Annotated in this window: 21 protein-coding genes, 3 tRNA genes and 1 pseudogene; 23 read left to right on the top strand and 2 right to left on the bottom strand. The window is 46.3% G+C overall.

Features of this window, described 5'->3' with window-relative positions; translation table 11 throughout:
• The first annotated feature begins 41 nt into the window (after positions 1-41).
• The 20 genes from AC6EJC_RS24790 (at position 42) to AC6EJC_RS24695 (ending at position 28,231) form a co-directional block, all read left to right on the top strand.
• Positions 42-118: transfer RNA gene (locus AC6EJC_RS24790), tRNA-Arg, on the top strand.
• A gap of 20 nt (positions 119-138) precedes the next feature.
• Positions 139-212: transfer RNA gene (locus AC6EJC_RS24785), tRNA-Pro, on the top strand.
• A 9-nt stretch (positions 213-221) separates the two neighbouring features.
• Positions 222-292: transfer RNA gene (locus AC6EJC_RS24780), tRNA-Gly, on the top strand.
• A 735-nt stretch (positions 293-1,027) separates the two neighbouring features.
• A complete protein-coding gene (ppc, locus tag AC6EJC_RS24775; RefSeq protein ID WP_444956217.1) occupies positions 1,028-3,820 on the top strand; it encodes a phosphoenolpyruvate carboxylase in 2,793 nt (930 codons plus the stop codon).
• Positions 3,821-4,011: 191 nt separating this feature from the next.
• On the top strand, positions 4,012-4,578 hold the full coding sequence (sigW, locus tag AC6EJC_RS24770) for an RNA polymerase sigma factor SigW (protein ID WP_016818747.1): 567 nt from the start codon (positions 4,012-4,014) through the stop codon (positions 4,576-4,578).
• Positions 4,579-4,728: 150 nt separating this feature from the next.
• Positions 4,729-5,352, top strand: a complete 624-nt coding sequence (locus tag AC6EJC_RS24765) for an anti-sigma factor (RefSeq protein WP_444956216.1) — start codon at positions 4,729-4,731, stop codon at positions 5,350-5,352.
• Positions 5,353-5,573: 221 nt separating this feature from the next.
• Entirely contained in the window at positions 5,574-6,407 is an 834-nt protein-coding gene (gene cdaA / locus AC6EJC_RS24760) for a diadenylate cyclase CdaA (RefSeq protein ID WP_013312127.1), read from the top strand.
• Positions 6,404-7,873 (top strand): CdaR family protein, encoded by a 1,470-nt coding sequence (locus AC6EJC_RS24755; protein ID WP_444956215.1) that lies wholly within the window; start codon positions 6,404-6,406, stop codon positions 7,871-7,873. The genes cdaA and AC6EJC_RS24755 overlap by 4 nt, the downstream gene beginning before the upstream one ends.
• Before the next feature lie 60 nt (positions 7,874-7,933).
• Positions 7,934-9,274 (top strand): phosphoglucosamine mutase, encoded by a 1,341-nt coding sequence (gene glmM, locus AC6EJC_RS24750; protein WP_013312125.1) that lies wholly within the window; start codon positions 7,934-7,936, stop codon positions 9,272-9,274.
• A gap of 632 nt (positions 9,275-9,906) precedes the next feature.
• Positions 9,907-11,739 carry a glutamine--fructose-6-phosphate transaminase (isomerizing) gene (glmS, locus tag AC6EJC_RS24745; protein WP_444956214.1) on the top strand — a complete coding sequence of 611 codons (1,833 nt, stop codon included), beginning with the start codon at positions 9,907-9,909 and terminating at the stop codon, positions 11,737-11,739.
• A 264-nt stretch (positions 11,740-12,003) separates the two neighbouring features.
• Positions 12,004-12,828 (top strand): TnsA endonuclease N-terminal domain-containing protein, encoded by an 825-nt coding sequence (locus AC6EJC_RS24740; protein WP_444956213.1) that lies wholly within the window; start codon positions 12,004-12,006, stop codon positions 12,826-12,828.
• 3 nt (positions 12,829-12,831) lie between these two features.
• Positions 12,832-15,033 (top strand): TnsB C-terminal domain-containing protein, encoded by a 2,202-nt coding sequence (locus AC6EJC_RS24735; protein WP_444956212.1) that lies wholly within the window; start codon positions 12,832-12,834, stop codon positions 15,031-15,033.
• Positions 15,030-16,700, top strand: a complete 1,671-nt coding sequence (locus AC6EJC_RS24730) for an ATP-binding protein (protein WP_444956211.1) — start codon at positions 15,030-15,032, stop codon at positions 16,698-16,700. Before AC6EJC_RS24735 ends, AC6EJC_RS24730 begins: the two co-directional genes overlap by 4 nt.
• A gap of 15 nt (positions 16,701-16,715) precedes the next feature.
• Complete coding sequence (locus tag AC6EJC_RS24725; protein WP_444956210.1) at positions 16,716-18,491, top strand: TnsD family Tn7-like transposition protein; 1,776 nt, start codon at positions 16,716-16,718, stop codon at positions 18,489-18,491.
• Complete coding sequence (locus AC6EJC_RS24720) at positions 18,479-19,948, top strand: hypothetical protein (RefSeq protein ID WP_444956209.1); 1,470 nt, start codon at positions 18,479-18,481, stop codon at positions 19,946-19,948. Before AC6EJC_RS24725 ends, AC6EJC_RS24720 begins: the two co-directional genes overlap by 13 nt.
• A 256-nt stretch (positions 19,949-20,204) precedes the next feature.
• Positions 20,205-22,718, top strand: a complete 2,514-nt coding sequence (locus tag AC6EJC_RS24715) for an ATP-binding protein (RefSeq protein WP_187360563.1) — start codon at positions 20,205-20,207, stop codon at positions 22,716-22,718.
• Between the two features lie 11 nt (positions 22,719-22,729).
• Positions 22,730-24,574 (top strand): hypothetical protein, encoded by a 1,845-nt coding sequence (locus AC6EJC_RS24710; RefSeq protein ID WP_149034411.1) that lies wholly within the window; start codon positions 22,730-22,732, stop codon positions 24,572-24,574.
• A 122-nt stretch (positions 24,575-24,696) separates the two neighbouring features.
• On the top strand, positions 24,697-26,373 hold the full coding sequence (locus AC6EJC_RS24705) for a DNA adenine methylase (RefSeq protein WP_187360562.1): 1,677 nt from the start codon (positions 24,697-24,699) through the stop codon (positions 26,371-26,373).
• 352 nt (positions 26,374-26,725) lie between these two features.
• Entirely contained in the window at positions 26,726-27,457 is a 732-nt protein-coding gene (locus AC6EJC_RS24700) for a restriction endonuclease (protein WP_444956208.1), read from the top strand.
• A 435-nt stretch (positions 27,458-27,892) separates the two neighbouring features.
• On the top strand, positions 27,893-28,231 hold the full coding sequence (locus tag AC6EJC_RS24695; protein ID WP_025683559.1) for a helix-turn-helix domain-containing protein: 339 nt from the start codon (positions 27,893-27,895) through the stop codon (positions 28,229-28,231).
• Positions 28,232-28,805: 574 nt separating this feature from the next.
• Here AC6EJC_RS24695 and AC6EJC_RS24690 read toward each other — a convergent pair.
• On the bottom strand, positions 28,806-29,114 hold the full coding sequence (locus AC6EJC_RS24690; RefSeq protein ID WP_444956207.1) for a helix-turn-helix domain-containing protein: 309 nt from the start codon (positions 29,112-29,114) through the stop codon (positions 28,806-28,808).
• Positions 29,115-29,805: 691 nt separating this feature from the next.
• Between AC6EJC_RS24690 and AC6EJC_RS24685 the strand changes: the two genes are divergently transcribed.
• The gene (locus AC6EJC_RS24685; RefSeq protein ID WP_238354151.1) at positions 29,806-30,336 is read left to right on the top strand and encodes a group II intron maturase-specific domain-containing protein; all 531 of its coding nucleotides are present in this window, start codon (positions 29,806-29,808) and stop codon (positions 30,334-30,336) included.
• Positions 30,337-30,416: 80 nt separating this feature from the next.
• Here the strand turns inward: AC6EJC_RS24685 and AC6EJC_RS24680 are convergent, their stop codons facing one another.
• Positions 30,417-30,587 (bottom strand): hypothetical protein, encoded by a 171-nt coding sequence (locus AC6EJC_RS24680; RefSeq protein WP_444956206.1) that lies wholly within the window; start codon positions 30,585-30,587, stop codon positions 30,417-30,419.
• Between the two features lie 466 nt (positions 30,588-31,053).
• Here AC6EJC_RS24680 and AC6EJC_RS24675 point away from each other — a divergent pair.
• Both AC6EJC_RS24675 and AC6EJC_RS24670 read left to right on the top strand, forming a co-directional pair.
• A pseudogene (locus AC6EJC_RS24675) lies at positions 31,054-32,020 on the top strand (aminotransferase class III-fold pyridoxal phosphate-dependent enzyme).
• A gap of 686 nt (positions 32,021-32,706) precedes the next feature.
• A partial coding sequence (locus tag AC6EJC_RS24670; RefSeq protein WP_444956205.1) for a non-ribosomal peptide synthetase occupies positions 32,707-45,680 on the top strand: 12,974 nt, incomplete at its 3' end.

Below are 45,680 nucleotides of genomic sequence, written 5' to 3'. Positions count from 1 at the left end.
CGAGGGTCGCGGGTTCGATTCCCGTCGTCCGCTCCATATTTGCGCCCTTAGCTCAGCTGGATAGAGCGTTTGACTACGAATCAAAAGGCCGGGAGTTCGAATCTCTCAGGGCGCGCCATCTTTAAAAAATTATACTATCGGGATGTAGCTCAGCTTGGTAGAGCACCTGGTTTGGGACCAGGGGGTCGCATGTTCAAATCGTGTCATCCCGATATTAATTTGCGGGTGTAGTTCAATGGTAGAACTTCAGCCTTCCAAGCTGATAGCGTGGGTTCGATTCCCATCACCCGCTTACTGATTACCTAGAAGCCGAAAGGCTTCTTTTTATTTTGTCCACATTACATTTACTTCTATGTATATAGGCCATTGCAATTATGTCTTCTGTATGCACAGTTGGGGATGACTTGTGCATATTGTACATAGGCGCTTGTTACTTTTAACACCTAGATCCCGGATTTCCTCTCTAACGTACCCCTTTCTCCTGCAGTAAGGCTAATTTCGTGATCAAATCCTTTGAATATAGGAATCCTATAATTATTATGGTACGAATTCATGGCGATAACTATAAGTTGCTCCTTTGGTTGTACACATTCCCCTTTATTTATGTGGGTAAAACGGGAGTATTAATGAGAAAACACCTCTGAAACACTGAGATTATGGCTAATTTGTGCATATCTTTGTGGATAGAAGGTAATAGAGTTCACATTGTCAACAAATAATAAACATATACACATCAAGATGCATGAATTTGTGCCTTCGAAAACACACTGTTTATAAGAACTGTGCATAAAATTTCACGCATCTCTAGTTTATGCATTCAATTTCATTTATTAAATTTCATTTTTATGCATAAAAAACCAATATATTCTCAAAAAAAGTATTTCAAAAGCATGATTTTTTACTGTAAATTTTGCAGCTTTTCATGCGTTTTTATTGTATGATGTTAAGAAAGTGTCAAATTTCGTGTGTATACGTACCTTTGCTACAACTGTATATGGTGTGGAACAGATCAGATGGGGGGAAAAGCATGACTGAGCTTACGTTAACCGCTAACAAAAACCAATCCAACAATCTGCTGCGGCGGGACGTTCGTTTTCTAGGGAATATTCTTGGTGAGGTTTTGGTTCATCAGGGTGGTAACGAACTTTTGGATATCGTGGAGAAAATACGTGAGACAAGTAAATCGTTACGTGCCGGGTATCAGCCGGAGTTGTATGAGGATTTCAAACAAATGGTCAGCGGACTGGATACGGATATTCGTCACCAGGTTATTCGCGCGTTTGCGATTTATTTTCAGTTGGTAAATATCGCTGAACAAAACCATCGTATTCGTCGTAAGCGGGATTATGAGCATTCCGCTGGTGAAGATGTTCAACGCGGTTCCATTGAAAGTTCTGTTCAGGAGCTTAAACAAGGGGGGTTCTCTGCAGAGGACGTTAGCAACATGCTGGAGGAGCTCTCTCTGGAACTGGTAATGACTGCACATCCTACAGAAGCAACACGACGAGTAATTCTGGATATCCACAAACGTATTTCCGAGGACGTCATGCTGCTGGACAATCCGATGCTTACCTTGCGTGAACGGGAACAGGTAAGGGAGAATCTGCTAAATGAAGTAATTACGCTGTGGCAGACAGATGAGCTGCGTGATCGCAAGCCAACTGTATTAGATGAAGTAAGAAATGGAATGTATTATTTTCACGAGACCTTGTTTCATGTATTGCCGGATGTATACCAAGAATTGGAACGATGTTTGAGCAAATATTATCCCGAACAAAAATGGCACATTCCAACTTATTTGAGATTTGGTTCCTGGATCGGCGGAGACCGTGACGGCAATCCGTCTGTGACAGCTCATGTGACTTGGGAAACGTTACGTATGCAGCGCAAACTGGCTTTGAGAGAATATCAGCACACGCTGAAGGAACTCATGGGTTACTTGAGCTTCAGTACCAGCATTGTGCGAGTTTCTGATGATCTGCTGGCTTCTATTGAAGAAGACCGTAACCACATCACGCTTAAAAAGATGGAAGTATGGCATAACGAAAAAGAGCCTTATCGCATTAAACTGGCATATATGATTGCTAAGGTGAATAACATCCTGGATGAAAGCAAACAGGGTACCAAGGAGCGTTATAGTTCCGCGGAAGAGCTCATTGCAGACCTGAATGTTATTGACAACAGCCTGCGTCATCATTTTGCCGATTATGTGGCAGACACGTATATTCAAAAGATGATTCGCCAGGTAGAGTTGTTCGGGTTCCATACAGCTACGCTGGATGTGCGTCAGCATAGTCAGGAACATGAAAATGCGATGACTGAAATTCTTTCTAAAATGAATATTGTGTCGGATTACAGTAAGCTGTCAGAGGAAGAAAAAATAGATCTGCTGGAAAAGCTGCTGAATGAACCTCGTCCGATTACTTCGCCGTATTTAAAATATAGCGATAGCACACAGGAATGTCTTGACGTATACCGTACGATTTATTTGGCTCAAGAGGAATTTGGCAAGCAGTCCATTACAAGCTACTTGATCAGTATGACCCAGGGAGCCAGCGACTTGCTGGAGGTTATGGTGTTATCCAAAGAAGTGGGCCTGTTCCGCATCGAGAAGGATGGCACTGTCATCTGTACGCTGCAATCCGTCCCTTTGTTCGAAACGATAGATGATCTGCACGCTGCACCTGATATTATGAGAAGATTGATGAACTTGCCTGTATATCGACAATCTGTGGCCGCGATGGATCAGCTTCAGGAGATTATGCTGGGGTACTCGGACAGTAACAAAGATGGCGGTGTGGTTACAGCGAACTGGGAACTTCGGGTCGCTATGAATAGCATTACGGAAGTAGTTAATGAGTTTGGCGTAAAAGTGAAGTTCTTCCACGGTCGTGGAGGAGCACTGGGTCGTGGAGGTATGCCACTTAATCGCAGCATTCTGGCTCAACCTCCTCATACAATTGGAGGCGGAATCAAGATTACGGAGCAAGGCGAAGTGCTATCATCCCGATACTCGCTCAAAGGCATCGCGTATCGGAGCCTGGAGCAGGCGACATCGGCGCTGATTACGGCTGCCGCATATCATCGTTCCGGGAAGAAGGAAGTATTCGAGGAGAGCTGGGAGGAGATTATCGCCCGTATTTCCCAAGTATCACTGGAGAAGTATCAGGATTTGATTTTCCGAGATCCAGATTTCTTCAACTTCTTCAAAGAATCTACGCCGTTGCCTGAGGTAGGCGAGCTGAATATTGGATCTCGTCCGTCCAAGCGTAAGAACAGTGAACGTTTTGAGGACTTGCGTGCCATTCCATGGGTTTTTGCATGGACACAAAGTCGTTACTTGTTACCTGCATGGTATGCGGCTGGAACGGGTTTGCAAAGCTTCTATCAAAACAATGAAGATAACCTTAAAGTGCTGCAAACGATGTTTAGGGACTCTGCTTTCTTCCGGTCACTTATTGATACACTGCAAATGGCGATCGCTAAAGCGGATTTGCTGATTGCAGAGGAGTATGCTGGGATGTCGGATAATGAAGAGGCACGGCAGCGTATCTTCGGGCAGATTTCAGCAGAGTTCAAGCTGACATCTGAGTTGATTTTGAAAATAACCGGACAATCCGAGATTTTGGACGATGTGCCGGTTATTCAGGAATCTATCCGGTTGCGTAATCCTTATGTCGATCCGTTAAGTTATTTGCAGGTTCAGTTGCTAAGTGAGCTACGCGAGCTGCGTGATCAGAACGGTGATGATACTGAAATGCTGCGTGAGGTATTGTTGACGATTAACGGAATTGCCGCAGGCTTAAGAAACACCGGCTGATATGGTTTGGCTGTATGAATACAGGCAATCGGGTACTCATGGGGTGCCCGATTGTGCTGTTTGTATAGTGATGACAGGCGTGCGTGCTGTTAGTGTCAATACTACAGTTGATTTCCGGATAAAATTAAACTACGATGAATAATCATAAACATGTAATAAGTAACCCATCAGCAAGTCTGGGGGAGTATAGAGTGGATAATATGGAAAGCCGCTTGGTTAGGCTGGTACAGAAAGGCGATCAGCGAGCTTTTGCGGAGTTAGTCGAGTTATATAAAGATCGGATTTTTCATCTTTCCTACCGGATGCTAGGTAATCGCCATGAGGCGGAGGATCTGGTGCAGGAAACTTTTTTGCGTGTGTATCGTAATTTGGAAAAGTATGACCATGGACAGAAGTTCTCAACCTGGATTTATCGGATTGCTACAAATCTGTGCATTGATCGTCTGCGAAGGAGAAAACCTACATACTCACTGGATGCTGAAATGAATGATCAGGAAGGTGTCGATGGGTACGCCATGCTCGCTAGTGAAGAGCTTACCCCTGAGGGGAGTACGCTGCTGTCCGAAACGCAGGCTTTAATTCATGACGCTATTGACAGCCTTCCGGATAAATACAGGACGATTATGGTTTTACGGTACTTACAGGAGCTTTCTTTGCAGGAAATTAGCGATGTGCTCAATCTCCCAGTCACTACTATTAAGACAAGAGTACACAGGGGCCGGGATTTTCTGCGCAAAAAACTGGAGCACAAGCTATAAATCATGTGCATAGATTCTAGGAAAAGAGTCTGCATAGATGTTTTTATGAAACATAATGCTCGTTGTAACGTATGTAAGATGAGCAAAGTTTCTAAGCCGGAGCATGTTATGTTGAGAAACACGGAAGAATATTAGAAAGGATTGGCTCATATGGATTGCAAACAAGCCGTCTCTTTTATGCATGACTATCTAGATGGCGACCTATCTGAGCAGGACAAACATGAGTTGGAACAACACTTGTTAGACTGCCCAGAATGCCGCATGCGTTTTAAAGAGCTGGAGCGGACGGATGCGATGCTTTACGGTACACGCTATTATCAAGTGCCGTGTGTATCGGATGAGCTGACATTTCGCATTATGAATGCTTTGCCGCCGCATAAAAGACAGACTGCGGTGCCTATGCTGACTTGGGTGAAAAGGCATCCCGCTGTAACAGCCGCCGCCTTCTTCCTTATTGTTATATGCTCAAGTATGGCCAGCTTTTCTGGCACGGACCATCAATTGGTAGTCAAAGGAAGCCATCTGGATCAAGTCGTTATTCAGGGCGATACTGTGATTGTACCTGAAGGGAAATCCATTGCCGGAGATTTAACAGTGCAAAATGGTGAGGCCCGTGTATACGGCGAAGTGGAAGGAAATGTTACTGTGATTGACGGCTCTTACTATCAAGCGTCCACCGCCCATATTGCAGGACAGGTTAAAAGTATTGATCAAACCTTGGATTGGATTTGGTACAAGGTTACTGATTTATTCGGGGGACCGTCTTCTCCATAAAAGAAGCTTGAAATGGCAAGAACGATATCGAGCGCCTCTTTCCGCTGGAAAAGGCGTTTTTTTGTATATGAATCTGGCGAATTGTACTGTATTTTACTGATTTTAGCGGTTCTTTTGTCACACAGCTTGCAACGCGAGCCTGATCGTTATAACCTAGATAGAGAGAGCATACTGTGTACATATTACACCCACTCACTACAGAAAATTGCGGGGGCATGCGCATGTTGGATTATTTTGCGGACCTGACTTGGAAAGAGTCCATTAAAGATATTATCGACATTTTGATCGTAACCTATATTATGTATCAGCTTATTTTACTTGTTCGCGGAACGCGTGCAGTTCAATTGTTGAAAGGAATTCTGTTTCTGGTTGTCATTTGGGCGGTTAGCACCTGGTTTGATTTGTATACGCTCAAGTGGTTGATGAACCAGATGTTCACCTTTGGTGTGGTGGCTATTTTTATTATTTTTCAGCCTGAGTTACGTCGTGCTCTGGAACAGTTGGGGCGTGGCAAACTATTTGGGCGTTCGTCTGCGGATGATGAAGAGATTAACAAGTTAATCGGAGAAATGATTAAGGCGCTGAATTATTTATCACGTAGGAAAATAGGAGCTTTGGTCGTATTTGAGCGCGAGACAGGGCTAAACGAATATACGGAGTCTGGTATCAAGACACAGGCCGTGGTCAGTTCTGAGCTGCTAATTAACATCTTCATTCCCAATACGCCTTTGCATGATGGTGCGGTGATTATTCAAAATAAACAGATTGCTTCTGCGGCCTGTTATTTGCCATTATCGGAAAATCCGTTCATTAGCAAGGAGTTGGGAACCCGTCACCGGGCTGCGATTGGGGTGAGTGAGGTAACGGATGCCGTAACTGTCGTGGTTTCGGAGGAAACAGGGCAAATTTCTTTGGCCATTAATGGACAGGTCGTTCGCGACATTAAGGAAGAATCCCTAATCTCCAAGCTTTATGAGGAGTTGCGGCCAACACCATCTTTGAAGGAAAAACGCGGCTCATTCTGGAATCGGAGGGGAGGCCGTGGAAATTCATGATGGACAAATGGATTAACAATAATACGATTTCCAAGATATTGGCGCTTGCGGTTGCTGTCCTGCTGTGGGGAATGGTCCATCTAGATACAGGTACACCTACATCTACGCTGACCGTTTCTTATAATAATAAAATAATTGATAATGTGGGTATTCAGGCCAGTGGTCTGGATGATTCAAAATATGTGCTGTCTACCATGGACACTGACCATGTAAAAATGGAGGTCAGAGGACAGCGTTCTGTGCTGACTTCTTTTTTCGCGGATAATTACCAGGCAAAGCTAAACTTAAGCGGCTTAGGAGCAGGTACTAAAACATTGTCACTCGTACCGGATCTACCGGATGGAGTGGAATTGGTATCTATGACTCCTAACCGTGTTACAGTGACGATTGAGGAAAAACAAACGAAATCATTTAATGTATCTATAGTACCTAAGGGGAGTCCAGATGCGGGGCTGCAGCTTGGTAAGCCTGTGATTGCTCCTCAAACCGTAAAGGTTACCTTACCCAAAAGCCAGTTGAGTACCGTCACTACGGTTCAGGGGGCTGTTAATACGGATGGCGTCTCAGAAAAGTTTGAACAGAAGCGTGTAAAACTGAAGGCTTATAATAAAAAGGGACAGGAACTTACAGGAGCGGTCATTGAGCCATCCACTGTGTCCGTTGAAATTCCGGTAACTCAGCAGGCGAAATCTGTGCCTGTTAAGATTGTCTATGCTGGAGAGTTGCCAGACGGATTGGCGCTTTCTAAAGTCAATGCAAACGTGAAGGAAGCGGCGGTATATGCATCGCAGGATGTATTGAGCAGCCTCAGCTCTTACGTCACGGCTACATTGGATTTAAGTCAATTCACGGAAGCGGGGACTCGTACAGTTCAAGCTAATTTGGCAGCCCCCTCAGGTTCTGATAAAATCGAGCCAGGGTCAATACAAATTCAGGTGACCGTCGTCCCTTCCAATGAAGTCACAGATACGGAACGGACGCTGTCAGGCATTCCAATCGTTTTACAAGGTGCGGGAGATGGAGCTACCGCGACCATTACAGCGCCCACAGGCAAGACGATGGATGTTACTGTAAGGGGCCCGCAGGATATGGTAAACAATTTAACCAATGATGATGTTAGTTTGGTGGCAGACGTAAGTGGCCTTACGGCTGGTCAACACGAGGTTACTCTGCAGGTAGGCTTGCCTAAGTATATCACGCAAGCCGGGAATGACGGCCAACTAAAGGCAACGGTAAGCATTGAGAGCCCTTCTACGCCTGCTGTAACGAATCCGAGCAGTGAGAATGAATCAAACCCTCCTGGTAGTGGCGAAAAGGGGCAGGAGAGGCCACAGGAGGGGCAGGGCAGTCAAGGTGGATACTCTGACGCTAATACCGGGGACAATGCAGCTGCGGAGGATAAGACAAGTCCTCATAACGGCGCAGATTCTTCTGCGAATGGAACCCCGGAGAACAGTCAGCCATAACATGTTTTATCTGTAGTAAATAATCAAGATTTATTAGACAAAAAAAGGGAGTCATTTTACATGGGGAAATATTTTGGTACAGATGGTGTACGAGGCGTTGCTAATCAGGAACTTACAGCCGAACTGGCATATAGCATTGGCCGCTGCGGCGGATATGTTTTAGCAGGTAATGTAGAGAAACCGACAGTTGTTATTGGTATGGATACACGGATATCCGGACTGATGCTGGAATCGGCTCTTGTAGCCGGTTTGCTGTCCATTGGGGCTAATGTGGTTCGTCTAGGTATTGTTTCGACACCTGGGGTGGCATATCTCACACGTCAATTGAAAGCTGACGCTGGTGTAATGATCTCAGCATCACACAATCCAGTTGAAGACAACGGCATTAAGTTTTTTGGCGGTGACGGTTTTAAATTGACAGACGAAACGGAATTGAAAATTGAAGAGCTCATGGATGCAAAAGAAGACCAACTGCCTCGTCCAATTGGCGGTGGATTGGGAACGGTTGTTGTAGACGAGCATTCTCGCTACGATTATCTGGAGTTCTTGAAAACAACAATTAGCCATTCTTTTGAAGGGTTAAAAATTGTACTGGATTGTGCTAACGGAGCAGCTTATGAGCTGGCGCCGAAGCTCTTTGCAGAACTGGGAGCTGAGGTACACACTATTGGTGCCGAGCCGAACGGTTTGAACATCAATGATCATTGCGGCTCGACTCATCCTGAAAAGCTGAAAGAGGAAGTACGCCGCTTGAAAGCAGATATTGGTTTGGCCTTTGACGGCGATGCCGACCGTCTGATCGCGATTGATGAGAACGGGGAAGAGGTAGACGGCGACTATATTCTCTGCATTTGCGGAGATGCAATGAACCGTGCGGGAAAACTCAAGGACAGCACCATTGTATCAACAGTGATGAGTAATATCGGTTTTTATAAAGCTACTGAAAAGCTGGCACTCAAGACTGCAAAAACTGCCGTCGGAGACCGTTATGTAATGGAAGAAATGCGTCGGGGTGGATTTAACCTAGGCGGTGAGCAGTCTGGTCATGTTATTTTCCTGGATCACAATACGACAGGCGATGGCATGCTGACTGGGATTCAGCTGGTAGATACCTTGAAAGCTTCCGGCAAGAAAATGAGTGAGCTAAAATCGCTCATGAAACAGTATCCGCAAGTGCTCGTAAATGTGCGTGTGCAGGACAAACGCAATTACGAAGGGAATCCTGCCATTGCAGAAGCAATTGAGCAGGTGGAACAACAATTGGGCGATAATGGGCGTGTATTGGTCCGTGCTTCAGGTACAGAATCGCTTATTCGTGTGATGGCCGAAGGCCCGGATAAGGATGAACTGGAGCAATTTGTGGGTCAGATCGTAGATGTCGTGAAGAAAGAATTAGTTTAAAATTTTGTAAACGTCGGTTGCCTGTGAAAAAGAAGCAGGCAACGGCGTTTGCGGTTATTTACTAACGATTTATGGCCTTCATGGTGTAATTATGAATAAAGTGTCATTGCCAAATGATACTTAGCTGAATATAATATAGGGATGCTGTGACTCAGATAGAGAAAGCGAGGGTTGTAAGGTAACGTAATACAAGCGCCAGAGCTTGATTTTGTGCGGGGGAACTTGGTGGAGAAGCAATGGATTCAGTTGAGATAAAGTTGCTCGCAAATCGGTTCACGACAAAACAAGCTGACGAGGTGAAGGTGTTCGAAACATTCGGCGGGGACCTTCCGGTGAAGCATCGAGCCGTAAACCGGCAGCGGAAAATGAACAGGCAACTGTTTACACAACGCACCGGTAGATGCCTTTATTATTTTATAACCTAAATTATAAGATTCATTTCATGAATGTGCGGCCATCATCATTGGCGTGCGCGGTTTGGGAATTTCGTTACATTCGTGAAGAGATGCCTGTAAATTCTATAGTTATCATTGACAACTTCATAGATGAATGAACTTTATTCCACAATTTACCGCACACGTTAGTCCTGTGATGAGTCGTCTTGTGAAATGATGATCGGGAGGATAACGAATATGTGTGGCATTGTAGGATATATTGGTAATCAGAATACGCAAGAGGTATTGATTGACGGATTGAAGAAGCTGGAGTACCGCGGTTATGACTCTGCGGGTATTGCCGTGTTTACAGATTCAGGATTGCAAGTAGCCAAGGCAAAAGGTCGTCTGGCGAATCTGGAAGCTAAACTGGATGGTACGCCGTTGGTAGGCCATGCAGGCATCGGACATACACGTTGGGCAACGCACGGTAAGCCTTCTGATGAAAACTCCCATCCGCATTTGGATGAGAGCCAAAAGTTCTCTGTAGTTCACAACGGAATTATTGAGAACTATCTGGAACTGAAGGAGCAGCTGATCAGCGAAGGTCATACCTTTATTTCTGAAACGGACACGGAAGTTATTTCCCATCTGGTTGCGCGTGAATATAAAGGGGATATCGTTAAAGCAGTACAAAAAGCAATTACCTTTATGCGCGGTGCTTTTGCACTGGGTGTGCTGACAGAGCACGAGCCTAATAAGCTGGTAGCTGTTCGTCAAGCCAGCCCGCTGGTTATTGGTGTGGGAGAAGGGGAGAACTTTATCGGTTCCGACATTCCGGCTATTCTGAAATATACACGCAATGTATTTATTTTGAACGATGGCGAAATGGCTGTTTTGACCAGTGACGCTGTCGAATTAATGACAATCGAAGGCCAATTTATTTCTCGGGAAATGATTCATGTCGAATGGGATGCTGTAACAGCGGAAAAAGGCGGCTATGAGCATTTCATGCTGAAAGAAATTCACGAGCAGCCTAAGGCTTACCGTGACACGATGTTGGGCCGTATTGATAAAGACACTAAAAAAGTCGTTCTTCCAGAGCTGAAGCTGACAGAAGAACAAATTAAAAATATTCGCAACATTCAAATTGTGGCGTGTGGTACAGCTTATAATGCTGGTTTGATTGGTCGTACGGTTATTGAAAGTCTGGCCCGTATTCCGGTGGAAAATGACGTGGCTTCCGAGTATCGTTATCGTTCGCCAATCGTAACACCAGAAACATTGGTGATCGTGGTGAGTCAATCTGGTGAAACTGCTGACACTTTGGCAGCACTGCGTGAAGCACAAGCAAACGGCGCTCATGTACTGGCGATTACAAACGTAGTCGGTAGCTCCATTGCCCGTGATGCAGATGATGTGTTGGTTACACTGGCAGGACCGGAAATTGCCGTAGCCTCCACTAAAGCATACTCTTCGCAGTTGATTGCGTTCTATCTGTTTGGTTTGTATCTGGCTCAAGTACGTGGCACACAAACAGATGAGCAAGTAGCTCATGTGCTGGCGGCTATGGAATCACTGCCAGAGCAAGTGGAAGAGATGCTGAGTAAAGCAGATGCGATCAAAGCCTATGCTGAGCAAATTGCAAGCCACAAGCACCTGTTCTTTATTGGTCGCGGTCAGGACTATGCTGTAGTACAGGAAGGCTCCCTGAAGCTCAAGGAAATTTCCTACATTCATTCCGAGGCTTATGCTGCGGGTGAATTGAAGCATGGTACACTGGCATTGATTGAAGACGGCATTCCGGTTATCGCTTTGGTAACACAGGAATCCGTGTTGGAGAAAACCGTGAGCAACATTAAGGAAGTCAAGGCTCGTGGCGCAGATGTTCTTGCGATTACGTACGAAGAGCACGCAGTTGAGTTGCTGAAGTCCGTGGATCAGGTATTTGCCATTCCGAAGACACTTCCAATTCTGTCTGCTGCAATTTCAGTTGTATCTCTCCAATTGTTGGCTTACTACGCTTCTCTTGCACTGGGTCATGATGTCGACAAACCACGTAACCTGGCGAAAAGTGTTACCGTAGAATAAGCTTTAGCAAAATTCTAAACTAATTGTTGTTAAAAGAAAATAAAGTATTAGACTGAAAAATAAAGTGTTAGACTCGGGAAATAAAGTATTAGACTAAGAAAATAAAGTTGTAGACTGAGAAAATAAAGTATTAGACTAACAAAATTGGCCATACTACTACTAGAAGCTCTTCAACTGTCTACAGAACTGACATCCAGATTAACATCATGACTCCAAACGGGGCTGCCTTCGGGTAGCCCTGTTTTCTTTTAGGGAGGCGTAATCATGGCAAAACGTAAGCGTGAAATCACGGATGCTAAAATTGATAGATTCATCAAAGAAGGTAGAGGCCAAGGGACAGGAGCCGATTATCTTCCTTGGCTGCGAGTACAGGATGTGCCTTCTACAGGTAGATCGACCCGTGGTGTTGGTTGGACCACGGGCAGGCAGCATACCTTTTTGTCCGATTTAGAGCGCGATTATTTCTATGCACTGGATTATGCCGATGAGGTAACAGACATTCGAGAGCAATACCCCCTTCTTCCACTGGAAGAAACGAAGCTAATCGCGGACAAGCTCGGTATAGAACATCCAAAAGATCCTAAATCAGGCGTAGATATCGTCATGACTACGGACTTTTTAATTACATATAAGGACAAGGAATACGCAAGAACTGTGAAGCCAGCTAAGGACCTGGAGAACGAACGTATACTTGCGAAATTTGAAATTGAACGGATGTACTGGGAGACGCATCAGGTTGATTGGGGAATTGTGACCGAACACGATTTACCATATACGTTGATCCGCAACGTGGAATGGGTTCATAAAGAGTATTCCAACACAGATGTCGGAACGCTGGGGGTATTTGCCGTCCAAAGCTTGGAACGTATTCTGGCAGCTTTGCTATTATCAGGTGCAACAATAGCAAAGGCGTGTCTTGCTTGCGATGAACAAATGGGATTGGAAGCCGGCACATCTTTAGCTATGTTCAGATATTTTGTAGCTCGGAAGATTTGGACAGTTAATATGCATGAAAAGATTAATCCTTCGAATAGTGCTAGTGGGTTTAGCGTAATTAAGACAAACGATTTATTGACGAAAGGCGGCTAGGGTATGCAATTACTTTATGAAAATATGGTTGTCGAATGGCAGTTGCCTGAGTCGGACTTACGTCAGGTTGAGAGAATACTATGGATTGCTCCTAACAAAGAATATCTCTATTGTATTGCAATGGACGATGATAAGGCCTTTCCTGTTATGAAGCCTTACTCGGAATATGCGGTGGGTCTTGATTCTAAAATGTGCAAGTTGGTCGAGTGGGTTAACGATAGTGTTCCTGTGGTTGATACTGATATTGCTCCAGAGCATCTAGCGCTTCGTGAAAAGTCATGGGATGTCATCAAAGATATTGTACTGGATGAGCCGAATTGCTTCGACAAAAGCTTCAGGGGAGCTCGAATCCGCGAAGTTCAGGTGCGAACAACTGTTCATAAAAGCACGATATACCGCTATTTGCGCAGATATTGGCAAGGCGGCAAAATGAAGAACACTCTGCTGCCTCACTATAATAATTGCGGAAGTTATGGCAAAGATCGCTCTCCTACCGATGTCAAACGGGGACGGCCTCGAAAGTTTGAAAATGAGCCTGTCGGCATAAATATTGATGAGGAAATTAAGCAGTTGCTGAGATCGGGTATTCGATTGTTCTATAACACAAAGGAGAAATCGCCTTTAAAACATGCCTATCAGAAAACGCTGGAGAAGTTTTTTGCAAATGGGTATCGGAAAGAAGGACAAGCTCTTGTACCTATTCTCCCTCCTCCAGAGAAGCTGCCCACTTTCGGCCAATATAAGTACTGGTTTCAGAAAGAAATGAATCTTGAGGATACGTTGAAAAGCCGGCTCGGAAAAAAGAGATACGAGTTGAATTACCGTCCGATACTCGGAAGCTCTACTCATGAGAGCTTTGGACCGGGGGCACGATTTCAAATTGATGCTACTGTTGCAGATGTTTATTTGGTAAGCGAATATCAACGGGAATGGATTATTGGCCGCCCGATTATATATATCGTCATTGATGTGTTTAGCCGCTATATAACTGGCATGTATATTGGCTTGGAAGGTCCGAGTTGGGTAGGTGCCATGATGGCATTAGCCAATACAACGGCTGATAAAGTCAGGTATTGTGCCGAATATGGCATTGAAATAACCGAATCCGAGTGGGCGAGTAGTCATTTGCCTCAAAAGCTCACAGCAGATCGCGGTGAGTTGGAGGGCGACAAGCCGACTCGACTTATAGATGTTCTAGGGGTGGACGTTGAGAATGCACCGCCCTACAGAGCGGATTGGAAAGGGATTGTGGAACAGCAATTTCGACTTGCTAACTTAAGAAGTATTCAATTTATGCCTGGAGCGATCAAGGAACGCTATAGAGAACGCGGCGAGCGCGATTATCGTCTTGACGCAAAATTAACGCTTCGAGAGTTTACTCAGATTATGATCCGGTACGTTCTTTATCATAACAACAACCATCATATGCTCTGGTATGATCGCAATGAATTTATGGTAGCCGATAATGTATCACCTGTGCCACAAGAGCTATGGCAATGGGGAATTGTAAATCGGACTGGTCGTTTGAAGAAGCTTCCCGAGGCGATTGTTAAGCTTAATCTGCTCCCTCAAGGAGAAGCCACCGTGACATCCGCTGGTATTCAGTTCAAAGGTGTCCATTACAGCTGCGATCTGGCGATGCGAGAACAATGGTTTGTTAAAGCCAGAGTCGGCAAGACCTGGCGTGTAAAAGTATGCTATGACCCGCGATCAACCAACGAAGTCTACTTGTGGTTGGATAATGGAAGACAATTTGAGGTATGTACCCTGCTTGATCGAGAAGAAAGATATCTCAATAAGAGGTTTGAGGAGGTAGACGATCTACTAGAAATCGAGCGTTATCACGGCAGACATCATGAGGTAAACAACATGTTGGCCAAAATCGACTTGGATGCACAGACCAAGGCCATTGTGGAGCAAGCGACGAAAAAGACAGACGAAGCGTTGCGTCATAGCGATAAAAGCAATAATCAGCGCGTTAAGGGGATTAGAAAAAATCGTAGTGAAGAAAAACAGTTAAATCGGCAACAAGAGGCCTTCCAGTTATACGAACCCCATGCAGTTGAAGTCAAAAGTTCCATAGCCGATAATGTCGTACTGATGAAACAAGACGAACCGCCAAAAGCAAAAGAAGTTTATATTCCTCCAGCGGACAAGCTGTCCAAGATTAAAGCCTATTTGCAGGAAGACGGTGATGAAGAGTGAACGAGATAGACGTTCCGTTGTTTCACTTCAGTCGAGGGCATTTTATGGAAGCCAATTATCAAGATCCTCTACTTGAGGATTATCGGAATAATCCACTCTTGGAGGCTTTGCCTCCTATCTGGGATGACAAAACGGTGGCCAAAAATCTCGCACACAATCCGAGTTTTAAAATATCTGAACGAGAATTACCCGTCCATTTGAGAATGCATTGTGTGCAGCGTATTTCAAGAGAATTCTTTCGACCATTATCGAGACATCTCGAACTGCAACAAAGTCTCTCCAGATTGATCAGGGATGGTTATGTGGGTCGTAATCCTCTTACCCCTAACTATGCCTTCAGAGCCCGTAAAGATGCATATGAGCTCATTCTGAAGGGGAATACGAACGGTTACCCCGTGAACACGCCGACATCGGCAGGTTTTGCTCTTGTTGGTATATCCGGAATCGGGAAATCGAGCAGTCTGATGCGTATTCTCCAGATGTATCCGCAAGTGATCTTGCATCGGAAGTATAAAGGGCAGGACATGCCTGCCCCCTATCAGATTGTGTGGTTAAAAATGGATTGCCCACATGACGGTTCCATACGAGGCTTATGTTTGAATTTTCTTCTGGCTGTCGATAGCTTGGTCGGAACGAAATATTACAAAAAGAACACCACAAAAACGACGGATGAATTATTGCCGATCATGGCGCAAGCGGCTGCAGTACATTGTCTTGGCGTGCTTGTAATTGATGAAATTCAAAATTTGCAAGAGGCCAAAGATGATCGCGCTGCGCAGATGCTGAACTTCTTCGTCCAACTGGTGAATACGATTGGTCTTCCGGTCATTCTTGTGGGTACTTATAAAGCGTTGCCTGCCTTGAACGGAGAGTTCAGGAATGCGCGGCGCAATAGCGGGCAAGGTGATGCCACATGGCATCCTTTTCAAAAGGATGAAGAGTGGGAATGGCTTCTGCAGGGACTATGGAAGTATCAGTGGACAGATAAGAAGGTTGAATTGACTCCTGAGTTCATCAATGTCATGTTCGAGGAATCGCAAGGCATATCGGATATTGCCATTAAGTTGTTTATGCTGACCCAGTGGCGTGCGTTAGACAAAGAGATTGAGCAAATTACGCCAGAGATGGTGCGATCCGTTGCCAGAGACCGATTCACATTGATTAAGCCTGCACTTGAGGCTTTGCGATCAGGGAAAAAGCAGCAAATTCAAAAATTTGCAGATATCTATGACAGCGTATCTGTAGCTGATTATCTGGATCGAATTGAAGCGGAAAGACGAAAAGCTGAGCGTCTTGAAGTTATAAAGACAGAGCTTGGCTATGATCTTCAGGAGCAGACGATTGCCGAAATTCATGGTTGGCTAATCGAAGCTGGTATAGAAGAAGCCAGCGCATTGAAAGCAGCACAGGCAGTAGCCCTGAAGCATCTGGATGAATTGGATTCCGTTGATTTGCATAAAGAAGCGCTCAAGATCGCGCTACAGAAACAGAATGAATCAACTGTGTCAAAGTCACAGCAGCGTAGTAAAGCGAAAACGAAGTTGCTACCAACAGAGCCGAGTGATCTACGGGTTATTGTGTCCCAAGGAAAGAAACAGAAGTTAGCAGCTTATGAATCATTAAAGGTCGCGGGATATATTAAAAATCCGTTGGAGTTTATCGGCTAAGGGGAGGTGAACCGGATGAGCGAATACAGCCGTTTGCCTCTCTCCTACCCAGATGAATTACTTTATAGCGTAATTACACGTTATCACTTGCGGATGAACAACACCAGCCCGAAATGGACGTTAAGAGAAGTGTTTGGTACGGAGAATGTTATACCCACGCTGGATCTTCCCAGTCATATCGAGGATCTCTCCAAGCGAAGCCAGTTAATTGGCATATCCTCCGATCAATGGATTGACGAACATACGTTATTCGCGTTCTATGCCCCCTTCCTTCCATCGGAACGCTGTAGACGCCTACGGCAGATGATGAAAAGCAAAGACGGAGCTGGCATTCATACGCTGACAGGAATTACGGCCAGTTCGGTTGGTAGAAGCAGTGATTTGAAGTTCTGTCCTGTTTGTTACGAGGAGGACATAACGAGGCACGGTGAACCCTATTGGCATCGGACTCTCCAGGCTACTGGAGTAATGATCTGTCCAAATCATGGTGTTGTGCTTCACCGAATACTTGACCCGGTAGCAGAGCGTCATGGATTAACGGTGTTGCCAATTGCGAGGTGTTTATTTCAATCCGAGCCGGTGCTAATGAATATTTCAGAAAAAGCCCTGTTACGATTGCAAGAGATTGCTCTGGATGTTCAATTACTGATTGGTATGGGACAGTCGCATGAGTTGTATGACTTGAGGGAGTCCCTGCTGTATAAATTAAGTGAACAAGGTTGGCTGACGCCAACGAAACGAATTCGGCAACGTGATCTTGCAGAACAGTTTACCGTCTATTACGGCAAAGAACTGCTAAAGATGCTGGGATGTATGATCAATGGGAGCGATTATTCCTGGCTGACCGTGGCAACAAGGAAGGCTCGAAGAGCTGTGCATCCATTAAGACAACTGTTGCTTATACGTTTTCTCTATGGTTCTTTCAAGCTCTTTTTAGAGCAAAGAAATGTCAGGTATTCTCCTTTCGGTGAAGGACCGTGGCCTTGTCTGAGTAAAGCTGCAGATCATTATAAAGAATCGACTATAGAGAGGGTACAGATTACTCGCTGTACGGATACGGGTAAACCGGTTGGAACATTTACGTGTAGGTGTGGTTTTTCGTACTCCAGAAGAGGACCGGATCAGTCATTGCAGGATCGTCTACGAATTGGTCGTATAAAAGCCTTCGGTCCTGTTTGGATGAACCAACTGAAAGTTCATTTGCATGATGGTTTATCTTATCGGGCTACTGCAGAAAAACTTGGGGTCGATACGAATACTGTCATTAAGTACGCGCTACATGATCAGGTAGAGCAAGGATTGGATCACAGCAAGACTCCAGCAGGTTTGAAATCTAAAAAAGCTAAACTTTCTGGGAGGAAATCTGCTACAGGTTACATCCGAGTTGATTGGGAAACACGCGACCTTGAAATAAGTTGGGAAGTTGAAGCAGCCTGTAAAAGGCTACTTGAAGACAGTCAGACGAAGCCAGTTCGGATCACTGTTGCTTCGATCGGTAAGCGTATTGGGAAGCTTGCGTTGCTTGAGAAGCATAAAGACCGACTTCCTGTAACTACGACGATTTTAACTAACTATCTGGAGACGAACGATCAATTTCAGATACGAAGAGTTCAATGGGCAGCGACACAAATGAAAGATGAATTTCCCATCAAACGATGGAAGCTTATAAGAAAAGCTGGATTAAGACCTGGCTTTTCGCGGAGTGTGTCGGAGGTTCTTGATTACTATAGCGGTCAGGGACTGCATACTTTGAGCATCACAGGTGAGGTGACATCGCAGTGGCATCAATAGAATTTCGTCCTTGGCCATTTTTAGAGAATGAAGATGTTGAATTGTTTTGGTTTGGTTCTCCCTATACGGATTATAAGGGGGATTGGAGAATTCGTATCGCTTTTAGAAGAGCATCCGGGGAACTGAAGATCTTGACGCGTGCATGGGGAACAATTCCTTTATTACGAATCGGACAAATTTATACGGATGGTGTACTTAATCAAGTTCGTCCAATGAGTGGATCGTCTTATACGTTCACCATACCCTCGCTCGATACTGGTGTGGTTGTGAACGCATTCCAAATGCCAAAGCGCCTTATCGATTTTGGGAAGAATCCCGAGTTGGGTACGCAAAAAATCGTTCAGTATACCACGGGAAATATAACATTGTGTATTCCTGTTATTGAGCTTGTCAGAGCGATGTTTATTAATTCAAGGCTAATGGCGTATTCTTTGATGCAGCCGCATGGCTTGGAACAACTCATTGAAGATTGTGAGTTTGAAAAGAGTATTCTTCATTTCCATTTAGGGCCTCGTGTTCCAAATACAATGGCTACGGAGAGCAATGCTCGTCATATGTCTTGGATCTATTTAGACTTTAAAATGAAAGCTATGTGGGATTCGATTTACCAAGTGTTATTTAGCCAAGCAATAGCTGAGTCTCCCACCAACCCGGCAAAGATGCTAAGAAAAGGCACTCCTCTTAATGTAGAGCTGCCATCTACTGGTTCCGTTGAACTGGTCGTACGCGGCGATAAATTTATAAATATGATCTTGGTGAAAGAGATTTTGGGATTCGCGGGGTTCACGCATCCAGCCAATGAAATAGAATTCTGGCATCACTCCAAAAAGCGGCAGGAGTCCGTCTTTGGAGACAGACGTTTGAGAATGACGTCTCGTTCCAAGAATGATGACTTCATCATAAATGATGAAAGTAAAGATGCAAGAGAGAATACGAATCAGGATGTGCTAGATGCTCCTCCCACTTTCATGAAGTTCATTAATTATCCCGTAGTGAGAACGCGAAGGAAAAGTGTAAGGCAAACGAATGCTGGAAACGATGTAATTGATAGTTCAGGCAGAGGTGGTAAGAATTCGGGAGAATCAAGGGAAGTCAGTGTTCAGGATTCAGTCGTAGGTGGCGATTTGCCTCCCATTGATTTCAAAACATTAGAAATGGTTCCTATTACTGAAGCCGTCGGACTGGAAGATTTCTTTGAGATGATAAGTATGTTGAAGGAGATGACATCGTATTCTATTCGGATGTCTGTGGTTCGTGTTCCTCATGGAAAGAAATTTTCCATATGTCCGAACGGATTACGTCGTACTTGTGCTATTGCCCAAGTATCGAATGGAGTTTTTACGAAGTATATACTCGAAATAGCTAGACCTGATGACTGGTCCATTTCAACACTTATTTTACAACCAGTTAATGATATGTTTCTCAAGGAAGTAGAAAAAAAATTATTTTGCTATTAAGAGGTTTAGTAGAAAGAAGTGGCCACTGGGATAAGGACATTTTGGCGGAGTGCTCCGGATTGAATATTGAGAAGGTAAAGCATCTTAGGTATGACAAAATTATTGAATGGTCACAAAGAATTAATGGGAAAATTACTTAGAATTTTGCAGAGTTTTATAGTACAATAGAACTATATGGTGGTTTATTCTGGAAGTGGACAATTTAAAGAATGTAAAAGAGTAATAGTCATATTAAAAATCCATAAGGATGATGAATTTGGATAATAATGAAAGAGTATTTATTAATTCTGCTGAATCAGAGGAACTACCCATTCATGCGATGGCACGGGTAGTAATTCAATTAGGTGAGCAATTAATTGAGAATGAGATTGTTGCATTATTAGAATTAATTAAGAACAGTTATGATGCTGACGCCAAAAATGTAGTTATAGAAATCAACACCGTAACTCAAACTAATTTTGGTCAAGGTTATATTAAAATCAGTGATAATGGAAACGGGATGAATAAGGAACAAATCTCAAAAGGTTTCTTATTAATCTCAACCACAAGTAAATCAGATAAATCTAGAAGTGTTAGACACGATAGAATTCCTTTAGGAGAAAAAGGAGTCGGTAGACTATCAACACAACGGTTAGCAAAATATTTAAATCTTCGAACAAAGGCTTGGAAGAAGGATGAAGAATTTTTACTATCAATTGACTGGGATAAATTTAATGATGATGTGACATTAGGAAGTGTGACTGCTTTTTTAGACACTAAAGAATTTAATATTCATGAGTTTGACAGTAACGGCTTTGATGCTAAATATCTTCCTAAACAGATTGATGAAAATGATTTTGGCTTTACGGAGCTTTATTTAGTTGGTTTAAACAATGTTAATTTTTGGGATCAGAAGGGCATTGATAGAATTCTTGGTCAAGAAGTTTTAAGGCTTATATCACCATTCAAAAAAAATGATAGTATCGATATAACAATTGAGCTAACAAATACTGAATTTTCAAAGAAAATAGTACGTACTGAATCTATCGATGAGGAGTTTTTAGAAGATGCAGCTATGTATAAGGTTGATTTTGGTTTCTCATATCCCACATTAAGTTTGAGTATGTCTTTTAAACCAATGTTCTATAAAAGATTAGAAGGTAAGGAGCCCCGAGAGGGTTTACCTAAAAATTATATGGAGAATCATATTGCAATAGATGAGAACTTAAAGAGCATCAATATTGAAGAATATAATGATAAACTAAAAAGCCAATTAAAAAAAACCATTGTAAATAATAATATTAGCTACGCAGACCCAGGTTCATTTAAAGGTGTTTTATATATATATAATTATGCAATAGAACAATTACAGAATGAGTTTTATGAATCAGTGGCTACTAAATACTCAAATTTTTTTAATAAAGACAAGGATGTAAAAGGATTTCTGAAGGACAATGCTTCTGTAAAAATCTATCGTGATAAGTTTAGAGTGCTTCCTTATGGTAATGTAGACAATGATTGGCTAGGACTTACAAAATTATCTCAAACATCGGGTAGCTTTTTTGGTCCTAAAGTTGCAAATACAATCGGATATGTAGATATAAACTCTGTAGACAACAATAAGTTAAAAGAGATGACTAATCGTCAGGGTTTTATATTAGATCCTTACGGCGAAAACTTTTTAGCAATATGCCGTGAAGTCGCTATTTTAGTGTCTAAAGAAGTGCGAAGACAAACCGATGTTTTTGGAAAAAAGTATCCTAGATTATCAAATCCCAATGCACATGAAGAAGTCGAGGAGATTATCCACAAAGCATCTTCAGATGTAAAAGAAATGTTATCTGCAACAAGAAAAATAGCAGACAGATTAACAGAAGAGATGAATTCTACTCAGTTAAGTCTATTTCAAGAAAGCCACAAAGATGAGTTGGTAAACAAGGCAGGCCAGACAATAAACAATATAGTTGAAAAAACATTGAATATAACAAGCAGTTTAGAGAAGGCTTCAGAAGAGATGAAAGCTGCAAAGAGATTATATAATTACTCTAAAGATGAATTAAGCCCGCTATTAGAATTATCTGCATTAGGAATTATCGCAGAAGCTCTGACACATGAACTGAATAAATCAATAATTAATACTAGATTTAGAGCTAAAAATATACAAAATGAGGTGAACATCTCTTTAAAAAGCGATCAAAATCAGAGTGAAACATTGAAGAAAATTTATGGCGAGGCAAGATTAATCGAAGCAGAATCAAACTCAATTGATCGTCAAGTCAAACATTTGGCACCTGGTTATCGGCAAAGAAGGAAGGCTAAGGATAAAGTTATACTAAATAAAGAACTTAAAAACATATATAAAGAAGGAGTCATGTCTGAAAGAGCAGAGAAACACGGAATAAAAATTAACTTATTAGAAGAAGGAAATATTACAATTCAATCTTCTCTCGGATTCATAATTCAGATTTTTGATAATTTATATATAAACTCCGAATATTGGTTGCAAAGATACTATAACGATCAAATGATTACCAACAAAGAATTTAATATTAAAATCACTGAACATGGATCCGTACAGATATGGGATAGTGGTTTAGGTATTGATCCAGTTATAGAAGAAAGGCTATTTCTACCTTTCGAGACACAAAAAGATGATGGGAGAGGATTAGGCCTATATATAGTAACTTCAATACTTGAACTTAATGATTCCATAATAAGGTTATTACCTCAAAGAAATATTCATAACAGAAAGTATATCTTTGAAATTGATTTTTCAAAAGCGTTGCTTTAGAAGGAGAAATTATGACTATAGATCAGCCGTTTGATATTTTAGTGGGACTGTTAAAAAAATGGTCTATCAAAAATGTAATAAGTATTGACGATGGGTGGAAAATTGAGAACGCCGATATTGATGAAGATTTTTTATTTAAATTATTACTACAAAACAATTACGAAATCAGTCAGATATGTACTTCATCTATGTTTGAAAATTTCTCTGAAATCAGTAATATCATTGAAACTGTAGACTTTGAAGAATTTATTGATTTATATCAGACACTTAGTCAGTTTGATATGGAAAAATTAAATAGTATTCTACTAGGTTTTAAGCCAAGAGAACTTCAATTTAATGCAATTGAAGAGAGCCTAACATTTCTTTCAAGAGTACTCCAACAATTACTGGATTGTGGATTTAATGTGACAAATGCTAGTGAATATAATGTTTCACTTCTAGAAAAATTAGAAGGAAAAACTTTATGGTTATTGGATAGAGAGATTAAAGGAGATAACTCGCAGGTTTTCTCAATATTAGAGAAGGTAGTAGAAAACAAAGATGTCGCTTTGATTATTACTAATGATGATTCTACACTATCTTCAAGAGGACAAATAAGGGAATTTGTAAGAGAAAACTTTTCTAAATATCATACATTAGCGACTAGTTTTCTCTGGGTTTTACGTAAAGATAAGGTTGATTCAGATTTAATGATTTCAATAAAAAATGTACTTCAGGGTGTAACTTTAAATGATACTTTGAATATATATAATGAAATTAATCAAAAAATCGAAAATATAGCAGATGAGCGACTAAGATTTTTAGAACCAGAAGATATTAATGACTTTTTTAGAAGTTCCTTTTCAGAGGGGTCACAACTCAGTGATACACTATTAAGGATTAGACGCGCGGTGATGTCGAAGTCATTTAATGAAATTATTAGCAATGAATCTCACTACGTAGATAGTTTACTTAATAACAGAGAGCTTATAGAGCAAATTTTATTACCTTGGGGACATGAACCCACTGAACAATCGGCATTTGTTGCTGCAGGCAATGCGAATAGTATTGGAGATTTAACACAAGATCATAAGGTTATTCCAATACATTCGTATGAGCAATGGGACTACAATGTTAATTTATTAGGTAGTTGTGTATATACCGGCGATCTATTTGTTAAAACAAATTATAATCATAAAAGTAACCAATGGGTAAAAAGTAAATCGGTCTACTTGTTAATTACTCAACCATGCGATACGGTTCTTCGCAATACGAACGGTACCATTCAAAGAGGGAGTAAAGTTGCCAATCTAATTAAGGGAGAACTCATTGAATATGGCACAAGTTCATACAGGAGAAATGTAGAACAACAGGTGCCAAATAAACTTAAAGTACATTTTGCGAGAATTAATGATAAGTATGGGATGATTCTATTTGATTTGAAAAATATGTTCCAAATCGATTTTAAAATACTTGATCTATGTTCTCTTGACCCTAATGGAGAAGCTTTATTGAGCATAGAGAATTTAAGCAGATCCCGTTTTATGACTTCTATATCAAAAAAATATTATGATCAAGATATGAGAGATTTTATTCATTCATTAAATAATTATCAGAATGAAACAATTGAAACTCAGTTCAGGAAATTCTCAAAAGATAAAATTACTGTTGAAGAACTTAAAGTAATTTTGGAAAAAGAATTTCAAAAAACAACTTTAAAGAATGATACTATAATTCCACCAGAGATAGATTTTATTTCAGAATGTGGTTTTACTATTTCTCGAGTAGCTAGACTCAATGATGAGTATATATTAAATATTATTAAACAGAGTACAGAATACCAGGGAAGACAGGCACTTCCAGGGCTAATGTTGTAATTCACTTAAGTTATAAATCATTGATCATTTTTAGAAAAAAGATGTATACTTATATCAGATTGAGCCGCGCATCATAAATGATGTGCGGCTCAATCCTGGATTCAGTTTGGAGGTGTTGGACGATGAGAACTAGTGTTGAAAAAGAATGGTGGAAAGGGCTGGATCTTAATTATACTGGAGAAAATAATTTTGCATCTTTCTTTTCGTCTAACGGAAATATCCACTCTTATCCGGCAAAAGCTGTCCCCGAAATGGTAGTATCTTTATTGAAAAAACTAAAAGAAGAATACTCCATCACAAAGGTTTTAGATCCATTTGTTGGTAGTGGAACTGTTGCGCTGGAATGTAAATATCTAGGGTTGGATTTTTATGGTTCTGATATGAACCCGTTATCAATATTATTAGCTAGAACAAAGTCATTAACTGTTAGTAATACAGCATTTGTAGAGAAATCATTGAAAGTCTTCACTGATACGATAAGTGAAAGATTCACTCCAGAAAAAATGGTCAAATTAACAAAGTTTGATAATATTGAATATTGGTTCAAACCAATGAATATAAAAGAGCTATCTTATATAGAACAAGAAATAGATAAATTTTTACAAGGATGCTCCCAAAAATATATAGAGACATTTGCATTAATTTTATTAACTGCTTTCAGTTCTACTATACGTGAGAGCTCTTTAACAAGGAACAGTGAGTTTAAATTATACCGTATGTCACCTGGTGATATTGATAAGTTTAATGTGGATTCTATTGCAGTGTTTAAAAATAAGATTGATAATTTATTAGGTCTGTTGGTTGAAACTAATAAACTATCCACTAGAAAAACAACTACAAATATTCAACTGAAAAATGCTAAAGACTTATCATATCTTAAAGAAAACCAAGTTAATGCGGTACTTACATCCCCACCTTATGGAGATTCTCAGAGTACTGTAGCATATGGTGAATTTTCAAAACTTCCTTTACAGTGGTCTAAAGGGTTATTACTCCGTTATTTAGGTATCTCTACGACAGCTGAAAACGTTGATGAATATTTACTAGGTGGAAAAAAATCAATAAGTAATATTTCACTAAAAAAAATAATACGCTCCTCAAATACGTTAAGAAATTTATTCAACGAAATGAGAATCGTCTCTCGACAAGGTACTGATCTATACAGGAATTTAATTAAAGATTTAGAACAAATTATGAAGGATATAGAGAAGAATATATTTGATCCTTCAAAATTGATAAGCAACAAAGAGCTATATGAGTTAGTAAAAGAGAGAATTCGTTTGGATTATTATAGAGTCCTTAATAAATCAGGGGAATTATCAAACAAAGAAGTTAAATTAAGCGCGAGGAAACTAACAGAAATTTTTCTTAGTGAGCTGAATGGGGATAACCTGTGCTCCGAAACAATTCAAATCTTATCAGATAAACTTCCGTTTGTTAAGGAAACGCTTAATCGCAAAGTCATTGCTTTACCACGTAGAGTTAGACAAGTGCTACATTTTTTCAAGGAATTGTATTTAGTTGTAGGACAGACAGATCAAGTGCTAGTTGAAGGTGGAGTTCAAGCATGGATAGTAGGTCATAGAACAGTGCTAGGTTCAATTACTGTTGATATGGCAGAGGTCTTAAATGATTGGTTCGTATCTCTTGGATATGATAAAGTTATTACTCTCCATCGACAGTATTCTTTTAAAAGATTACCACATCATATCAACTCAACAGTGACACGTAAGAGCGAAATCAAAACCATGATGGAAGAACACATAGTCATAGTAAGGAAAATACCCCCTACTGAGTAATTCTGGTAGGGGTTTATTTTTCATTGAGCAAGTGAAATGTATATTTTTATTAAGACCTGCATGTAACTGTACAACTTGTGGAAATTCAGTAAAATAAGAAACATGAGGCTAATGAAAGATACCTGAGCCTCTATTGTTTCCGGACCGGAAAAATAAGGAGACATCAAATATAAGTCTGCTTTAAGTTGCTTGAGTAGGTTAAGAACTGGCTTTAATACTTACTACTTAGCAGTTGAGGTTTGTGTAACTGAAATCCACATCAAATAACAACGACAGTCTAATGCTCTTTTGCTTAAAATAGTTAGTCGTATCTTGAAAGAAATTCATATACTACACTAATTTGGAGGATAATATGCAGCTAGACAATGATGTATTTATTAACTGCAGTTGTTGTGACAATATCATAAGAATAGAAAAATATGATTTTGAATGTGAAACAGAATCATATGAACGAAATATGGGACTTGAAATAGAGTATCTATTTTTTACTACTATTGAATGCACAACATGCACAAATGAAATAAACATCAGTATTAGTGGTTGGGAATATCCGATTGGTGCATTCAATTATAGTGACTATAATATATATGGGGGTACATATCTCCAAGCTCCATCGTTATCAGCTGGATTTATCTATGATATTGATGACGAGATCGTTGAAGAAGAGCTACCAAAAGTTAATCAAATAATACTAGAAATAAAAAACAATCCTCAATATGTATATGAGATATCGCCACGAGAATTTGAAGAAGTTGTTGCTGAATTGTTTAGATCAAAAGGATATGAAGCACTGTTAACGCCCGCTACCCGAGATGGCGGTCGAGATATTATAGTTAAGCATTTTGTTATGGGAAAGCCTTTTATAATGTATGTAGAGTGCAAAAAATATGGAGTGGAAAACAAAGTCAGCGTTGAAGTAATAAGAGGGCTATATGGCGTTCAAACATCAGACAGAGTTAACGCTGGTCTAATAGTTACGACTTCCGCATTCACTGAAGATGCAATTGATTTTGCAAAAAAACAAGGAGCATTAGTAAGTCTAGCCGATATTAATGAACTTATTCAATGGATTAAGGAGTACTAATATCTTAAAGATTGGACATGCATGTACTCTTGGAGGAGAGAGTATCCTCTGTTAAAAAAGTAATAAACAATGCACAGCGCTAAGTGTCTTCTGAATTCAGTTTCAATGGTGACACAAGGGGCGGACGAACGGAGTATAGAATGTTCATTCACATGTCCCGAGGGACTAGTCTAATACTTTATTTTTCGGATCGAGTCTTTTGAAAATTCATGTCGGTCGTCCAGTCTAAAACTTATTTCTTAATACCTGACGATTTTGTAACCAGAAAATCGCGTCAAATCAACAACTTCAGTCTAATACTTTATTTTCCTTGGACAATTGTCTGGTGATAAAAAAGTGTGGAACCAGTAAAAAAAGTCTGGAACTAGTCATTTTACAAACATCAAGAAAGATCCCGATGATATATCGGGATCTTTTTAGCTTAGGAGGGCAATTATGTCTACAATAGGCCAACGAATTCGAACTATTAGAAAAACAAACAACTTAAATCAAATAAAGTTTGCAAATATAATTGGAATTTCTCAAGGAACGTTGAGTGAGCTGGAGCAAGATAAATACAGACCCTCTCTTGATATAATTATAGCAATTAAAGAAAACTTCAATTCCCATATAGAGTGGTTAATCTTTGGAGATACGCCTGTATCAAAGAACACTATTTTTAATTTAGCCATTGAAGCTCAGGAATTAGAACTTATTTCTTTGTTTCGAGAACTTACTAAAGAAGATAGAGATGAAATTATTGATTTTATAAAACTGAAGATTGTTCGGTACTAATCTTTCACGGGAGTTCCTTAATAATATGTCTTAGAAATACTCATTTTAATTTTGGTACATAAAAGTCACGAATTATCCGTATACCGATTATTCCTGGCATTTATGCATAAAAAAATTAACAATGACTATAATATGAATAGAGAAAGGAGTGTAATAATTCATGTCACTAAATTCACTTAGCATATTTGATATTGCTTTTGTAACACCCCACGGTATCTGTTTTCAGTAAGTTTTTTATACTTGCTCAAGAGCCATACGTGAGAAATGGTTTGAAAGAGCTTTGAAAGAAGGCGGTTGGAACCTCAGCATTAGATATACCCCAACTGATCTAAAATCAATTTACATAAGAAATGAATTTGAAGATTATGAAGAATGTAGATTGGTGGTAAAAGAATCATTACAAGGTCTTAACATAGAGACCTATTTACAGAGTGTGCAACTAATGAAACTTGCAAAAGAGATATTGAAAGACTATCCCTAAAAGTAAAACTTCAGCTATCACATAGTTAATTAAATTGTAAAAGAAGGTGTGAGGCGCTACTTCTTTAAGCGAACTAATGGGTACTAAAATTTTCTATTTACTATATCTTTTCTTTAAAGGAGAGACAAAATGCTCCATTAAAAAGGTAATATTTTTACCGATTAGATTCAAATCTTCTTGTTCTAATACCTGCCCATTTAATTCAGCAATACAAAGTAAATAATCGGTTGTAACATCAAAAACCTCTGCTAAAGATATTAAATGATTAATTTCAGGTCGTGCTATATTTCGCTCCCAATTAGAAACAACCTGTTTGGTTACCCCGATTTTATTAGCAAGTTCCTCTTGTGTCCATTTATGGAGTAGTCTTAAATTTCTACATCGCTGTCCCAAAGTATTCATGAGTTCACCTCTATTGAGAATATCAAATAGGTTTTAACCCGACCCATCTGCTTACTAATTATACCTACTTATAGCCCATATTATAGCTTATTCATACCCTACTGTACCCTACGAGTAGCCTATGAATAGGCTACGAAGTAAAATATAGCTAAAAAATATTACTTTGCTATTGTATAAAGCTGTGAGTTGTTATATTCTACATTTGTATTTTGAAGTAAAAACTAAAATATATCTTAGGAGTAGAAAAGGATAACTGAACTTTACTCTGATTTAGTAGTTCTAAAAAGAAGGTGAATAATGAGCAAAATTCGATCAAGTAACTCTATAGCATCTATTCAACGGAAAATCAAAGAAGGAAGAGGTCAAGGCCACTTTTCGGAATATAAACCTTGGTTGACTGTACATGATGTACCTTCAATAGGGATAGTTACTCGAATTCTTGGTTGGAAAAGTGGTCGACTTCACCATTATCTGTCTGAACACTTTGAATTGGCACATCATTACCAAATGGAGTGGTCAGAGCAAGTGATTGATATTCGCGAACAATTTCCTTTATTACCCCTAGATAAAACCCTCTATATTGCACAAAAGTTAGGCATTAAACATCCAACTGACCCCAAGAATAAGCTTCCCATCATTATGACTACAGATATGTTACTTACAGTAAAACAAGAAGAAAGTATAAAATTTATTGCACATTCCGCAACCCGTAAAGCGCCAATATATCCCCAAGAAGGATGCGGATCGGGCATACGAGATCATTCGAACGATAATGGAACGTCTGGAGTTAACGTTACACCCGACCAAAACGCGAATCGTCGGACTATGGACAGGAGAAGAAGGCTTCGACTTCCTAGGCATGCATCACCGAAAGACGAAGGCCGAAACTTCCGAAAGCCAAGTATATTATACGACTCAACAATGGCTGTGCCGTAAGGCAGAGGAGCGAATTAGGGAAGTCGTGAAGGAACGACTAGCCCCTGCGAATATGCGTCACAAATCATTCCAAGAACATTTGGAATACTTAAACCCGAAAATACAGGGTTGGCGTAACTACTACGTTACGACCTATAGCCAAAGGAAGATGGCTAAACGTGACTGGTACATCCTTCAGCGACTCACAAAATGGTATGCCAAGAAGCGTCAACGCGCTCGATGGAGGAGCTCATTACGCGAAGTGAAATCATTGTCCGTTCAACTCGGACTCAGAACGCTATTGTAATCTGCATGCACATGAATGACGAACATCGGAAAGCGTATGAGGGAAAACCTCACGTACGGTTTGATGAGGAGGGGCAGAATTTATCTGCCCTTTACTCTAGCAGAGGCGCAGTGAAGACGGCGGGATACAAAATTATGCCGGCTGCCATCCGGGCGGACGCTGCGGCCAGCTTCCAGCCGGGCAGTCATCAGGTGTTCCAACCGAGTATCCAACGGATTTTCCAGCAGAATATCCAGCTGACATCCAGTCACGTTTCCAGCCAGGCTTCCAGAAATTCGTCAGGTAATCATGTTAAGTTATCGCAAAGCGCAAGGATTCGGAGCACCGGCAGAGAATGTCTACAGGGAATATCTCCCAAATCGTCCGGCACCCCGCCTGAATGTCGACACGCGTCGAATTCCTCGATTGATGGCAAACCATTCCCAGCGTTTCTTCTCCATTCGCTCTTTTTAGGCAAAATATTAACACACCTTGACCAAATTTAACTAAAGTTTTACTATACATTATTGGAAATTTTGATATAATTCTACCTAGGTCACCTTTCCAATTATGATAGAAAATAGAATTGGATGGTTTTTATACCTATCCAAGCTGTGCGCGAGAGACCAGTCCACTGGCTACCCAGCATGCCGGCATGCGGAGACCGACAATTGTGGAAAATGACAGCCGAGAATATGTTGCTCCATGACGTCAGAAGGTTCAGAAAGGTTGAAGCGCGTGAGCATTTTTGAAAAGCTGGAATCCAACGTAAGATCTTACTGCAGAAGCTTTCCGGTGGTATTCGACCGGGCCAAGGAGACCTGCTATATTCTGAGGACGGAAGAGCATATATTGATTTTTTTGCAGGTGCCGGGGCACTGAATTACGGTCATAACAACGATTATATCAAGGACCGGGTTCTCGATTACTTGACCTCCGACCGGATTATGCACGGTCTGGATATGTATACAATGGCCAAGCGCGAATTCATCCAGAGCTTCTCGGAGCGGATCCTGGAGCCGAAGAAGCTGAATTACAAGCTTCAATTCTGCGGTCCGACGGGGACGAACGCGGTGGAAGCGGCCCTTAAGCTCGCACGCAAGGCGAAGAAGAGAACCGGGATATTCGCATTCATGGGCGGCTTCCACGGCATGTCGCTCGGCAGCCTGTCGGCGACAAGCTCCAAGTCCATGAGGGAAGGGGCGGGGCTTCCTCTGGGCGGAGTTACGTTCATGCCGCACCCGAGCGGGGCTTTCGCAGAAATGGATACGCTCGGCTATATCGAGAATATCCTGACTGATTCGCACTCCGGAATCGACAAGCCGGCCGCCATCCTGCTTGAAACGGTACAAGCCGAAGGCGGAATTCACGTCGTCGACGCGCAGTGGTTGAAGAGTTTGTGCGCTCGTTCCTTGACAAAGAAATCAAGCCTCTGCATCCGTCCATCGCCATCCGCGGACTCGGCCTGATCTGGGGCATTGACGTCTCGGGCTTCACGGATGAAGCCGGGGCGAAGCGGATGACGGAGATCAGCTTCGAGAACGGGCTCATCATTGAAAGAGCCGGCAGAGGAGACCGCGTGCTGAAGATCATGCCTCCGCTGACCGTCTCGATGGAGCATCTGGCCGCCGGCTGCGATATTATCAAGTCCAGTATGCAGCAGGTGATCTCTCAGGAGACCCAGGATTTGCTGGTAACGACCTAAGCTCGGCCAAGCCGGTGGCCGCCCCGGCAAGAGGCACGGAAGTGCCTTCCGGGGGCCGTGCGGCCCTGATGTTAAGATAACGTTTTCACCCCATTGGAAGATTTTCTCCCCATGCTGCCTGCGGTACCGTCAGGCAGCATGGAATTCACCGCCAATCCAAGGGCTGTCCCGTTCATGCCATACGGAGCATTCTTTGAGCCTCATGCAGCACCATCGTCACATCTAATCGTCAGGAAAAGCTCACTACCCCGCAGCCGGATCTTTACTTATCCACACCAGGCGGGGGAATACACAAATCGTACATAGAGTGTATCAATATCCCTTAAATATAGGCTTCGACAAAGGCAGCTCCGGTGCCGAATCCGGAGGTACGGCCGACTTCCTGCTGGCCGGCCGGAACCCTACAGCAAGCCTTACATCGATGGGAGGAACATCCCTTGTCCACCCCCAAATCCAATTCCGAACCCAATGTTAAACCAAAGCCCGTCTTCGGGCGGCTCGTCCGCAGCAAGCATATTGAAGCAGAGGAGCCGGAAGCAGCCGCATCTCTTGCGTAGAACGATGCTCTTTGTTGTCTTTCACGCATGGGAGCCGAGCGGGACAGCTGCTAGGCAGAGGATTGCCGCATGCGATCAACCGGGCAAGCGAAGCGGTGACCTGGCGAAAGCCATTGACATTGTTGTCACATGTTTGAAAAGGCGGGGAGCGAGGCTGGAGCGTTGCTGCGGCATATGCTCCGCCGGTTTGCTTTTACCGATGAAGAGAGGGGAACGATCCAGATGGCTTTTGAAAAAGAAACGTTGTTTTGGAACGAAAAATTCGGTAGCGACGATTATACCTTGACGCGGCTGCCTTACAGCAAAGCTCCAAGCTCCCTGGCGCCCATTATGACAACCGTCGGCGGTTCGCTTTCGGAGGAAGCGGCGCAGCGCGTCCTTCAAATGAGCAAGGGCGCTCCGCTGGCCACTTTTATGATTTTGCTCGCCGGTGTTCAGTCGCTCTTGCATAAATATACAGGCGCTTCTGACATTCTGGTCGGCATGCCGGTTTTACGGAAACCGACGGAGACGCGCCGATCCGTTAATCATACGGTCATTTTGAAAAACTCGCTTTCGGCGGGTGCGACTTTTAGAACGCTTCTGAGCGAGCTGAGGACTTCCTTGCCGGAAGCGATTCAGCATCAACATATTCCGTTCTTGAAAATGACGGAGAAGCTGGACCTGCAATATGCAGGCGGGATACCCGTCGTCCATACGCTAGTATCCCTTAAGGAGCTGCATCTGGACGAAATCAGGCAAAACGTGGTCACGGATTGTTCCTTTGAATTCAGCTTAACCGACGGGACGATACAGCTAGCGCTGTCATATAACGAGCACTTATATGACTCCGAGTTCATGACTCGGGTCGTCGGCCATCTGAATCGCCTGCTGGCCGTGGGGCTTCACGAGTTGGAGCTGGACATCGTGCGGGCGGACATGCTGTCGGAGGACGAGAAATTTCAATTGCTGCAAAGCTTTAACGATACCGAGAAGGACTATCCCCGTGATCGGACGATTCATCAGCTCGTGGAGGAGCAGGCGAAGCGGGTGCCCGAAGCGACGGCGGTTGTCTTTGAGGGGCGGCGGCTTTCGTACGCGGAGCTGAACGAACGGGCGAACCGGCTGGCGCGGACGCTGCGATCGGTCGGCGTGCTGCCCAATCAGCTGGTAGGCTTGATGGCCAGGAGATCGCTGGAGACGGTCGTTGGCATTCTGGCGGTTCTGAAAGCTGGCGGTGCCTACGTGCCGATCGACCCGGAATACCCGGAAGAACGCATCCGCTACATTCTGGAGAACTCGAACGCGCAGCTGCTGCTGACTCAAAGGGAGCTGCTGCAGCAGGTGCCGTTCGAAGGGACCGTGGTGGCGCTGGATGACGAGCAGGCCTACAGCGACGATGGCTCGAACCTGGAGCCGGCCAGCGGTCCGAACGATCTGGCTTATGTCATCTATACATCAGGTACGACGGGCAAACCCAAAGGGGTCATGCTGGAGCATCGCGGGCTGGTCAGCCTGAAACTGACGTTTGCCCATACGCTTCACACGACCGAACAGGATCGAGTGCTGCAATTCGCCAGCCTATCGTTCGATGCGTCGTGCTGGGAGATGTTCAACGCTCTGTATTTCGGGGCGACCTTATATATACCGTCAACCGAGACAATTTTGGATGATCAGCTGTTCGAACGTTTCATGAACGAGCATGCAATTACGATCGCCACTTTGCCGCCAACTTATGCGGCTTATTTGAATTCAGACCGCCTGCCGAGTCTGAGCAGGCTCATCACGGCGGGCTCCGCCGTTTCAGCCGAATTCGTGCAGCAGTGGAAAGACAAGGTACAGTACTATAACGCGTACGGTCCGACGGAAGCCTCGATCGCCACATCCGTGTGGGCGGCGTCTACGTATGACACCGAACGCAGAGCGATACCGATCGGACGTCCGATCTGGAACCATCGCTTGTATATACTGGGCGCACAGAATCAGCTGGCGCCTATCGGAGTGGAGGGAGAATTATGCATCGCGGGCGTCGGCCTCGCCCGGGGATATTGGAACCGGCCGGATCTGACGGCGGAGAAATTCATCGAACACCCGTTTGAGCCCGGAGAGAGACTGTACCGGACGGGCGACTTGGCCCGCTGGCTGCCGGACGGAAATATTGAGTACTTGGGCCGGATTGACCATCAGGTGAAAATCCGTGGATTCCGGATCGAGATCGGCGAGATTGAAGAGCAGCTTCTGAAGATCGACTCCGTGCAGGAGACGATCGTAATCGCGCGGGAAGGCAAAAGCGGGCAAGAACTGTGCGCTTACCTGGTCGCGGGCCGCCCGCTTACGCTCGGCGAGCTGAGAAGCGCGCTGGCGCAAAAATTGCCGAATTACATGATTCCGGCGCATTTTGTTCAGCTTCCGCGGATGCCGCTCACGCCGAACGACAAAATCGACCGCAAGGCTTTGCCCGCCCCGGAAGGAAACGCGCTGACCGGCGGCGGGTACGTAGCTCCCCGCAATGAAGCCGAGCGGACGCTTGCCGATGTGTGGCAGGCGGTATTGAACGCCGATCGCGTTGGGGTAACGGATCATTTCTTCGAGCTGGGCGGAGACTCGATCAAGTCCATTCAAGTATCTTCGCGGCTTCATCAAGCCGGGTACAAGCTGGAAATCCGGGATTTGTTCAAATATCCGACTATCTCACAGCTCAGCCTGCATGTGAAACCGATCGGACGTACCATCGATCAAGGCGAAATAACGGGTGAAACGGCGCTGACGCCGATTCAGCATTGGTTTTTCGAGAGCTCCTTTGCGGACCCGCATCATTTCAACCAGTCGGTGATGCTGTACCGGAAGGAACGCTTCGACGAAGAGACGGTACGTCAGGTGCTGCAAAAGCTGGCCGAGCATCATGACGCCTTGCGGATGGTGTTCCGCAAGACGGAACAAGGGTTTAGCGCGCGGAACCGCGCGATTCAGGAAGGCGGGCTGTTCACGCTGGACGTGTTCGACTTCAAGGATGCGGAGAATACCGCGCAGGCTGTGGAAGCGAAGGCAACGGACATTCAAGCGGGCATCGATCTGGAGAACGGGCCCCTCGTGAAGGCGGGACTGTTCCGATGCGCGGACGGCGATCATTTGCTGCTCGCGGTTCATCATGCCGTGGTGGACGGCGTGTCTTGGCGCATTTTGATGGAGGATTTCGCTCTGGGTTACGAGCAGGCCGGCAAAAGCGAGGAAATTCGTTTCCCGGCGAAAACGGATGCGTACCGCACTTGGTCCGAGCAGCTGGCCGCTTACGCGCAAAGCCCGGAGATGGCGAAGGAACGGGCCTATTGGCAGGCCGTGGAACAAATTGCGGTTCCGGCCGTGCCGAAGGATCTGGAGGCGGACGTTACGACGCAGCAGGACAGCGAATCGCTGTTCGTCCGTTTGACTCCCGAAGAAACGGAGCTGCTGCTGAAGCGGGTTCACCGGGCCTACAACACCGAAATGAACGATATTTTGGTAACGGCGCTCGGCATAGCCGTTCGCAAGTGGACGGGACACGAAAGGGTGCGGATCAATCTCGAAGGACACGGACGCGAATCGATCGGAACGGATATCGACATCACGCGCACAGTCGGCTGGTTTACGACCAAGTTTCCGGTCGTCCTGGAGCCGGAAACCGACCGGGATTTGGCCTATCAGATTAAACAGGTCAAGGAAAGCTTGCGCCGCATTCCGAACAAGGGGCTTGGGTACGGCGTATGCCGCTATCTCTCCAAATCGGAGGATGGCTTTGTTTGGGGCGCAGAGCCGGAAATTAATTTTAACTACCTCGGCCAGTTCGACGATGATGTCAATCAGGACGAGATCGGCATATCTTCTTATTCCAGCGGCAGCCCGGCCAGCGACCGGCAGGCCCGCAGCTTTGTGCTGGATATCAACGGCATGGTGCTGGACGGCGCTTTATCGCTCGATCTCAGCTACAGCCGGAAGCAGTATCGCAAGGAAACGATGGAAGCCTTCGCTCAGCGGCTTGAGCAAAGTCTCCGAGAGCTCATTACCCACTGCGCAGGCAAAGAAAACACCGAATTGACGCCGAGCGACGTGCAATTTAAAGGCTTGACCATCGCGGAATTGGAGCAAATCACCCAGCGCTCGGGCCATCTCGGGGAAATCGAAAATATTTACTCGCTTACGCCGATGCAGAAGGGCATGTGGTTCCACAGCGCGCTTGACCGGCAAACGGCCGCTTACTTCGAGCAGACGCGGTTTACGATGCGGGGAGCGCTCGACTTCCAGCTTTTCGAGAGGAGCTGGATGGAGCTTGCGAAACGTCATCTGGTGCTGCGGGCGAATTTTGTGAAAGGACCGGCGGGCGAGCCGCTGCAAATCATATACCGCGACAAGCCGGTCGGCTTTGAATATGAAGAGCTGCTTCATTTGCAGGTGGACGAGAAACAAGCGTATTTGGATAAAAAGGCGGAGGATGACAAGCTTCGCGGCTTCGACATGGAACATGACGCGCTCGTTCGGGTTACGATCCTACGCACCGAAGAGCAAAGCTATCATGTGCTGTGGAGTTTCCAGCATATTTTGATGGACGGCTGGTGCCTGCCGCAGCTGACGCAGGAGCTGTTTGAGACGTACTCGGCCTTGGCATCCGGCAAGCAGCCAGCGGGAGATAAGGGATCGGATTATGGCGCTTATATCGAATGGTTGGAGAAACAGGACGATCAGGCGGCATCCGGCTATTGGACGGCATTCCTGGCAGGTTATGAAGGGCAAACCGTACTCCCGGGACAAAAGGAACCGGCGCCAAACGGCAGATTTACGGCTGATCACGTCACCGCCGAGCTGGGCAAGGACTTGAGCGAGCGGATGGACCGGGTGGCGAAACAGCGCCTGGTTACGGTCAATACGCTGCTGCAAGCCGCTTGGGGCGTGATGCTGCAAAAATATAACGGAACAAACGATGCCGTATTCGGCAGCGTCGTGGCCGGAAGACCGGCGGAAATCCCGGGCATCGAGTCCATGATCGGGCTGTTCATCAATACGGTGCCGGTCCGCGTCACGAGCGAAGCGGACACCGTGTTCGCCGACCTGATGGCGAAGCTCCAAGAGCGGGCGCTGGAGTCCGGGCGTTATGATTACTATCCGCTGTATGAAATTCAAGCCCGCAGCGTGCAAAAGCAGAACCTGATCAACCATATCATCGCTTTCGAGAACTATCCGGTGGACGAGCAGATGGAGCAGGCGGGCGACCAGCAGCACGGCGACCTGACGATCGCTGACGTTCAGATGGAGGAGCAGACGAACTATAACTTCAACGTGACCGTGGTGCCGGGAGTCGAGATCGAAATTCGATTCGACTTTAACGCCGAAGTGTTCGATAAAGACAGCATCGAGCGGCTCAAGGGGCATCTCGTCCATCTGCTGGAGCAGGTGACGGATAACCCGGAAATTACCGTGGGCGAGCTGGAACTTGTGACGGAGGCGGAAAAGGCCGACCTTCTCGGACGTTTTAACGACACCACCACGGAATTTCCGCGCGGGAAGACGCTCATTCAATTGTTCGAAGAGCAGGCGGAGCGCATCCCGGATGCAGCCGCTATCTCTTTGAATGAGCAAGAGCTGACCTACCGCGAGCTGAACGAACGCGTCAACCGCCTTGCCCGTACCTTGCGTAGCCACGGGATATCCAAAGGCCGTCTGGTCGCCATTATGGCTGAGCGTTCCATCGAAATGGTGGTGGGCATGCTGGCGGCACACAAAGCCGGAGCGGCTTACGTACCGATTGACCCGGAATATCCCGAGGAGCGTATCCGTTTCTTGATTGAGGATTCGGGAGCGCAGGTCATGCTGACGCAAAGCCGCTTGCGCGAGCGCCTGGCGGGTTCGGACTCCGTGATCTTACTGGATGACGAGTCCTTCTATCACGAGGACGGCACAAATCTAAATCCGGGCACCGAAGCGACGGATCTGGCCTGCGTCATCTATACGTCAGGCACGACGGGCAAGCCGAAAGGCAACCTTGTTTCGCACCGCAACATCGTGCGGATCGTGCGAAATACGAATTATATCGACATCACCGAACGGGATCATGTCCTCCAGCTTTCGAGCTATTCGTTCGACGGAGCGATTTTCGATATTTTCGGCGCTTTGACCAACGGGGCGCGGCTGGTGCTGGTTCCCCGCGAGACTTTGCTGGAAATCGTCCGGCTGGCGGATCTCATCCAGCGTGAGCGCATCTCGGTCATGCTGATTACGACGGCTTTCTTCAACGTCCTTGTAGATGTGAACGTCGACTGCCTGCGGGATGTCCGGGCGATTTTGTTCGGAGGAGAGCGAGTGTCGGTCGGACATGTGCGTAAAGCGCTCGCCCATATCGGACCGGGTAGGCTCAACCACCTGTACGGCCCGTCGGAAAGCACGGTTTATACCACGTACCTTCCGGTCGACTTCGTCGATGAGTCGGCGGTTACTGTACCCATCGGACGGCCGATCAGTAATACGAAGGTGTATATCGTCGACAGCCGGAATAAGCTTCTGCCGATCGGCGTGGCCGGGGAGCTTTGCGTCGGCGGAGAAGGCTTGGTACGGGGCTACAATAACCGACCGGAGCTGACGGCGGAGAAATTTGTGGACAATCCGTTTGTGCTGGGAGAGCGCATGTACCGGACGGGGGATTTGGCGAAATGGCTGCCGGACGGTACGATCGAATACGTGGGGCGGACGGACGACCAAGTGAAAATCCGCGGCTTCCGCATTGAGCTGGGCGAGATCGAAGCTCAGCTTCAGAAAGTGGAGGGAATTCGGAAAGCGACGGTATTCGCGAGGGAAGACGCCTCCGGCGAGAAGCAGCTTTGCGCCTATTATGAAGCGGACCGCGAGCTTCCGGCGGCCGAGCTGAAGAGCGTGCTTTCCCAGGAACTGCCGGCCTATATGATTCCGGCGTACCTGATCCAGTTGGAGCGGCTCCCGCTGACGACGAACGGCAAGGTCGACCGCCGATCACTCCCGGCGCCGGAGGAGAGCTTGCAGCCGGGCGAAGAACGTACTCCGCCTCGGACTCCGCTGGAAGCCAGCTTGGCGGGAATTTGGAAAAGCGTGCTCGGACTGGAGCACATCGGGGTTCATGACAACTTCTTCGACCTGGGCGGCCATTCCCTGCGGGCGACGACACTGGTGAGCAAGGTGCATCAGGAGCTGAACGTCGAGCTGCCTCTGCGCGACGTATTCCGCTACTCGACGATCGAAGAGATGGCTCTCGCCATCTCCCGGATCGGAGAGCAGTCATTCTCGTCGATTCCGCTGGCGGGCGCAAGAGCATATTATCCGCTTTCCTCAGCTCAGAAGCGGCTGTTTATCCTGAATCAGCTGGAAGGGGCCGATCAGAGCTACAACATGCCGGGCGTGCTGCTGCTGGAAGGATCGATTGACCGGAGCCTGCTGGAGAAGGCTTTCCGCGGACTGATCGCACGGCACGAAACGCTGCGAACCGGCTTTGAGATCGTACAAGGCGAAGCTGTACAGCGCATTTACGAGAGCGTCGACTTTGCCGTCGAGTACCGTCATGTGAGTGAGGAAGAAGCGCCCGAAGTCGTGCAGGCCTTCATCCGGCCTTTCGACTTGGCGAAGCCTCCGCTGCTGCGGGCGGAGCTCGTAGAGCTGGCAGCCGAACGTTATTTGCTGATGTTCGACATGCACCATATCGTCTCCGACGGGGTTTCAATGGACGTGTTAGTCGAGGAACTCGTTCGTATGTACGGCGGCGAGTCATTAGAGCCTTTGCGCATTCAATACAAGGACTATGCGGTATGGCAGCAGTCGGACGAGCAAAAAGTGCAGTTGAAACGCGAGGAAGCTTACTGGCTGGACCGTTACCGGGGCGAGCTGCCGGTTCTGGAAATGCCGACGGACTATCCGCGTCCGGCCGTGCAGAGCTTTGAGGGACAAACGCTGACGTCCTTCGTGGACGAGGCAACGAACGAAGGCTTGAAGCAGCTGGCCGCTCAAAGAGGAACGACGCTGTATATGGTGCTGCTTGCGGCATATACCGTGCTTTTACATAAATATACAGGTCAGGACGATTTGATCGTCGGAACGTCGATTGCGGGCAGAACGCACGGAGACACGCAGCCTTTGATCGGAATGTTCGTCAATACGCTGGCGCTTCGCAATTATCCGGCTTCGGAGAAGACCTTCCTATCGTATCTGGAGGAAGTGAAAGAAACGACCTTAGGCGCTTACGAGCATCAGAATTATCCGTTCGAAGAGCTCGTCGATAAAGTGCAGGTCAGCCGGGATTTGAGCCGCAACCCGCTGTTTGACACGATGTTCTCCCTGCAAAACTTGGAGGATAAAGAGTTTGAGCTGGAAGGGCTGAAATTGTCCCCATACCCTAGCGAATACGGCACGGCCAAGTTCGACCTGAGTGTGGATGTAACGGAAGAAAACGGCGGCCTGGAGTGCAGCTTTGAATTCGCAACGGCTCTTTATAAAGAAAGCACGATCCGGCGGCTGTCGACTCATTTCGGACATTTGCTCGTAACGATCGTAAGCCGTCCGGATGCGAAGATCGCCGAGCTGAACTTGCTGACGGCAGAGGAAAAAGAACAAATTCTCGGCGCGTTCAACCCGGCGCAGCCGGAAGCGGCTCCTGCGTCAGCGTTCCACCGGCTGTTCGAGGAACAGGCGGAGCGCACGCCGGAAGCGGAGGCCGTCGTGTACGAGAACGACCGGCTGACGTATGCGGAGCTGAACGAGCGGGCGAACCGCTTGGCGGCCACGCTGCGTGCAAGCGGCATCGGCCGGGAGACGATCGTCGGCATTCTCGCCGAGCGTTCGGTGGACTTGCTGGTGGCCGTGCTGGCCGTCTGGAAAGCGGGCGGGGCGTATGTGCCGCTCGACCCGGATTACCCGGCGGAGCGCGTGCGGTTCATGCTCGAAGACAGCGGAGCGAAGGTACTGCTGACGCAAACGGCGCTGCGAGAGCGTGCCGAAGCCTGGCTCGGCGAAGAGGAGCTGGCGCTGGCGGCGGTGCTGTACCTGGACGACGAAGCGTCGTACAGCGAGGAGCGGGCGAATGCGTCGGTTGTCTCCGGCATTGTCTCCGGCAAGCTGACGGATGCTGTGGACGACGGCGATGAGAGCCATCAGAATGTTGGCACCGACAGCTTCCATGAAGCCCGTCCGGAGGACCTGGCGTACGTGATCTACACGTCGGGAACGACGGGCAAGCCGAAGGGCGTGATGATCGAGCACCGCAGCCTGGTGAACACGGCGGCGGGCTACCGGCGGGAATACCGGTTGGATCAGTTCCCGGTGCGGCTGCTGCAGCTCGCAAGCTTCTCGTTCGACGTGTTCGTGGGAGATATCGCGCGGACGCTGTACAACGGAGGCACGATGGTGATTGTGCCGAAGGACGACCGGATCGATCCGTCTCGTCTGCACCACTGGATTGAGCGGGAGCGGGTCACCATCTTCGAATCGACGCCGGCGCTGATCGTGCCGTTCCTGGAGTACGTGCACGAGCAGCGGCTGGATATGAGCTGGATGGAGCTGTTGATCACGAGCTCGGACAGCTGCAGCGTGGCGGATTACCGGACCTTGCAGGAACGCTTCGGCTCGTTGTTCCGGATCATCAACGCTTACGGCGTGACGGAAGCGGCGATCGACTCAAGTTTCTACGACGAGCCGCTGACGAAGCTGCCGCAGACAGGCAATGTGCCGATCGGCAAAGCGTGGCTGAATGCGAAATTCTACATCGTGGACGCGCATCTGAACCCGGTGCCGGTCGGGGTGCTGGGCGAGCTGGTTATCGGCGGAGTCGGGGTAGCGCGCGGGTACTTGAACCGTCCGGAGCTGACAGAAGAGAAGTTCGTAGACAGCCCGTTCGCCGCGGGCGAGCGGCTGTACCGCACGGGAGACTTGGCGCGGTGGATGGAGGACGGGAACGTGGACTTCATCGGCCGGATCGACAACCAGGCGAAAATCCGGGGGTACCGGATTGAGACGGGCGAAGTCGAAGCGAAGCTGCTGAGTGTAGGTGGCGTGAAGGAAGCGGTCGTCGTCGTCAGGGAAGATCAAGAAGGTCAGAAAGCTTTGTGCGCTTATTATACAGCGGAAGAAGGCTTGACGGCGGCGGACTTGAAGCGGGCGATTGCCAGCGAGCTGCCGGGGTACATGATCCCGTCGTACTTCGTGGAGCTGGAGCGCCTGCCTCTGACGCCGAACGGAAAGATCGACCGGAAGGCGCTGCCGGCACCGGAAGGGGGAGCAGGCGGAGGCCGCGAATACGTGGCGCCGCGCACCGAACTTGAGGCGAAGCTGGCCGCCATTTGGCAGGATGTGCTTGTTCGGGAGAAGGCGGTAGGCGTAACGGACAACTTCTTCGACCTCGGCGGACACTCCCTGCGGGCGACGACGCTTGTCAGCAAAATGCATAAGGAGCTAGGCGTTGAATTCCCGCTTCGCGACGTATTTCGCTACTCGACGGTTGAGGAAATGGCCGCGGCTATGGAGCGGCTGGAGATCGGCTCGTTCACAGCTATTCCGGCTGCGGAACCTAGCGAGTATTATCCGCTCTCTTCCGCTCAGAAACGTCTCTATATCTTGAACCAGCTGGAAGGAGCCGAGCTGAGCTACAACATACCGGGAGCTATGCTGCTCGAAGGGGAGCTCGACCGGCAGCGGTTTGAAGAAGCGTTCCGCAGGCTCGTAGCTCGTCATGAAACGCTGCGTACCGGCTTTGAGATGGTAAAAGGCGAAGCGGTTCAGCGGATTTACGAAGAAGCCGCCTTCCAGGTGGAATATGTGCAGATCAGCGGGGAGCAGGCGGAAGAAACGGTGCGCCAATTCGTTCGTCCGTTTGATCTAGCGAAGCCGCCATTTCTGCGGGTAGGCCTTGCCGAACTGGCGCCGGACCGGCACATTCTAATGTTCGATACGCATCATATCGTATCTGACGGCGTTTCGATTGACGTACTGATCGAAGAGTTCGTCCGCTTGTACAGCGGGGAGCAGTTGGAGCCGCTCCGCATTCAGTACAAAGATTATGCGGTATGGCAGCAATCGGACGAGCAGAAAGCTCAGCTTGCCAAGCAGGAAGCCTACTGGCTCGACATGTTCCGCGGAGAGCTGCCGGTTTTGGAATTGCCGACGGACTATCCGCGCCCGGCTATGCAGAGCTACGAGGGCCGCACGCTGCAATTGTTTATGCATAGCGAGAAAAGCGAGGGTCTGAAACGGCTTGCAGCCGAGAACGGCGCAACGCTTTACATGGTTCTGCTTGCTGGTTATACAATATTATTGCATAAATATACAGGGCAAGAAGACGTGGTGGTCGGTACGCCGATTGCGGGAAGAAATCACAGCGACGTTCAGCCGCTGATCGGGATGTTCGTCAATACCCTGGCCATCCGCAGTTATCCGGCTGCCGGTAAGACGTTCCTTGACTACTTGAAGGAAATCAAGGAGACGACGCTGGGCGCTTTTGAACATCAGAATTATCCGTTTGAGGAACTGGTGGATAAGGTGAACGTGGCTCGTGATTTACGCCGCAATCCGCTGTTCGATACGATGTTTGCTTTGCAGAATACAGAGAATTTGGAAATCCAGCTTCCCGGACTCCATTTGTCGACGTATGCCAGCGAAGAAATTGTTTCTAAATTCGATCTCAGCTTGGACGTCACGGAGATCGAGGAAGGCTTGGAATATCTGTTTGAATACGCCACTGCTCTTTATAAAACCGAAACGGTGGAGAAATTGGCCGCTCACTACTTGCAGCTGCTTGAATCCATTCTCCGCAACCCGTCGGCGACTATTGCCGAGCTGGGCATTTTGACACCGGCGGAAAAAGAGCAAATTCTCGGCGCGTTTAACCCGGCGCAGCCGGAAGCGGCTCCTGCGGCCGCGTTCCACCGGCTGTTTGAGGAACAGGCGGAGCGCACGCCGGAAGAGGCGGCCGTCGTGTACGAGAATGACCGGCTGACGTATGCGGAGCTGAACGAGCGGGCGAATCGCTTGGCGGCCACGCTGCGCGCAAGCGGCATCGGCCGGGAGACGATCGTTGGCATTCTCGCCGAGCGTTCGGTGGACTTGCTGGTGGCCGTGCTGGCCATCTGGAAAGCGGGCGGGGCGTATGTGCCGCTCGACCCGGATTACCCGGCGGAGCGCGTGCGGTTCATGCTCGAAGACAGCGGCGCGAAGGTGCTGCTGACGCAAACGGCGCTGCGAGAGCGTGCTGAAGCCTGGCTCGACGAAGAGGAGCTGGCGGCGGTGCTGTACCTGGACGACGAAGCGTCGTACAGCGAGGAGCGGGCGAATGCGTCGGTTGTCTCCGGCATTGTCTCCGGCAAGCTGACGGATGCTGTGGACGACGGCGATGAGAGCCATCAGAATGTTGGCACCGACAGCTTCCATGAAGCCCGTCCGGAGGATCTGGCGTACGTGATCTATACGTCGGGAACGACGGGCAAGCCGAAGGGCGTGATGATCGAGCACCGCAGCCTGGTGAACACGGCGGCGGGCTACCGGCGGGAATACCGGTTGGATCAGTTCCCGGTGCGGCTGCTGCAGCTCGCAAGCTTCTCGTTCGACGTGTTCGTGGGAGATATCGCGCGGACGCTGTACAACGGAGGCACGATGGTAATTGTGCCGAAGGACGACCGGATCGATCCGTCTCGTCTGCACCACTGGATTGAGCGGGAGCGGGTCACAATCTTCGAATCGACGCCGGCGCTGATCGTGCCGTTCCTGGAGTACGTGCACGAGCAGCAACTGGATATGAGCCGGTTGGAGCTGTTGATCACGAGCTCGGACAGCTGCAGCGTGGCGGATTACCGGACCTTGCAGGAACGCTTCGGCTCGTTGTTCCGGATCATCAACGCTTACGGCGTGACGGAAGCGGCGATCGACTCAAGCTTCTACGACGAGGAGCTGGCGAAGCTGCCGCAGACAGGCAATGTGCCGATCGGCAAAGCGTGGCTGAATGCGAAATTCTACATCGTGGACGCGCATCTGAACCCGGTGCCGGTCGGGGTGCTGGGCGAGCTGGTCATCGGCGGAGTCGGAGTGGCGCGCGGGTACTTGAACCGTCCGGAGCTGACGGAAGAGAAGTTCGTAGACAGCCCGTTCGCCGCGGG

Source organism: Paenibacillus sp. TY11 (genome assembly GCF_059772165.1).
The sequence above is the reverse complement of the archived record's forward strand: the minus strand, read 5'-3'. Positions and strand labels throughout refer to the sequence as shown.

What these genes read in the sequence shown, in the direction of transcription:
- AC6EJC_RS24740 (WP_444956213.1), top strand. Translation starts at nt 12,004, where the DNA reads ATGGCAAAACGTAAGCGTGAAATCACGGATGCTAAAATTGATAGATTC.
- cdaA (WP_013312127.1), top strand. Translation starts at nt 5,574, where the DNA reads ATGTTGGATTATTTTGCGGACCTGACTTGGAAAGAGTCCATTAAAGAT.
- AC6EJC_RS24705 (WP_187360562.1), top strand. Translation starts at nt 24,697, where the DNA reads ATGAGAACTAGTGTTGAAAAAGAATGGTGGAAAGGGCTGGATCTTAAT.
- AC6EJC_RS24765 (WP_444956216.1), top strand. Translation starts at nt 4,729, where the DNA reads ATGGATTGCAAACAAGCCGTCTCTTTTATGCATGACTATCTAGATGGC.
- AC6EJC_RS24690 (WP_444956207.1), bottom strand. Translation starts at nt 29,114, where the DNA reads ATGAATACTTTGGGACAGCGATGTAGAAATTTAAGACTACTCCATAAA.
- AC6EJC_RS24695 (WP_025683559.1), top strand. Translation starts at nt 27,893, where the DNA reads ATGTCTACAATAGGCCAACGAATTCGAACTATTAGAAAAACAAACAAC.
- AC6EJC_RS24710 (WP_149034411.1), top strand. Translation starts at nt 22,730, where the DNA reads ATGACTATAGATCAGCCGTTTGATATTTTAGTGGGACTGTTAAAAAAA.
- AC6EJC_RS24735 (WP_444956212.1), top strand. Translation starts at nt 12,832, where the DNA reads ATGCAATTACTTTATGAAAATATGGTTGTCGAATGGCAGTTGCCTGAG.
- AC6EJC_RS24755 (WP_444956215.1), top strand. Translation starts at nt 6,404, where the DNA reads ATGATGGACAAATGGATTAACAATAATACGATTTCCAAGATATTGGCG.
- glmM (WP_013312125.1), top strand. Translation starts at nt 7,934, where the DNA reads ATGGGGAAATATTTTGGTACAGATGGTGTACGAGGCGTTGCTAATCAG.
- AC6EJC_RS24700 (WP_444956208.1), top strand. Translation starts at nt 26,726, where the DNA reads ATGCAGCTAGACAATGATGTATTTATTAACTGCAGTTGTTGTGACAAT.
- ppc (WP_444956217.1), top strand. Translation starts at nt 1,028, where the DNA reads ATGACTGAGCTTACGTTAACCGCTAACAAAAACCAATCCAACAATCTG.
- glmS (WP_444956214.1), top strand. Translation starts at nt 9,907, where the DNA reads ATGTGTGGCATTGTAGGATATATTGGTAATCAGAATACGCAAGAGGTA.
- AC6EJC_RS24725 (WP_444956210.1), top strand. Translation starts at nt 16,716, where the DNA reads ATGAGCGAATACAGCCGTTTGCCTCTCTCCTACCCAGATGAATTACTT.